This window comes from Sanguibacter inulinus (assembly GCF_013415325.1).
GTDB lineage: Bacteria > Actinomycetota > Actinomycetes > Actinomycetales > Cellulomonadaceae > Sanguibacter > Sanguibacter inulinus.
In genome coordinates, this window is the sequence record NZ_JACBYE010000017.1 from 1 (window position 1) to 56,528 (window position 56,528).

The window sequence follows — 56,528 nt, forward strand, 5'->3', positions numbered from 1 at the left end:
CTCACCCGTTCGCCACTGATCAACCAGAGCAAGCTCTGATGTCACCGTTCGACTTGCATGTGTTAAGCACGCCGCCAGCGTTCGTCCTGAGCCAGGATCAAACTCTCCGTAAATGTTTGCTATCAACCAGTCGAAACCAGTTAACAACCATACGAAGCAAGCCTCCCTGCAAAGAGAGAACTTGATTAATCAAGGCTACAAACCGAAAACTTGCGTTTTCAATTCATACCAAATAAACCTTGCCATCAGACCAGCCCCGACCGTAAAGCCGAGCACCAATCCAAGACAAGGGGTCTTGGCATTGACTATTAAGCACACTGTTGAGTTCTCAAGGAGCGGACGCGCATCACCCGTTCACTCATTACTGAGCGTCTGGCGTGAGGCAACCGTTCAAACTTACCCGACTCGCTTCCCTGCGTCAACCCGCCGTTCCCAGCGCGTTAACCCGGTCAAGCGGGCCTGGTGAAGACTACCTGATCTTCGCGGCCCCTCGAACCACTCTTCCGAGCCGTCCGAACCGCAGCCAGACAGTGTCACCACCGTCCGAACCAGGCCCTCCACACTACCAGGCGCAGGCGAACCCGCGAAGCCTTCATGCAGAGGATGCCGAACCCCGGGACCAGCCACTTCGCGCCGGCTCCGAAGAGCTTCGCAGTGGTGTCTGTGTCTCCCAGTCGGGCTGACGTCCAGAACATTACGGTGGTGTGAACACGAGCGTCAAGCCCGCTCCCGGTGACCGCAGTCACTCTCCGGTCTGCCGCACACCGCCTGGATGCAGATCGGCCCCCGTCCAGGCAGGACGGGGGCCGACGGCACGACAAGGTCAGGTCAGGTCAGGTCAGGTCAGGCGCGCGCCTTGACGACCCCGAGCGTCTTCTTCCCGCGGCGCAGCACAGCGGCGCTTCCGTGCAGGAGGTCCGACGCGGAGAGCACGGCGTCGTCTCCGACGACCTTCGCGTTGTTGACGTAGACCCCGCCCTCCGCGACGGCCCGACGAGCGGCGCCCTTCGAGGCGACCAGACCAGCCGCGACCACCAGGTCGACGATCAGGTCCCCGGGCGCCCCGTCGGTCTCGGGCAGCTCGGCGACCGCCGCCACGAGCGTCTGCTCGTCGAGGCTCGACAGCTCCCCACGTCCGAAGAGCGCCTGGCTCGCCGCGATCGCAGCCTCGGTCGCGCCAGCACCGTGGACCAGTGTGGTGACGTCGCCGGCCAGTGCACGCTGAGCCTCACGGGCCGCAGGCCGCTCGGCGACGGCGGCCGCGAGCTCGTCGATCTCCTCAGCCGTACGGAACGTGAAGATCTTCAAGAACCGCACCACGTCGGCGTCGTCCGAGTTGAGCCAGAACTGGTAGAAGGCGTACGGGCTCATCATCTCCGGGTCGAGCCACACGGCCCCGCCCTCGGACTTGCCGAACTTCGTGCCGTCGGCCTTGGTGATGAGCGGTGTCGTGAGCGCGTGGACCGAGCGCTGCTCGGACTTGCGGATGAGCTCGACCCCCGACAGCAGGTTGCCCCACTGGTCGTTGCCGCCGGTCTGCAGCGTGCAGCCGTGACGACGGTTGAGCTCGAGGTAGTCGATCCCCTGGAGGATCTGGTAGCTGAACTCCGTGAAGGACAGACCCTCGCTGCTCTCGAGCCGGCGCGCGACGGTGTCCTTGGCCAGCATCGTGCCCAGCCTGTAGTGCTTGCCGATGTCCCGCAGGAAGTCGATCGCTGTCAGCTCACCCGTCCAGTCGAGGTTGTTGACCATCTGCGCGGGGTTGTCACCGTCGAAGTCGAGGAATCGCGAGATCTGCGAGCGCAGACGCTCGACCCACTCGGCGACGATCTCCCGGGAGTTGAGGACCCGCTCCCCCGACATCCGCGGATCACCGATCAGCCCGGTCGCCCCGCCCACGAGCGCGATGGGGCTGTGCCCGGCGAGCTGCAGGTGGCGGAGCAGGAGGAGCTGGACGAGGTGTCCGTGGTGCAGGCTCGGTGCTGTCGGGTCGAAGCCGCAGTAATACGTGACCGGGCCGCCGTCGAGCGCTTCGCGGAGCGCGTCCATGTCGGTGGTCTGGCTGATCAGCCCACGCCAGGTGAGCTCATCGAGAACGTTGGTCACTGCTGCTCCTCGTCTAGGGGTTGGCCCGACCATTCTGCCCTCTTCAGCGTCGACGCGGGGACACCGCCCTGTAGGCGGAGACCGTCGGCTCCCCGGCGAGCCAGAGCCTCCAGGGGAAGAGCTCTCCATCCCCACCAAGTCCGCTGACACCGACCCGCGGACCTCGCATCACCGCACCCGGCAGGTCGACGGATGCGTCGGCCGGTACCCCTGTCGGCTGCGACCCGCAGACAGCGAGCGTGAGACAGCCTCCACGCTCGAGCAGGTCCACGCCGTCGTGGTCGACCCCGACCCCCAGCGCGACCGCGAGCCGGGCCGGACCGCGGGCCAGGTCGCGCGCAGTCTTGGCGACTCCGCGCTCTGTCCGTCGGGCCAGTGCGAGCGGCTCCCCGTCGATCACCTCGGCTCCCCGCAGGAGCACCGCAGACGGAGAGCCCTCAGGTCCCGCGACGACGTTGAGGCAGGTGTGCAGCCCCAGGTGCCTGTAGGCGTAGAGGTGCCCGCCCGGCAGGGCCATCGACCGGTTCCGCAGGGTCACACCGCGCGCCGCGTGCGAGCCCGGGTCGTCGAGGCCGCCGTACGCCTCGACCTCGGTCAGCCGGAGCGTCACAGACCCCTCGGGCGCGCTGTGCGTGAGGTGGGCGCCGAGCAGGTCGGCTGCGACGTCGAGGACAGGTCGTGCGAACCACGCGAGGTCTGGCTCGTGCTGTGCCGGGGAGACCGCGGCGCTCACGCAGGCTCCGTCGGTCCGAGCCCGGTGATGTTCCCGGAACCGTCGAGCCGGACGTGGCTCCGCTCGGCCGTCCGGTGCTCCGCGTAGAGACGGCGTTCTTCGACCATCCAGGTGGTCCACTGGTCCCGCGCGCCGTCACCGTCGCGGAGCATGCCGCGCTCGAGGCGCACGTCGTCGTCAGCCTCGACCCAGATGATCACCGGCGAGTAGGGCGCGGTCGTGAGTGCTGCGGAGTTGCAGCCCTCGACCACGAGGGTGTCTGCGAGCGGCACGGTGTGCCGCTCGGCGTACAGGCCCAGCGGCCAGTCGTACCTGCGGTACCGACCCGGGACCCCGTGGGCCAGCGGCTCGAGGACCCACTCGTGCAGCTTCTGGGCACCTTCGGCGAGCCCGGTCCACCCTGGGTAGAGGTCGTCCATGTGGATGACCTGGGCGGGCAGCGCCCGGCCGAGCTGGTCCGCGAGGGTCGTCTTGCCGGAGCCTGCAGGCCCGTCGACGCAGACCAGGCGCATGCCGCCCAGACCTGCCGTGGCCTCGGCGACGACCTCGAGGATCAGGTCCAGGACGTCGGCGGGGACGGTCATGAGCGCTGTCCGTCGTTCGTGCTCATGCCGTCCCCGTCCGTCGTACCTGTCGTGCGTGCCGTGCACTCGGTGCGTGCTGTGCTGGTGCTGGTCGCTGCGTCCTCCAGAGAGGACTGCTCAGCCGTTGACCCAGAACCTGTACTCGGCGATCTGGACCTTCGCGGCCTCGAGCTGCTCCGCCACGCGGACCGGCGCGGTCCCGCCCGCGGCGTCGCGCGAGCGCAAGGAGCCCTCGACCGTCAGCACCTCGCGGACACCTGGCGTCAGGTGCTCGGAGATCTCCGCCAGGTCGGCGTCGCTGAGGTCCCACAGCTCGATCCCGCGGTCTTCGCACACCCGGACGCAGGCACCCGCGACCTCGTGGGCCACCCGGAACGGGACACCCTGGCGGACCAGCCACTCGGCGATGTCTGTCGCGAGCGAGAAGCCCTGCGGGGCGAGCTCGGCCATGCGACCGGTGTCGAAGGTGAGCGTCGAGACCATCCCGGCGAAGGCCGGCAGGAGCACCGTGAGGGTGTCGACCTGGTCGAACACCGGCTCCTTGTCCTCTTGCAGGTCGCGGTTGTACGCGAGCGGGAGGCCCTTGAGGGTCGTCAGCAGCCCCGTGAGGTCACCGACCAGACGCCCGGCCTTGCCGCGCGCGAGCTCGGCGATGTCCGGGTTCTTCTTCTGCGGCATGATGCTGGACCCGGTCGAGTAGGCGTCGTCCAGACGGACGAAGCCGAACTCCTTCGTGTTCCAGACGATGATCTCCTCGGCGAACCTCGAGAGGTCGATGCCGAGCATCGCCGAGACGAAGGCGAACTCGGCGACGACGTCGCGGCTCGCGGTCCCGTCGATCGAGTTCTCGACCGCTCCGTCGAAGCCGAGGTCGGCGGCGACGGCCTCGGGGTCGAGCCCGAGGGACGACCCGGCCAGGGCACCCGACCCGTAGGGCGAGCGCGCAGCACGCACGTCCCAGTCGATGAACCTGTCGACGTCGCGCAGCAAGGGCCACACGTGCGCGAGCAGGTGGTGCGCGAGCAGCACAGGCTGAGCGTGCTGGAGGTGCGTGCGACCGGGCATCGCGGCGTCCGGGTGCGCGGCAGCCTGCTCGACGAGGGCGTCGGCGACGTCGAGCACCAGCCCGCCGATCACCTTGGCCTCCTCGCGCAGGTACATGCGCACGAGCGTCGCGATCTGGTCGTTGCGCGACCGGCCGGCGCGGAGCTTGCCCCCGAGCTCGCTGCCGGCTCGCTCGATGAGACCGCGCTCGAGCGCGGTGTGCACGTCTTCGTCGGCGAGCAGCGGGAGGAAGTCCCCCGACGCCACGTCGGCCGAGAGGACGTCGAGCGCCTCGAGCATCGCCGTGAGCTCGTCCTCGGACAGCAGACCTGCCGAGTGCAGGACCCGCGCGTGGGCCCTCGAGCCCTCGATGTCATGCTGGGCGAGCCGCCAGTCGAAGTGCGTCGACTGCGAGAGCGCAGCGAGCGCCTGGGAGGGGCCGCCGGCGAACCGGCCGCCCCACAGGCTCACGGGCGCCGCGCCGGTCGCACCGACCTGCGTGCCCGCAGCCGCCTCGACGGCTGCGGGCTCAGAGGAGGTCGACAAGGGGTCCGACGGAGTGAGGTCCGTCATCTCAGGCCTTCGACCCGGGGAGGTCGGCACCGGTGAGGTCCACGCCGTTGCCGAACTTCACGTCGCGGGCTGCCGAGAGCTTGGCGGTGAGGCCGAAGATCTCGATGAAGCCACGCGCCTGCGACTGGTCGAAGGAGTCGCCCTCGTCGTAGGTGGCGAGGTTGAAGTCGTAGAGGCTCGCCTCGGAGCGGCGGCCGGTGACCGTCGCGCGGCCACCGTGCAGGACCATGCGGATGTCGCCCGACACGTAGCGCTGGGTGTCGTCGATGAAGGTCTCGAGGGACTTCTTGAGCGGCGAGAACCACATGCCGTCGTAGACCAGCTCGGTCCAGCGCTGCTCGACGGTCCGCTTGAAGCGGGCCTGCTCGCGCTCGACGGTGACGTTCTCGAGCTCCTGGTGCGCGGCGATGAGGGCCATCGCGCCGGGGGCCTCGTAGATCTCACGGGACTTGATGCCCACCAGACGGTCTTCGACGATGTCGATGCGGCCCACGCCCTGGGCGCCGGCGCGACGGTTCATCTCCTGGATCGCCTGGAGCGGCGTCACGGCGACACCGTCGAGGGCCACGGGGATGCCCTGGTCGAAGGTGATGACGACCTCGTCGGCGACCGGCGGGAAGGTCGGGTCGTCCGTGTAGCTGTAGACGTCCTTGGTCGGACCGTTCCAGATGTCCTCGAGGAACCCGGTCTCGACGGCGCGGCCCCACACGTTCTGGTCGATCGAGAAGGGGTTGTGCTTGGTCGTCGCGATCGGGAGCTTGTGCTGCTCCGCGTAGGCGATGGCCTTCTCGCGGGTCAGCGCGAGGTCACGGACGGGTGCGAGGCACTTGAGGTCCGGGGCGAGGGAGGTGATGCCCACCTCGAAGCGGACCTGGTCGTTGCCCTTGCCGGTGCAGCCGTGGGCGACGGTCTGCGCGTCGAACTGGCGGGCGGCACGCACGAGGTGCTTGACGATGATCGGGCGGGAGATCGCCGAGACCAGCGGGTAGCGGTCGAGGTACAGGCCGTTGGCGCGCAGCGCCGGCATGCAGTACTCCTCGGCGAACTCGTCCCGGGCGTCCGCGACGTACGCCTCGACGGCGCCGCAGTCGAGGGCGCGCTGACGGATGACCTCGAGGTCTTCACCGCCCTGGCCGACGTCGACGGCCACCGCGATGACCTCGGCTCCTGTGCGCTCGGCGATCCAGCCGATGGCGACGGAGGTGTCCAGGCCGCCGGAATAGGCGAGCACGACGCGTTCTGTCATGGCACTTCACTTTCTCAAGATGGTGAGGGACAAAGTCTGTCATCCGTCGAGGCCACCGCTGGTCGGGTGGTCGTCTGGCGGACGGCGGGTTCGGCCGGTGGTCCGGTCGAGCCGTGGTCTCGGGGTCAGGTGCTGTCGCTCGCGAGCCCGACGAAACGGGCGGCGAGCTCGTCGCCGCCGCTCACGTCACGGGCGATCACGAGGACCGTGTCGTCTCCGGCGATCGTGCCGAGCACACCTGTGAACACCGAGTGGTCGATCGCCGAGGCGAGGTACTGGGCGGCGCCGGGCGGGGTGCGCAGCACCACGAGGTTCCCGGACGCCTCGGCCGAGACGAGGAGCTCCCCGCAGAGCCTGGAGAGCCTGGCGGCGAGGAACTCGGCGTCGGCCGTGGTCTGCACGGTACGGTCGCCACCCTCGCCGGGGATCGCGTAGACGAGCACCCCGGACGAGGTGCGCACCTTCTCGGCCCGCAGCTCGATGAGGTCGCGCGAGAGCGTCGCCTGCGTCACGTGCAGGCCGTCGGCGGCGAGCGCCTTGGCGAGCTCCGCCTGGGAGTGGATCTGCTCGCGGGCGAGCAGGTGCACGATGCGCGCGTGCCGTGCCGCCTTGGTGGCCGGCACGCTCCCGACGGGGACGGCGGCGAAGGTCATGACCGCCCCAGGAGCCACGTCATGAGCGCCTTCTGCGCGTGCAGCCGGTTCTCCGCCTCGTCCCAGACGACCGACTGCGGCCCGTCGATCACCTCGGCGGTGATCTCCTTGCCGCGGTAGGCCGGGAGGCAGTGCAGGACGAGCGCGTCGGGCGCCGCGTGGGCGAGCAGCGCGGCGTCGAGCCTGTAGGGCACGAAGGGCTCGGCGCGCTCGGCGGCGGTGGCCTCGTCGCCCATCGAGACCCAGGTGTCGGTCGCCACGGCGTCAGCGCCGGCGACGGCTGCGGCCGCGTCGGAGGTGACGGTGACGGACCCGCCTGTCTGCTCCGCGATCGCCGCCGCGGCCGCGAGGATCTCGGCGTCAGGCAGGTACCCCTCGGGTGTGCCGACCCGCACGTGCATGCCGGCTGTGACTCCTCCGAGGAGGTAGGAGTGCGCCATGTTGTTCGCGCCGTCGCCGACGTAGGCGAGGGTCTGACCGGCCAGGGCCGCGACCCCGCCGCGATGCTGGGCGATCGTCACGAGGTCGGCGAGGATCTGGCACGGGTGGAAGTCGTCGGTGAGCGCATTGACCACGGGGACCCCGGCGACCGCTGCCATCTCGTCGATGCGCGACTGCGCGTGGGTGCGCCACACGATCATCGAGACCTGGCGTCCCAGGACGCGGGCGGTGTCGGAGATCGACTCCCGCACACCGATCTGCGCGAGGTTGCCGTCGAGGACGAGAGGGTAGCCCCCGAGCTCGGCGATGCCTGTCGCGAAGGAGACCTGGGTGCGCAGCGTGGGCTTGTCGAAGATCACCGCGACGGCCTGCGGGCCCGCGAGGGGCTTCTCGAGGTGCCTGTCGGCGCGCAGCCGCAGCGCGAGCTCGAGGACCTCGGCCTGCTCGGCAGGGCTGAGGTCGTCGTCGCGCAGCATGTGGCGGATCGTCTGGGCGGTCATCGTCAGGCCTCCGTGGTGAGGTCGGCGGGGTCGGTGGGCAGGGCGAGCTCAGCAGGCAGCCCTTCGAGGAAGGCGACGAAGTCGTCCACCTGCTCGCGGGTGAGGATCAGCGGGGGCGCCAGGCGCAGCGCCGTCGGCGTGACAGGGTTGACGATGAAGCCCGCGTCGAGGGCGCGGGAGGCCACGTCGGCCGACACCGGCGCCGCGAGCTCGATGCCGACGAGCAGGCCTTCGCCGCGCGTCCCGACCACGAGCGGGTGCCCGGTCTCGGCGAGCCGGCTCCGCAGGTGGTCGCCGACAGCCGTCACCGAGGCGAGCAGGCCGTCACGCTCGATCACGCCGATGGTCGCGAGTGCCGCGGCGGACGCGACAGGGTTGCCGCCGAAGGTCGTCCCGTGCTGGCCGCGTCCGAGCAGCGCCGCTGGTCCGTGACCGTAGGCGACGACGGCACCGATCGGGAACCCTCCGCCGAGACCCTTGGCGAGCGTGACGACGTCGGGGACGATCCCGCCGCCGAGCTGCGGGAGCTGGTGGGCGAGCCACGAGCCTGTCCGGCCCATGCCGGTCTGCACCTCGTCGAGGATCATCAGCGCTCCGTGCTCACGGGTGAGCTCGCGGGCGCGCTGCAGGTAGGACGCGGAGACCGGCCGGACACCGGCCTCGCCCTGGATCGGCTCGAGGAACAGCGCGGCGACGTCGCTCGTGACGGGGTCGCCGGCGAAGGCCGCCTCGAGGGCGTCGAGGTCACCGAAGGGCAAGAACTCGACCCCGCCGGGCAAGGGCTCGAAGGGCTCGCGGTACGCGGCCTTCGACGTGAGGGCGAGCGCCCCCATGCTGCGACCGTGGAAAGACCCCTCGAGCGCGAGGATCCGCGGGCGCCCGGTGCGGCGAGCCATCTTGAAGGCCGCCTCGTTCGCCTCGGTCCCGGAGTTGGAGAAGAAGACGCGCGACCCCTCGGGGGCTGCGGCGAGCTCGAGCAGCCGTTCTGCGAGCGCGATCTGGGTCGGGGTGCCGAAGAAGTTCGAGACGTGGCCGATCGTGCCGAGCTGTGCGCTGATCGCCGCGGTGAGCGTCGGGTGCGCGTGGCCGAGGGAGTTCACGGCGATCCCGCCGAGGAGGTCGAGGTACCGGCGACCGTCGGCATCCCACACGTAGGCACCCTCACCGCGGACCAGCACGCGCTGGGGCGGGCCGAAGGTGTCCATGACGGCCCCCGAGTAGCGAGACGTCCACTCGGCGCCGCTGCCGGGACCTGTGAGGTCTGCGGTCGTGTCGCTGCGGGGGTCGAGGGCGTTCACTGCGGGTCTCCGTCTGTCGTGGGGGTGGTGGTGCTGGAGCTGCTGGCCGGCGCCGAGATGGTCGGCGGGTTGAGCCTGCCGTCGCTGTCGGGGACGACCATGGTGCCGATCCCGCGGGTGGTGAAGACCTCCATGAGGACCGAGTGCGCGACCCGGCCGTCGATCACGTGGGCCTCGCGCACTCCCCCGCGGACGGCACGCAGGCAGGCTTCCATCTTCGGCACCATGCCGGACTCGAGAGATGGCAGCAGGGTGTCGAGCGCGGAGGCCGTGATCTGGCTGACGAGGGACGTGCGGTCCGGCCACGAGGTGTAGAGGCCCTCGACGTCGGTCAGCACGATGAGCTTGCGGGCGCGCAGTGCGACCGCGAGCGCGGCGGCGGCCGTGTCCGCGTTGACGTTGAGCACCTGGGTGGGGTCGAGGATGTCGGGGGCGACCGTCGAGACCACCGGGATGCGCCCGGCGTCGAGGAGGTCCTGGACGGCGCGCGGGTCCACGTCGACGACGTCCCCGACGAGCCCGACGTCGACGGCCTCACCGTCGACTGTCGCGTGACGGCGGCGGGCACGGAGCAACCCGCCGTCTTCGCCGGAGAGCCCGACGGCGTGCGGGCCGTGGGCGTTGAGCAGCCCGACGAGCTCGCGGGAGACCTTGCCGGTGAGCACCATGCGGACGACGTCCATGGCCTCGGGCGTGGTGACGCGCAGCCCGCCGCGGAACTCGCTCTCGATGCCCAGGCGTCCGAGCATCTCGGAGATCTGCGGTCCGCCGCCGTGGACGATGACCGGCCGCAGGCCGACCTGGCGCAGGAAGACCATGTCTTCGGCGAAGGCGGCCTTGAGCGTGTCGTCGATCATGGCGTTGCCGCCGTACTTGACGACGACGAGGGCGCCGTGGAACTGGCGCAGCCACGGGAGGGCTTCGAGGAGGACCTCGGCCTTCTGGGAGGGGCTGAGGTCTTCGCCGACGTCGATCCCGCTGAGGTCGAGCGGGGCGTCGGGTGCGCTGGGGGTCTGGTCGCTCATGAGGAGTACGCGCTGTTCTCGTGGACGTAGTCGTGCGTGAGGTCGTTGGTCCAGACCGTGGCGGTGGCGTCGCCTGCGTGCAGGTCGACGAGCACCCGGACCTCGCGCTGGGCGGCGAGGTCGACGAGGTCGCGGTCCTCGCCCACTCCCCCGGCGCGGCACACCTGGACGCCGTTGATCGACACGTCGAGGGTCGTGGCGTCGAAGCTGGCGACAGACTCGGGGACGGTGCCGACGGCCGAGAGGACACGGCCCCAGTTGGGGTCGTTGCCGAAGACGGCTGCCTTGAAGAGGTTGGAGCGGGTCACGGCCCGGGCCACCGCGACGGCAGCGTCCTCGGAGTGCGCGCCGACGATCTCGACGGCGATGTCGTGGCTGGCACCCTCGGCGTCGGCGACGAGCTGGCGGGAGAGCGAGGCGCTCACCTCGGTGACGGCTGCGGCGAGCTCGTCGAGGGTCGGCGTCTGCCCGCTGGCACCGGAGGCGAGCAGCACGACGGTGTCGTTGGTCGACATGCAGCCGTCGGAGTCGACGCGGTCGAAGGTCGCCGTGGTCGCGGCGCGCAGGGCGGCGTCGGCCGTCGCGGCGTCGACGGCGGCGTCGGTCGTGATGACCGAGAGCATGGTCGCCAGGCCGGGTGCGAGCATGCCAGCCCCCTTGGCCATCCCGCCGACGGTCCAGGTCCCTGTCGCTGTCTCGACGGTGACGACGGCGGTCTTGGCGACGGTGTCTGTCGTCATGATCGCGTGCGCCGCGTCGGTCCCGCCGTCGGTGCTGAGCGCGGTGACTGCGGCGTCGACGCCCGGGAGCAGCTTGTCCATGGGCAGGCGGACACCGATGAGTCCTGTCGAGCAGACGATCGTGTCCCCTGCGGAGATGCCGAGGGCTTCAGCGGTGTGCTCGGCGGTGCGGTGCGTGTCGAGGAAGCCCTCGGGTCCTGTGCACGCGTTGGCGCCGCCCGAGTTGAGGACGACGGCGCTCGCGCGGCCGTCGGCGACGACCTGGCGGGACCAGGTGACCGGGGCGGCGACCACGCGGTTGGAGGTGAAGACCGCGGCGGCGACGTCGAGCGGGCCGTCGTTGACGACGAGGGCGACGTCGGGCTTGCCCGTCGACTTGAGGCCGGCGGCGGTCCCAGCGGCCCGGAAGCCCTGTGCTGCGGTGACGCTCACGGTGCGACTCCTTCGGTGGTCAGGCCCAGGACCTGCGGGAGGCCGAGCGCTGTGTTGATCGACTGGACGGCGCCGCCTGCGGTGCCCTTGACGAGGTTGTCGATCGAGGTCACGGTCACGACGCGACCGGCGCGCCGGTCGAGGGCCACCTGCACGAGGGCTGTGTTCGACCCGGCCGTCATGGCTGTCGTGGGCCACTGCCCCTCGGGGAGCAGCTCGACGAAGGGCTCACCCTCGTAGGCGTCGGACCACGCGGACCGCAGCTGCTCGAGGGTGGTGCCCTCGGCGCCGCCGGCGAGGCGGGCGGTGGCTGTCGCGAGGATGCCACGGGACATGGGCACGAGGACCGGCGTGAAGGAGATCGTCACGTCGCCGGCCCCGGCGACCTGGAGGTTCTGCACGATCTCCGGGATGTGCCGGTGCGTGCCGCCGACGGCGTAGGGCTGCGCAGACCCGAGGGCCTCGGAGGCGAGCAGGTGCGTCTTGAGGCTCTTCCCGGCGCCCGAGTACCCGACCGCGAGGACGGCGACGAGGTCGTCGGTGCTCAGCAGGCCTGCGGCGACCCCGGGCTGGAGGCCGAGCGTCACGGCGGTGACGTTGCACCCCGGGACGGCGATCCGCCGGGTCGAGGCGAGCAGCTCGCGCTGCTTGGTGTACTCGACCTGGCTGTCCACGGTCGAGACGCGCAGCAGCTCAGGCAGACCGTAGGTCCACGTCCCGGCGTGCTCGGAGCCGTAGAACTCCTCCCACGCGGCGGGGTCCACGAGGCGGTGGTCTGCGCCGAGGTCGACGACGAGCACGTCGTCGGGCAGCTGGGCGGCGATCGCGCCGGAGGCGCCGTGCGGGAGGGCGAGGACGACGACGTCGTGGCCCAGCAGGTGCTCGACGGCCGTCGGCAGCAGCTCGCGGTGCGCGAGGGATCGCAGGTGCGGGTGGTGAGCGCCGAGCAGGGTGCCCGCGTTGGAGTGGGCGGTGACCGCCCCGACGGTGAGCTCAGGGTGCCCGGCGAGGAGACGGAGCGTCTCTCCCCCGGCATACCCGCTGGCTCCGGCAACTGCCACGGTGAACGTCATGTGCATAACAATACACAAGACTGTGAGTTGATACAGCCGCCCTCGGTACAGACCTCTACGCTGGGACGATGACTGCCGCACCCCTCACCCTCGCACCCCGCCCCGACGTCGACCACCGAGGTTTTGTCCTCGTCCTGGCCGGGGGCGGCTACGCCCACCGCGCCGAGCACGAGTCCGTCGACGTCGTCGCGTGGCTCTCCAGCCACGGAGTCGCGAGCGGCTATCTCGACTACGCGATCGCCCCCGAGCGCTATCCCACAGCCCTCGACCAGGTGCTCACCGCCCTCGCCGAGCTCCGCGCCGGCGTGCACGGCGAGATCACCGGTCCTGTCGCCGTCCTCGGCTTCAGCGCCGGGGGCCACCTCGCAGGCACCGTGCTCACCGCGACCGACGACGACGTCGCCCGCGTCCAGGCTGCCGCCGCACCAGGACTGACCGTCTCCCGCCCCGACGCCGCGGTCCTGTGCTACCCCGTGACCTCGCTCGTGCGGACCCCGCACGTCGGCTCCCGCGAGAACCTGCTGGGCGAGCACGCCGACGACGCCGGGCTCGCGAGCGCCCTGAGCACCGAAGAGCGCGTCGACGCCTCGACGGGCCCAGCATTCCTGTGGCACACCGCGGACGACGAGACCGTGCCGGTCAGCCACAGCCTCGGCCTCGCCGCAGCCCTCGGCGAGCACGGCGTGCCGTACGAGCTGCACGTCTACCCGACAGGTCGTCACGGCCTCGGCCTCGCGCCGGGCAGCGGTACGGTCGAAGAGTGGACCACCGCCGCGCTGCGCTGGCTCCACGAGCAGGGCATCGGCCCGGTCCAGGACGCCTGACGCGCAGCCACACCCGATCCGAGCGAGGAGCACCATGACGCCCGAGCAGCACCCCGAGAACCAGACCATGCACGCCGTCGTCGCGACCGCCGCCGGCGGGCCCGAGGTCCTGCGTCACGACACCGTGGACGTCCCGTCCCCGGGACCTCACGACGTCCTCGTCCGGGTGGCCGCTGCGGGCGTGAACTTCATCGACACCTACAGGCGCTCGGGCGTCTACAGCATCGACTACCCGAGCATCCTCGGGTCCGAGGGGTCCGGCGTCGTCGAGGCTGTCGGGTCAGAGGTCTCCGACGTCGCCGTGGGCGACCACGTCGCCTGGTCCGACGCGCCCTCGTCCTACGCCGAGCTGGTCGTCGTCCCGGCGGCCCGGACGCTGCCCGTCCCCGGCGACGTCGACCTCCAGGTCGCCGCAGCCCTCCCCCTCCAGGGCATGACCGCCCACTACCTGGCGACCTCGACGTACCCGCTCGGCCCGGGCGACACCGCCCTCGTCCACGCTGGAGCCGGCGGGGTCGGCCTGCTCCTCACCCAGCTCGCGGCGGCCCGCGGGGCGCGTGTCCTGACGACGGTCTCCACCGAGGAGAAGGCTGCGCTGTCACGGGCCGCCGGGGCGAGCGAGGTCGTCAACTACCGCGAGATGACCGACCTCACGACCGAGCTGCCGGCCCGCGTCCGCGAGCTCACCGACGGTGCGGGCGTCCACGTCGTCTACGACTCCGTCGGCAAGGACACCTTCGACGCCTCGCTCGCCTCGCTGCGCCGACGCGGCATGCTCGTGCTCTTCGGCGGGTCGTCCGGCCAGGTGCCGCCCGTCGACCTCCAGCGGCTCAACGCAGGCGGCTCGCTCTTCGTCACCCGCCCGACCCTCGGCGACTACGTCGCGACCCGTGAGGAGCTCGTGCTCCGTGCCGGCGAGCTCTTCGACGCCGTGCGGGCCGGGACCCTCGACGTGCGGGTCGAGCACACGTACCCTCTCGCCGAGGCGGCCGAGGCGCACCGTGCGCTCGAGGGCCGACGCACGACGGGGAAGGTGCTGCTGGTCCCGTGACCAGGGCGAGCTGTCTCCACGGCAGCCACGGCGACCACGACACCCACGGACGAGCGACGGCCGGGTCGGGCCGAGCGTGCTCCGAGCGCCCGGCTAGGCTCGTCGCATGAACCATTCCTGGGCCGACGGCGGCTACGAGAGATCCGAGCCCGGTCCGTCGCGCGGGGCGAGGATCGCCCTGACAGTCCTCGTCGTGCTCAGCACGGCTGTCGGCGCCGCGTGGTACGCCAAGGTCGGCATGGACCAGTCGAAGCAGGAGTGCTACGCGCAGCGCCCCGCGGGCATGAGCATCTCCGAGGTGACGACCACCTTCCGCTGGCTCCCGCCGGGCTACGACTGCAGCTACGTGCAGGACGGGACAGTCTGAGCCTGCCGTAGCCAGCCACGGGCCGAGGTCTCGCCCGCGACTGAGCCACCCACACCTGGCGCACGACTCACGCCCCAGCCTTGTCAGACCACGCACGAGGGCCGGTACCCCAGGATCGCTCCTGAGGTACCGGCCCTCGTGTCGTCACCGGCCGCGTGCGGGGTCAGCCCTCGTACGTGGTCGGCTCTCGTGCGTGGTGGGCAGAGCCGCTGTCAGGCGCGCAGCTCGGCCCCGACCCGTGCGGCGGCCGACGCGACAGCCGCCTCACGGACGGCGACGGCGTCCTGCGCCGTGAGCGTGCGGTCCTGCGCACGCAGCCGCAGCGAGAAGGCGAGGGACTTCTTGCCCTCCCCGAGCTGGTCACCTGTGAACACGTCGAAGAGACGCAGGTCTTCGAGGAGCTCTCCAGCACCGTCGCGCACGGCGTCGAAGACGTCCTGCGCCGGCACCTCGGCGTCGACCACGAGCGCGAGGTCTTCCTTGGCGAGCGGGAAGGTCGAGACCGGGGCCGCCTGGCGGGGCTCGGTCGGCGCTGCCGCGACGAGCGCGTCGAGGTCGAGCTCGAAGGCGACGGTCCTGGCGGGCAGCGACAGCTGCTCGAGGACCTTCGGGTGCAGCTCACCGGCATAGCCGACGACTGCCCCGTCCGCGAGGGTCACCGCTGCGCACCGACCCGGGTGCCAGGGTGCCCGGTCGTTCGTCGAGACGAGGTCGACGTGGGCGCCCACCCGGTCCGCGACGAGCCGGACCGCCGCGACGGCGTCGGTCCAGTCGGCTGCCCGGCCTGCACCCCACCAGCCCGAGAGCTCGATGGAGCCGGCCAGCACACCGGCGACGAACCGGGGCTGGGCGGGGACGGCCGCAGCGACCGCTGCCAGCTCCTCGTCGCTCGGACGCTGCCCGACCGGGAGCGCCGGAGCAGCCGGGGCCCCGACCACGGGGAGCGTGACGAGCCCGAGCTCGAAGAGCGCGAGGTCGGTGCGCCCGCGGGCGACGTTCCGTCGCGCGGTGTCGAGCAGGGTCACCAGGAGCGACGACCGCATCTGCCCCTTCTCGGCCGACATCGGGTTGACCAGGGTCAGCATGGTGCGACGCTCGTCGTCAGCGGCGAGACCGAGCTCGTCGAGCTGGTTCTGCCCGACGAAGGGATAGCTGAGCACCTCGACGAGACCGCTCTCGGCGAGCCCGCGCGCCACCGAGCGGCGCGCGCGCTGACCGCGGGTGAGACCACGACCGGCCGGGGCGACGGGGAGGATCGACGGGATCTGGTCGTAGCCGACCAGGCGCGCGACCTCTTCGACGAGCTCAGCAGCACCGACGAGGTCGGGCCGCCAGGACGGCACCTCGACGGAGAGCAGACCTGCCGCTGCGTCGACCTCGGTCACCGTGCACCCGATCTGCTCGAGGGTGCCGACCACCTGGTCACGCGTGTAGGGCACGCCGACGAGGCGCTCAGGCTCTGACAGGAGCATCTGGAGCGCCGGACGGGGGGCCACGACGTCGAGGTCGCTGACGGCCGGGTCGGCCGTGCCACCCCCGTGCTCGACGAGGAGGTCGACGACCCGCTGGGCCGCCACGTCCGCGAGCCTCGGGTCCACGCCGCGCTCGAAACGCTTCGCGGCCTCGCTCGGCAGCCTGTGCCGACGTGCTGTGCGGGCGACCGAGACCTGGTCGAAGTGCGCAGCCTCGACGAGCACGTCCGTGGTCGTGCCGGAGACCTCGGTCTCCGCCCCGCCCATGACACCCGCGAGACCGAGGACGCGTGCCCCACGACCGCCAGCGCTGTCGGTGATGAGAAGGTCCTCGACGTCGAGCACGCGGTCTGTGCCGTCGAGGGTCACGAGCCGCTCCCCCGCGGTAGCCCTGCGCACCACGACGGGCGCGACCAGCGTCGAGAGGTCGTAGGCGTGCAGGGGCTGACCGAGGTCGAGCATGACGTAGTTGGTCACGTCGACAGCGAGCGAGATGGGTCGCATGCCCGCCTGCGTGAGCCGGCGCTGCATCCAGGCCGGAGACGGCGCCGTCGGGTCGATCCCGCGCACGACACGCGTGACGAAGCGGTCGCAGCCGGGGACGCCGTGGACCGGGGCGTCGTCCTCGACGACCACCTCGAACCCGTCGGCGGTCGCGGCGGGCAGCTCTGCGGTCGCCAGACCCGGGTCGCTGAAGGCGGCTCCGGTCGAGTGCGCGTACTCGCGCGCGACACCGCGCATCGAGAAGCAGTAGCCGCGGTCGGGGGTCACGTTGATCTCGAGGACCTCGTCCCCGAGACCGAGCAGCGCGGCGGCGTCGGTCCCCGGCTCGACGTCAGGGTGCACGGCCGGGTCGAGGACGATGATCCCGTCACCGCCTTCCCCGAGACCGAGCTCGCTCGTCGAGCAGATCATCCCGTCGGACACATGGCCGTAGGTCTTGCGGGCCGCGATCGGGAACGGGCCAGGAAGGACGGTCCCGGGCAGCGCAGCGACGACGAGGTCACCCTCGACGAAGTTGTGCGCACCGCAGATGATCCCGCGCGGGACCGTGGGCTGACCGTCGTCGTCGAGGGTGTTGTGCGCCCCGACGTCGACCTGGCACCAGTTGATGACCTTGCCGTTCTTCTGAGGCTCCTTGACGAGCGAGAGCACCCGTCCGACGACCAGGGGCCCGGTCACCGCCGCGCCGTGGACCTCTTCTTCTTCGAGCCCGACGCGCACGAGGTCGGCCGCGAGCTGCTCAGCTGTCAGACCGGCGGGCAGCTCGACGTGCTCACCGAGCCAGGACAGGGGGATCAGGGGCATCAGAGGTCCATTCCGAAGTGCTGGGAGAAGCGGACGTCGCCCTCCACCATGTCGTGCATGTCGGCGATGCCGTGACGGAGCATGAGCGTGCGCTCGATGCCCATGCCGAAGGCGAAGCCTGTGTACTCCTGCGGGTCGATGCCCGCCGCGAGGAGCACGTTGGGGTTGACCATGCCGCAGCCGCCCCACTCGATCCAGCCTGCGCCGCCCTTCTTCTGCGGGAACCACAGGTCCATCTCGGCGCTCGGCTCGGTGAAGGGGAAGAACGAAGGACGCAGACGCGTCTTGGCGTCAGGTCCGAACATCGCCTTCGCGAAGTGGTCGAGCGTGCCGAGCAGGTGCGCCATCGTCAGGCCCTTGTCGACGGCAAGACCCTCGACCTGGTGGAAGACCGGCGTGTGCGTCGCGTCGAGCTCGTCGGTGCGGAACACCTTGCCGGGGCAGGCGATGTACAGCGGGAGCTCGCGCTCGAGCAGCGTGCGGGCCTGGACCGGCGAGGTGTGGGTGCGCAGCACGAGACCAGAGTCGCCGTCCTCGACCCCGGGGGTCCGGGCGAAGAAGGTGTCCTGCATCTGGCGGGCCGGGTGGTCCGGGCCGAAGTTGAGGGCGTCGAAGTTGAACCACTCGGCCTCGACCTCGGGCCCCTCGGCGATCTCCCACCCCATGGAGACGAAGAAGTCGGCGACGCGCTCCTGGATGAGCTCGAGGGGGTGGCGAGCACCCTCCAGACGACGGTCGACGGGGAGCGTCACGTCGACGGCCTCCTCGACGAGCACCCGGGCGTCACGCTCGGCCTCGAGCTCGACCTGGCGGGCGGACAGCGCCTGGTTGATCCGGCCGCGGGCGGGGCCGAGGATCTTGCCGGCGGTCGCCTTGTCGGGGCCCTGGAGGCCGCCGATCTCACGGTTGGCCAGGGCGATCGGGCTGCGGTCGCCGGTCACGGCTGTGCGGACGGCGCGCAGCGCGTCGAGGCTGTCGGCGCCGGCCACGGCCTGCAGGGCCGCGTCGACGGCTGCCGAGACAGCGTCGGCGTCGAGCGGTGAGATGGCCGTGGTGCTCGCCGTGGGTGCAGCCTGCGCTGCGGGGTCAGGGGTGGACATACGTGCCTTCCGGGCTCGGTCGTACGGGTCGTCGCGGTCGGGTAGACCCGCGTCGATCTTAGTCTCAGGCGTCTGCGCCGCGGCGGCGACGGACCTGCTCACGGACGAGGTACACGCCCACGACGAGCAGGAACAGCCCGGAGGTGGCCAGGAGCTGCTGGCGGGCGGTGTCGTCGAAGAGCATGAGCACCACGATCGCGGCCAGCGCCGCGAGGGTCGCCCAGGTGAGGAACGGGAAGGCCCACATCTTCAGCGTCAGGGTGCCCTCGCGCTCGAGCCGTGGCCGCAGCCGCAGCTGGGAGACGGCGATGAAGGCCCAGATCCCGAGCAGGGTCGCGCCGACGGCGTTGAGCAGGATGCCGAGGATCTGGTCGGGCAGCCACGCGTTGAGACCGACCGAGACGAGACCGAAGACGATCGAGGTCCAGACGGCGCGGTTCGGCACACCACGTCGGCTGACACCCGTGAAGTACCGAGGGCCGTCGCCACGCTGCGACAGCGAGAAGACCATGCGAGACGTGCCGTAGACGTTGGCGTTGAAGGCCGAGAGCAGCGCGATGACCACGACCGCCTCCATCACCCTGCCCGCGCCGGGCACCCCGGCGATGTCGAGGACCGAGACGAAGGGACCGGCGACGAGCTCGGGCGAGCTCCACGGCATGACGAGGATCATCACCGTGACGGAGCCGATGTAGAAGAAGAGGATGCGCCACACGACGCTCGCGGCTGCGCGGGCGATCGACCGGGCCGGGTCCTCGGACTCCGCCGCGGCGATCGTGACGATCTCGATCCCGCCGAAGGCGAAGAGCACCGCGAGCAGACCTGCCGCGATGCCTGCGACGCCGTTGGGCGCGAAGCCGCCGTCGCTGAGCATCGCCTGGATGCCCACGGGCTGACCGACGTCGATCACCCCGGTGAGGACGAGCGCCCCCACGACGAGGAAGCCGACGATCGCGACGACCTTGATGGTCGCGAACCAGAACTCGAACTCTCCGAAGCGCCGGACCCCCGAGAGGTTCACGACCGCGAAGAAGGTCACGAAGACGAGCGCCACGACCCACTGCGGGATGCCCGGGAACCACCCGGAGACGATCTGGGAGGCACCGGTGATCTCGACCCCCAGGACCATGACGAGCATGAACCAGTACACCCAGCCGACGGTGAAGCCGGCCCACCGGCCGATGCCGACCTCCGCGTACGTGGAGAACGCCCCGCTCGACGGGACGGCCGAGGCCATCTCCGCGAGCATGCGCATGAGCAGCACGACGAGCGCACCGGCCACGACGTACGACACCAGGACCGCTGGCCCGGCGGCGGCGATCCCGACGCCCGTCCCGAGGAACAGCCCGGCACCGATCGCCGAGCCGAGGCCCATCATGGTGAGGTGGCGGACACGGAGACCGTGCCCGAGGGGAGCCTGGACGGCCGGCATGGGATTCCTAGCGTTGGGACGCGAGGGCTAGCGCTGGGCGCGCGAGCTCGCGTACAGACAGACGGTCGCGGCGGTCGCCAGGTTGAGCGACTCGGCGCGACCCCGGATGGGGACACGCACCACGGCGTCGGCGAGGCCACGCTCGGCCTCGGTGAGACCCCAGGCCTCGTTGCCGAAGATCCAGGCAGAGGGTGCGCGCAGGTCGGGGACACCCTCGGGGGCGTCCCCTGCGACGTCGAGCAGGTCGTCGAGGTCGTGGGCGCCGACGCCGTCGGCCGCGAGGGTCTGCAGACCCCCGAGGCCGAGCGCCGCGACGGCCTCGTCGAGCGGGACGCCCGTGACGACGGGGAGGTGGAAGAGCGACCCGGCGGTCGAGCGGACCACCTTGGGGCTGTGGATGTCGACGCTGTTCGTGGTGAGGACCACGAGGTCGGCTCCGGCAGCGTCGGCCGCGCGGATGACCGCTCCGGCGTTGCCGGGGTCGCGCACGTTCGAGAGCACGGCGACCAGCCGCGGGCTCTGCGCGAGCGCCAGCTCGAGCGCGGCCGCAGGGCCGTCACCCGGGTCGGGGAGGTCGAGGACCGCCAGGACGCCCTGGGCGTCCGGGCTCATGGCCTCGAGCACCTCGGGCGTCGTGACGTGGAAGTACACGCGCGCCGCCTCGGCGTCGGCCACGATCTCGCGGTACCTGTCGCGCGACTCTGCCGTGAGGTAGACGTCGCGGACGGACTGCGGGCTGTAGCGGACGGCCTCGCGGACACCCTGCGGTCCCTCGACCAGGAACCGTCCGGTGCGTGAACGCGCAGAACGCCCAGACAAGGACCGGACCATCTTCACCCGATCGCTGCGGGTGCTGGAGATCTCGGTCATCGTCTGGGCGTCTGAGGTGTCTGTGAGGCGCCGTGCAGCAGCACGGCGCCAATCACGACAGGCGTCAGGCCGCGACCTTGGGCGCGTTGACGTCGGCCGGCAGAGCGGCCTTGGCGAGCTTGACGAGTGCGTTGAACGCGGCGACGTCGGAGACGGCGAGCTCAGCGAGGACGCGACGGTCCACGAGGATCTCAGCAGCCTTGAGGCCCTGGATGAAACGGTTGTACGTCATGCCCTCGGCGCGGGCCGCAGCGTTGATGCGCTGGATCCAGAGACGACGGAAGTCGCCCTTGCGCTTCTTGCGGTCGCGGTAGGAGTAGGTGAGGGAGTGGGTGACCTGCTCCTTCGCCTTCCTGTAGAGACGTGAGCGCTGGCCGCGGTAACCGCTGGCGCGCTCGAGAATTGTCCGACGCTTCTTGTGGGCGTTGACCGCCCGCTTCACGCGTGCCACGTGATGCTCCTTGCAGTTGGGTGCTGGAAATGAGGTCTGTCAGCGAGCCTGGGCCCGCCGGAGGTCACTTGCCGAGCAGCTTCTTGATCTTCTTGACGTCGGCGGCGCTGACGACCAGGTCGCCAGACAGGCGGCGCTTGCGTCGGCTCGACTTGTGCTCGAGCAGGTGGCGCTTGTTGGCCTGCTCGCGCATGACCTTTCCACTACCGGTGATGCGGAACCGCTTCTTCGCGCCGGAGTGCGTCTTGTTCTTCGGCATGGCTGCCGTTTCTCCTCGGGTCTGGTCAGGTGTCAGGTTCAACACTCGACGTCGGTCTGGTCAGAGCCGGTGGGCTCCGCCTCGGTCAGGTCCTGGACAGCGTCCGGGACCAGGCCAGGTGGTCGTGCAGCGTCACTCGCTCTTCTGAGGAGCAGGCTTGGCGCTCGGCCTGGGGGCTGCCGGCCGAGCCGCAGGCGGCTTCGGCGTGGCGGGCTTGGCCACAGGCTTCGGGGTGGCTGCAGGCTTGGGGGCTGCAGCAGGCTTGGCGGCCGCGGCGGGCTTCGGGGCTGCGGCAGGCTTGGACTCCGCTGCAGGCTTCGCAGCCGGAGCAGCCTTGGCCGGAGCCGGTGCTGCGGCGGCGGGAGACTGTGCAGGAGCCGGGGCCTGGACCGGAGCAGCCTTCGGTGCGGCGGCGACAGCCTCGGTGGCTGCTGCGACCTGCGCCTCGAAGTCTTCGGAGGCCGACGGGTCGGCAGGCTCCTCGACGCGGGCAGGACGGGCCGCACGAGGCGACTCTTCCTCGGCGCGCCGACGCTGCTCGTTCTTGGCCTCGGCCTTCTTCTTGGTCGGCCCGAGCACCATGATCATGTTGCGACCATCCTGCTTGGGCATGCTCTCGATGAAGCCGAGCTCCTGGACGTCTTCTGCCAGGCGCTGGAGCAGACGGACACCCATCTCGGGGCGAGACTGCTCACGACCGCGGAACATGATCATGACCTTGACCTTGTCGCCCGCAGCGAGGAAGCGCTCGACGTGGCCCCTCTTGGTGCCGTAGTCGTGCGGGTCGATCTTCAGGCGGAAACGGATCTCCTTGAGAACCGTGTTGGCCTGGTTCCGGCGAGCCTCACGAGCCTTCATGTCCGACTCGTACTTGAACTTGCCGTAGTCCATGAGCTTGCACACCGGCGGGCGTGCGTCGGGGGCGACCTCGACGAGGTCCAGGTCAGCGTCCTGTGCAAGGCTCAGGGCGACCTCAATGCGTACGACCCCGACCTGCTCTCCACCTGGGCCGACGAGTCGGACCTCGGGGACGCGGATCCGGTCGTTGATGCGAGGCTCGCTGATGTGATGCTCCTTGAAACTTGTCGGAAGCTCGTCAGGAACGGGAAAGGCCCCCATCCCTGAGCACAGGGTGGAGGCCTGGACGTCCGGGTCGCACGGTCCGTCGAGAGACGGTCGGGCGACGCTACGGCGCGCTGCACCGAGGTGCTGCTCGCCGTTCGGACCAGAACCCGGACTCTGTCGCTGCGATCGTGCTGGGCACGATCCGGTCTGTCGAGACTCAGGTGGGAGTGGCTCCACTTGTGCACCGGGCGTTCGTCGTACGGATCTCTGAGTGCTCTGAGCGAGACTCCGAGACCGTTCGATACTCGTCCGGTCGGTCAGCGGCCAACACTACCACCAGGTCGCCCGTCATGGAACCACCGCAGAAAACCTCTGCACAGGGTCACTCGGAGCCGTCCTGCGCCGAGCGAGCCTGGAGACGATCCAGTACTGGAATGATTCCAGAAAACCTGCTTTCATGGAGCCCATGACGATCTCCGAGCTCACGACCGAGGGTGACCAGCTGCTGCGCAGCCACGGTCTGCGTGTCACGGCGACACGTCTCGCGGTGCTCGACGCCGTCGCACAGGCACCTCACTCGACCACCGACGCGATCTTGGCCCGGGTCCGCGCGACCCTGGGCACAGCCTCCACGCAGGCCGTGTACGACGTCCTCGCGGCGCTCACCTCAGCCGGTCTGCTCCACAGGATCGAACCGGCCGGCCACCCCGCGCGCTACGAGCGGCGGGTCGGTGACAACCACCACCACGTGGTCTGCCGCAGCTGCGGCAGCGTGGCGGACGTCGACTGCTCGGTCGGCCACGCGCCGTGCCTGGTGCCCTCGAACGACCACGGCTTCGTCATCGACGAAGCAGAGGTCGTGTTCTGGGGCACGTGCGGAGACTGCCTGCGCAGCCCCGCGTCTCCCGCCTGAACCCGACTGACCCGCTGGTCGACGATCCCCAGCCGGTCCCCCACACCTCCTGACGCACGACTCGCCGCACCCCGAAGAGAAGGAAGCCCCCATGACAGACCGCTTCACCACCTCCCAGACCGGAACCCCGATCGCCAGCGACGAGCACTCGCTCACCGCAGGGCCCGACGGCGCAGCCGTCCTGCACGACCGCTACCTCGTCGAGAAGCTCGCGCAGTTCAACCGTGAGCGCATCCCGGAGCGCATCGTCCACGCCAAGGGCGGCGGCGCCTTCGGCTCCTTCGAGGTCACCGGTGACGTGTCGGCGTACACCTCGGCCGCCGTGTTCCAGCCCGGCACCGTGACCGAGACGCTCCAGCGCTTCTCGAGCGTGGCCGGCGAGCAGGGCAGCCCCGACACGTGGCGCGACGTCCGCGGGTTCTCGGTGAAGTTCTACACCTCCGAGGGCAACTACGACATCGTCGGCAACAACACCCCGGTGTTCTTCATCCGCGACGGCATCAAGTTCCCGGACTTCATCCACTCGCAGAAGCGCCTCCCCGGCTCTGGCCTGCGCGACGGCGACATGCAGTGGGACTTCTGGACCCTCTCCCCCGAGTCTGCGCACCAGGTCACCTACCTCATGGGCGACCGCGGCCTCCCCCGCTCCTGGCGCGAGATGCCCGGCTTCGGCTCGCACACCTACCAGTGGATCAACGCCGCCGGTGAGCGGTTCTGGGTCAAGTACCACTTCACCTCGAACCAGGGGAACATCGAGATGCAGAGCGCGGAGGCCGAGCAGATCGCCGGAGCCGACGCCGACTACTACCGCCGGGACCTCTACGAGGCCATCGAGGCCGGGAACCACCCGTCCTGGGACGTCCACGTCCAGGTCATGCCGTACGAGGACGCCAAGACGTACCGCTTCAACCCCTTCGACCTCACGAAGGTCTGGCCGCACGCGGACTACCCGCTCATCAAGGTCGGGACCCACACGCTGAACCGCAACCCGGAGAACTTCTTCGCGGAGATCGAGCAGGCGGCATTCTCCCCCGCGAACACCGTCCCCGGCATCGACATCAGCCCGGACAAGATGCTCATGGCCCGCGTGTTCTCCTACCCGGATGCCCAGCGGTACAGGGTCGGGACGAACTACAACCAGATCCCGGTCAACGCCCCGAAGGCTCCTGTGCACAACTACTCGCAGGACGGGTCGCAGCGCCACGGCTTCAAGGCCGCGTCCGACCCGGTCTACGCGCCGAACTCCTTCGGCGGCCCTGTGGCCGACCCCGCCCGCGCCGCGACAGGGTCGTGGGAGAGCGACGGCGAGCTCGTCCGCTCCGCAGCCACCCTGCACAGCGAGGACGACGACTTCGGCCAGGCCGGGACGCTCTACCGCCACGTCTTCGACGACGCGGCGAAGGCTCGCTTCGTCGAGACCCTCGTCGGGCAGGGTTCTGGCATCACTGTCGACCGCGTCCGTGAGCGCTTCTTCTGGTACTGGACCAACGTCGACGCCGCCCTCGGCGCCACGCTCCGTGAGAAGGTCGGCTCGATCGAGTCGGCCAACGAGTCGGCCGAGCCGATCGGCATCGGTGCCGACCACGCCTGACGCCGTCCCGGTGGCAGCACGCTGACACCGACCCCGACGGCTCGACCACGGGCCCAGGACCTCACGGTCCTGGGCCCGTGGTGAGTCTCGTGGCGACCAGGCAGGTCGCCAGCCGGGCCCGACCTCGTGGACACTAGTCACATGACCGACGAGCACACCCACGAAGCACACTCCGTCGACGACCTCGCGCCTCAGGCCACGAGAGACATCGCCGACGTCGCCGCCGTCGAGGTGATCACCACCGCCGCCGTCCACCTCATGAGCGCTGCCGCCGTGAAGTGCGGGCTCGCCGCCGAGCCTGGTGCCGCCGACCACCTCGACCTCGACGAGGCCCGCAAGCTCATCAACGCCCTGGCCGCGCTCGTCACCACAGCCGCCCCCGACATCGGGAACCAGCACGCCAGGTCGCTGCGCGACGGGCTCCGCAGCCTCCAGCTCGCCTTCCGCGAGGCCTCCGTCTACCCGGACGCCCCGGGCGAGGGACCGGGTGAGAGCTTCACCGGGGCGGTCAGTTGACCGGCAGCCCGGGCGGACCCGAGGACGACGGCGCCGTCCCGCCGTCCTTCCCGCCCGCCGTCCGGTGGCCCTCCCCCACGGCACCGACCAGCACCGGCGACGTCGACCAGGACGCCACGGACGCCACGGACGCCACGGACGACACGGACGACACCCCGACCCCCCTCGCGAGCACCGCAGGCGCGAGCCGTGGTGGGGCGGACGCCGGTGAGCCGACCTCTCCCGAGGACAAGACCGCAGAGCGCAAGGATCCCGGGCACGAGCACGGCCACCACCTCGACCGCAGAGACCGCCGACGCCGCGTCGCGATCGTGCTGCTCTCGGTCGCGCTCGTCGCCGCGCTCGCCGGTGGCGGATATCTCGCCGTGCTGTCGAACCAGTGGAGCGAACGCTCCGGTGAGTGGGAGGCGCAGTCGCGCGACCTCGGCCAGCAGGTCGCAGACCTCACGACAGACCTTGAGGGCATCACCAGCGACCTCACGAGCACGCGCGACCAGCTGACGACAGCCCAGCAGCGCATCACCGAGCTCGCCGACGAGAAGGCACAGGTCGGCGACGACCGCGAGACGCAGCGCATCATCGCCTCCGACATCCAGGCCGTGGCCGAGGCCGCCGTCGACGTGTCGTCGAAGATGGGCGACTGCGTGACAGCACAGAGCACCCTGCTCGGCTATCTCGCCGCGCCAGACTCGACGACGCCGGAGATCCTGCAGCAGGCGACCGACGACACCAACAGCATCTGCACGACCGCCGTCGACAGCTACACGGCGCTCCAGCAGGACCTGTCGCAGCCGTGACGCGCCGATCAGCGACGCGCCGTGCGCTCGTGACAGGGGTCCTCTGCGGGTTCTTGGTGGCCGGCTGCGGGACCGTGCCCGAGCTCCCCGGCCCCATGCCCGAGTCTGTCGTCCCGACGCGCGGCGCCGGCAGCCTCCCGGACGAGACAGGCTTCTTGTCCCCCGACGGGTTCGACGCCGCTCAGCGCATGGCGGTCCGGGTCCGCAACGTCGGGTGCGAGGGCGTGATCCGCGGGACAGGGTTCGCGATCGACGAGCGTGTGCTCATCACGAACAAGCACGTGGTGGAGGGCAACCAGGACCTCCAGCTGAGCACCTATGACGGACGAGACGTCAGCGTCACGGCGTCGCAGAGCGCGGCGCTGGCCGACCTCGCGGTCATCAGGACCGCCGAAGACCTCGCAACCTACCCGGACCTCGCGCCGACAGACCCCGAGCCTGGGGACGCCGTGACAGTGGTCGGCTACCCCAACGGCGGCGCGCTCACCGTCACCAAGGGCACGGTGATCGAGTACACCTCTGACCCGCTCAACGTCACGCTCGGGCAGGTGCTCCTGACCGACGCGAGCGTCGAGCCGGGCAGCTCCGGGTCGGCCGCCCTCGACTCCGAGGGCAAGGTGATCGGCATCGTCTACGCCAAGAGCAGCGACGGCCTGAGCTACCTGGTACCCGTCAGCACCCTGCAGGACCTCCTCGCTGACGACAGCGGCTTCGAGGCCCAAGAACCGCTGGCCTGCTGACCTCGAACGCTGCAGGCCCGTGAGCTGCTGGTCTGCTGCGCACACAGGTTCAGGAGGCGCGACCGATCCGCAGCTCGAGGGAGTCGACCCGCTCTCCGACGGTCTCGTCGGCCCCGAGCGCGGCGTTGACCTGCGCGAGCACGGCGTCGAGCTGAGCACGGGTCAGGCCTGGGTCGATCGCGAGGACGACAGCCACCTCCTTGGACCGGCCCGGCTCTGCCCGGACCCGGACGACCGAGGGAATCCCTTCGAGGGCACCCGTGATCGCCTGCGCCACGAGCGGGTCGACGACCCCGTCGACGACGGCGGGCTCCCAGACCTGCCCCCGCGCGACGGCCCAGACGGCCGGGCGTGGGACGAGGGCGCTCGCCGGGCCTGCGGGGTCGACCACGAGGAGAGCCCACTCCTCGCTGACAGCCGAGAGCGCGGCACGGACGGCGTCGGCGGGCACGGGGCGGGCACGCGGGTGCCAGGCGGCCATCGCCGCGACCGAGGAGAACACGGGGAGCGCGCGACGCCCGTCGGGCGACTGGAGCGCGACGACACCTGCCGAGGCTTCTTTGTCGACCTTCAGACCGTCGGCCGTGGTGCCTTCGGCGTCGACCTCGGCCATGATCGGGATGAGCACCCGGACCTGGGCGAGGCGAGCCACGACTGCGGTCAGCGGAGCCCGTCCCTCAGTGTGCTCGACGAGCAGCCTCGCGAGCTCGGGGTCGGCTGTGCCGTCGTCCCCGGCGAAGGGCGAGGCACCGGGCAGCGCCCGCCCTGCGCCCTCGGATGCTCCGTGCTGCTCGGTCGCACCGTGGCCCTCGTGGGCAGTCGCACCGTGGCCCTCGTGGGCAGTCGCCCCGTCGCCCTCGTGGGCAGTCGTGGCGTCGTGCTCGTGGCGCGCGTGCCCGTCACGGCCCCCGTCGTGGGCCGGTCCGGGGACGGGAGTGGTCACGGACGGCCTGCGACGTCGAGCGCCTGCGGCAGCGTGAACGCACCCGCGTACAGTGCCTTGCCGACGATCGTGCCCTCGACGCCCGAGCCGACGAGCTCGCGGAGCGCGACCAGGTCGTCGAGGCTCGAGATGCCGCCGGAGGCGACGACGGGGGCCGACGTCCGGGCGGCGACGTCGCGCAGCAGCTCGAGGTTCGGTCCGCGCAGCGTCCCGTCCTTGGTCACGTCGGTCACCACGTAGCGTGCGCAGCCAGCCTCGTCGAGGCGGGCCAGGACCTCCCAGAGGTCGCCGCCCTCCTGCGTCCAGCCACGCGCGGCGAGCGTGGTGCCGCGCACGTCGAGACCGACAGCGATCGCGTCGCCGTGCTCGGCGATCACCCGGGCGGTCCACTCGGGGTTCTCGAGCGCAGCCGTCCCGAGGTTGACGCGGGAGCAGCCTGTCGCGAGTGCGCGCTCGAGCGAGGCGTCGTCGCGGATGCCTCCCGAGAGCTCGACCTTGATGTCGAGGCGCCCCACGACGTCGGCGAGGAGCTCTGCGTTCGAGCCGCGCCCGAAGGCCGCGTCGAGGTCGACGAGGTGCACCCACTCGGCGCCACCCGACTGCCAGTCGAGCGCAGCCGTCAGCGGGTCGCCGTAGGACGTCTCCGACCCGGCCTCCCCCTGGACGAGCCTGACGGCCTGCCCCTCGGCGACGTCGACGGCGGGCAGGAGTACGAGACGGTCAGTCATGGTGGAGATCCTCTCGGGACCGGTGGTCGTGGATGCTTCAGGGGTGTGCAGGGCGCGGTACCACCGCACAGACGGTGTCGGCGCCAGGTTGACGCGGCGACCGCCCCGCGAGTGCGGAGACCGTCGAGCGACGTCTGCGGGCGGCCGAGCAGGTCAGAGCGAGCCGAGCCAGTTGCGCAGCAGCTGCGCCCCGGCGTCGCCCGACTTCTCGGGGTGGAACTGGGTGGCCGAGAGCGGTCCGTTCTCGACCGCGGCGACGAACCTGCCACCGTGGTCGGACCAGGTGACCTGCGGCGGCTTGAAGCGGGCGTCGACGGGCTCGCCTGCACCGAGGTCGAAGCTCCGGGCGGCGTAGGAGTGGACGAAGTAGAAGCGTTCGTCCTCGATACCGTCGAAGAGCACCGAGCCTGCGGGGGGCTCGACGGTGTCCCACCCCATGTGCGGGACCACGGGCGCCTCGAGCCTGTCGACGACGCCGGGCCACTGCGCGAGGCCCTCGGTGTGCTCACCGTGCTCTTCGCCCGCGTCGAACATGATCTGCATCCCGACGCAGATGCCCAGCACCGGGCGCCCTCCAGAGAGACGACGCTCGACGATCTGCCCTCCGCGGACCTTGGCGAGGCCGTCCATGACAGCTGCGAAGGCACCGACCCCGGGGACGACGAGTCCGTCGGCGACCGAGGCGACCTTCGGGTCGGCGGTGAGCTCGACGGCTGCGCCGACCCGCTCGAGGGCGCGGACGGCCGAGCGGACGTTGCCGAAGCCGTAGTCGAGGACGACGACCGTAGGTCTGCCAGCCATCTCAGCGCCTCCCGCGGGCTCGGCCCGTCGCGGCGAGGCTGCGGGCAGCCTTCCACCGCGAGATGCCCTTGCTGGACACCGCGCCCTCCACGTCTGCGGCCGCGACCGCCCCGAGGAGGACGTCTTCGAACTCGTGGGGTGCACCGTCGAGCACGAGGGCTGCCGGGAGGTCTTCTCCACGGACGCCGGCCTGCCACTGGCTCGCGGCGATGTGCCCGTCGGTGACCTCGAAGAGGATGAGCGGGACTGTCTTGACGAGACCTGAGACCGAGCGCGCGAGCTCTGCCGGACGGTCGCCCGACGGGTCGCGCAGGACCGCGTAGGCGCCGATGGGCGACGGGACGGCGTCGACGACGTGCTTGCCCATCGCGCAGGCCGCAGCGAGCGCGTCGGCTGTCGCGACCTGCGTGAGGATGGCGGCGACGCTCACGGCGCCCTGGTCGGGGCTGCTCACAGTGCTCCCTTGGTCGACGGGATGCCCTCGACGCGCGGGTCCGGCTCGACGGCTGCGCGCAGGGCTCGGGCGAGTGCCTTGAACTGCGCCTCGACGATGTGGTGCGGGTCGCGGCCGGCGAGGACCCGCATGTGGATGCAGATCCCGGCGTGGTGCGCGATCGACTCGAGCACGTGACGGGTCAGCGAGCCCGTGAAGTGCCCGCCGATGAGGTGGTACTCCTGCCCTGCAGGCTCCCCCGTGTGCACGAGGTACGGGCGACCGGAGACGTCGACGACAGCCTGGGCGAGCGCCTCGTCGAGCGGCACGAGGGCGTCGCCGAAGCGGCCGATGCCGGACTTGTCACCGAGGGCGATCCGGAGCGCCTCACCGAAGGCGATCGCGGTGTCTTCGACGGTGTGGTGGGCGTCGATGTGGGTGTCACCGGTCGCCTTGACCGTGAGGTCGATGAGCGAGTGCTTGCCGAGCGCCGTGAGCATGTGGTCGTAGAAGGGCACCGACGTCGAGATGTCGGTGCGGCCCGTACCGTCGAGGTCGATCTCGACGAGGACGCTCGACTCGCTCGTGGTCCGTTCGACGCGTCCACGACGCGTCCCCTGTGCAGCGTTCACAGCCCTGCCACCTCCACCAGTGCGTTCTTGAACGCGATCATGTCCTGCGGTGTGCCGATCGACACCCGGAGCCAGCCCTCGGGCCCGGTCTCCCGGATGAGGACGCCTCGGTCGAGAAGACCCTGCCACACGGCGTGCCGGTCGTCGAACGTGCCGAAGAGCACGAAGTTCGAGTCCGACTCGGCGGCCTGGAGAGGCCGCCCGTCGAGGGTCTGAGCACGCAACCACGCGACCGTGGCGTCACGCTCGGTCCTGAGCGAATCTACCTGGGCGAGCAGCGCTGGCGCGTGCGCGAGGGCGGCGCGGGCCGTGGCCTGCGTCACTGCTGACAGGTGGTAGGGCAGCCGGACGATGCGCAGGGCGTCGACGAGGTCGGTCGAGCCGGCCAGGTATCCGACCCGTGCCCCTGCCAGGGCGAAGGCCTTGGACATGGTGCGGCTCACGGCGAGGTTGGGGTAGCGCTCGAGCAGCTCGAGGGCCGAGGGCACACCGGCCCGGCGGAACTCCGCGTACGCCTCGTCGACCACGACCACGGCGGGCGAGCCGTCCACGTCGAGCTCGAGCGCAGCCTCGCAGACCGCCTCGATGGTCGAGAAGGGCATCGCGGTGCCCGTCGGGTTGTTCGGGCTGGTGAGGATCACGATCGAGGGCGTGTGCTCGCGCAGTGTCGCGACCGCGACCTCGGGGTCGAGCGTGAAGTCTTCTTCTCGACGTCCGGCAACCCAGCGGGTGTGGGTGTCGCGCGCGTACTCGGGGTACATGGAATAGGTGGGCGCGAAGGACAGCGCCGTGCGCCCTGGACCGCCGAAGGCCTGCATGAGGTGCAGCATGACCTCGTTGGAGCCGTTCGCGGCCCAGACCTGCTCGGTGGCGACGCGCACGCCAGACTCCTGCGCCAGGTAGTCCGCGAGGTCGGACCGCAGCGCCGGGAAGTCCCGGTCCGGGTAGCGGTTGAGCGTCGACGCCGCAGCAGACACGTACTCCGCGAGTGTCGCGACGACCTGCGGACCGGGCGGGTAGGGGTTCTCGTTGACGTTGAGCAGGTGCGGGACGTCGATCTGGGGCGCGCCGTAGGGCACCTCGCCGGCGAGGTCGGGGCGCAGAGGCAACGTGATCGGGGTGTCGGCTCGTGGAGTCACAGGACCATTCTAGGAAGGATCACGGGACTCAGACGCCGGTGTCCACAGGGGGCACCTCTTCGGTCTCCGACGCACCGGTCGTCCACAGGACCACGCGAGGTCGACCTGTCCACAGCGCCGCTCTCGGCTGTCACACGCTCGCGCAGAAGTCCTTAGGCTTGCTGCATGACCTCCGACGGCGACACCACCCCGGCCGACGACAGCCCGGACCTCGTCTCGATGCCCGAGAGCGGCATCCCGGCGTCGTCTCCCCTGCCTTTCAAGCCCAAGGGCCCCAAGCGCTGGGGGGTCGAGCCCGACTGGTCCAAGCTGCCGTCGACGCCCCGCCGCCGGGCCGTCGTCGACGACGGCCCGGCGTGGGGCACGTCCTCGATGGACGCCCGCCGTCTGGTCTCGGGCACCCCGGACGACGTCGCGCCGGCAGCACAGCCGACCACGACGCCAGAGCCGGCCCCGGCGTGGCAGACGCCGGGGTTCGCCCCCGAGCCCGACGAGGACGAGACCTTCACCGGACAGCCCGCGGAGCCGGGCGCAGTGCCGCTCCTCGAGGACGACGAAGACGACGAAGACGACGAGATGTTCGACGAGGACGAGGACGACGAGGAGATGCAGCCTGCTCCCGAGACTGTCACCGCCCCCGAACCGGAGACCGACACCGCACCCGTCACCGCGCCCGTCACCGAGCCGACCCCCGTGCACAGCTCGCCGTCCGAGCCTGGTCTCGCACAGACCCGGTCCGCAGAGCAGCGCTCGACCGCAGAGCACAGCCCGCACGCCCCGACCGACGCGAGAGAGACGACAGACCACCCCATGGCCGACCGCAGGACCCCCGGCACCGACGAGGCGACGGCCACCACGCAGGCTGCACCCGCGGCACGCACGAACGACGACCCCTACGGCGAGGACCCTTACAAGGACGTCCCCTTCTTCGACGAGCCTGTCGACGACGCCTGGGGCGAAGAGATGGCCGCGGCCTCGGCCGGACGTCTCGACCCGGTGGACGGACGCCGGACGTCGGGTGCGCGTGGCGAGCGTGTGGCGGCCCCGGCAGCACCAGCCCGCCCCGCCGCGGTCCGGGTCCGCCCGGGGGCCGACGAGGACCTGCGCCCCGAGGCCGAGGCTGCGCTGCGCCGTCTCGTGGGCCGCGACGACGCTGTCCTGCGCGACGACCAGTGGACGGCGATCCACGCTCTCGTGGCCGAGCAGCGCCGAGCCCTCGTGGTGCAGCGCACCGGGTGGGGAAAGTCCGCGGTGTACTTCGTCGCGACCTCCCTGCTCCGCGCACGAGGTTCAGGGCCGACCATCATCATCTCGCCGCTGCTCGCGCTGATGCGTGACCAGATCGCCGCGGCCGGGCGCGCCGGTGTCCGTGCGGCGACCATCAACTCGGCCAACGTCACCGAGTGGGACCAGATCCACGAGCAGATCAGCAACGGAGACATCGACGTCCTTCTCTGCTCGCCCGAGCGGCTCAACAACCCGGGCTTCCGCGACGAGGTGCTCCCCCGCCTTGCCGCGGACGCAGGTCTCGTGGTCATCGACGAGGCTCACTGCGTCTCCGACTGGGGCCACGACTTCCGACCTGACTACCGCCGCATCCGGACCCTGCTCGCCGAGCTCCCCGAGGGCATCCCCGTGCTCGCCACGACGGCCACGGCCAACGCACGCGTGACCCAGGACGTCGCCGAACAGCTCGAGATCACCGGAGAGGGTGCGGGCCGCAGCGAGGTCCTCGTGCTCCGCGGCGGTCTGGACCGCGAGTCCCTGCACCTCAACGTGCTCCGCCTCGGCGACCAGCCGACCCGTGTCGCGTGGCTCCTCGAGGCCCTGCGCTCGACCGAGGGCTCCGGCATCGTCTACTGCCTCACCGTGTCGGTCGCCGAGCAGGTCGCCGCGCAGCTCAAGGCTGCGGGCCTGCCCGTCGCGGCCTACACGGGACGCACCGACCCGACCGAGCGGGAGTCCCTCGAGGCGGACCTCAAGGCCAACCGCGTCAAGGCGCTCGTCGCGACCTCAGCCCTGGGCATGGGCTTCGACAAGCCCGACCTCGGCTTTGTCGTGCACCTCGGCGCCCCCAGCTCGCCGATCGCCTACTACCAGCAGGTCGGTCGAGCCGGCCGTGGAGTCGACAGCGCGCTCGTCGTGCTCCTCCCCGGTGAGGAAGACCAGCGGATCTGGGAGTACTTCGGCTCGCTGGCCTTCCCCCGAGAAGACCAGGTCCGTGCCACGCTCGACGCCCTGTCCCGGGGGGGCACGCAGTCGGCGCAGGCCCTCGAGACACAGGTCGACCTCACCCGGTCGCGTCTGGAGATGATGCTCAAGGTCCTCGACGTCGACGGAGCAGTCAAGCGGGTCAAGGGCGGGTGGGAGGCGACGGGCCAGGGCTGGACCTACGAGGCCGACCGCTACGCCCGCGTCGAGCAGGCCCGCCTCGCCGAGCAGCGCACCATGCTCGACTACGAGTCGACCGACGGCTGCCGGATGGCCTTCCTGCGCCGCACCCTCGACGACCCAGACCTCCGTCCCGACGAGCGGTGCGGCCGCTGCGACAACTGCGGTGGCTCGACGCTGCCCGCCGCCCCGACGACCGAGCACGTGGCACAGGCCCGCAAGGCCATGGACGTCCCTGGGGTCGTCGTCGAGCCCCGCAGCATGTGGCCCACAGGGATGGCGACCCTCGGCATCGACCTCAAGGGCAAGATCTCCCCCGCCGAGAAGACCGAGCCGGGCCGGGCGGTGGCGCGCCTCGACGGGCTCGGCTGGTCGCAGCCCCTCCGTGAGCTCTTCGCGTCCACGACCCCGGACGGCGAGGTCCCCGTCCACCTCCGACGCGCCGCGGCGCAGGTCCTCGACGCGTGGGACGGGCTCCAGGTCGACGGGGTCGTCTGCGTGCGGTCGACGACGCGACCCGTGCTCGTCGAGCACCTCGCCCGCGGGCTCGCGAAGTACCTGGACAAGCCCTTCGTCGGATTCGTGGGACCTCTCGGCGGCCACGAAGCCCCACCCCGCCACGACGTGAACTCCGCCATGCGCCTCGCCGGGGTGGCGCAGCGCCTCGGCCTCGACCTGACACCCGCAGCGAGCGCAGGCCTGGCAGGACGGTCGATCCTGCTCGTCGACGACCGTGTAGCCTCCGGGTGGACGCTGGCCGTGGCTGGCCGTCTGCTGCGCCAGGCCGGCGCAGGTGCGGTCCTGCCCTTCGTCCTCGCCCAGCAGTAGCCCGGCGACGACCAGCCCCGCCCGCACCCACCCGACCGGGCAGGTGCGGGCGGGATGGATGCGTGCACGAATCTCGTCCAGGCGGGGTTCGACCGGCCAGGCCCACCGAGTGCGTCGTCCGTCACGAACAGCCCTCCGAGGACCGATCCTGTGACCTTAGTCCTAGGTCCGTGCGGCACCTGACCTGGAAACTTGCGACGCCCTGTCTCGGACAGGCCGTCCCTCCGGTCCGTCCCGACCGCGCCACCACCACACCCGGTCTCCGCGACCGGGCCTGGAGAAGATCTTCATGACGTCCTCGACGCCCACCCCTGCCCTGCGTCTGATCGCCGACCCGGGGCCGCTCGGCCTCGCCGGCTTCGCGCTCACCACCTTCGTGCTCTCGATCTTCAACGCCGGACTCCTCGACTCGAGCCTCGAGCCTGTCGTCCTGCCTCTCGCGCTCTTCTACGGCGGGCTCGTCCAGCTGCTCGCCGGCATGTGGGAGCTCGTCAAGAACAACACCTTCGGCGCCCTGGCGTTCTCCTCCTACGGAGCGTTCTGGATGTCCTTCGCGGCCTACGTGAAGTTCGTCGTCCCAGGCCTCCCGGCAGACACGGCCCACCAGGCCACAGGAGTGTTCCTCCTCGCCTGGACGATCTTCACCCTCTACATGACCGTCGTGACGCTGAAGATCTCGGTCGGGCTCATGAGCGTGTTCGTGCCCCTGTCGATCACCTTCGCGCTGCTCACGGTCGGCGCCTTCGCCCAGGCCGAGAGCGTGACGCACGTCGCCGGCTTCTTCGGTCTGCTGACCGCCGGGACGGCCTGGTACAACTCTTTCGCCGGGGTCCTCAATCAGACGTGGAAGCGGGACGTGCTCCCGCTCGGCGTCCGCAGCTGAACCACCCACGTGCGGCTGGACCACCCGCTCGTCCCTGAACCACCCGCTCGCCTGGCCCCCGACCCTGTCGCCGGCCCCTGAGAGGGCAGTCTGGCCGCTGCTCGAGCGGCTGCCAGAGGACCACCGTCAGTGGAGCACCGTCAGGCGAGCACCGAGACGCCCGGCCACGATCTGCTGGCCGGGCGTCTCTGCGTCGTCGTGCCCGAGCGACCAGGTCACAGACTCATGTCCAGCACGACGCGCCCGTCGATCGCGCCCGTCGTCATCCTGGCGAAGATGTCGTTGATCGCGTCCATCGGCTGACGCTCGAAGGTCGTCGAGACGACGCCCCGGCTGAAGAAGTCGACGGCCTCGAGCATGTCGAGCCGCGTGCCGACGATCGAGCCGCGGACGGTCAGACCGCGCAGGACGGTGTCGAAGATCGACAGCGGGAAGTCGCCCGGCGGGAGCCCGACCAGCGACACCGTGCCACCGGGTCGCAGCATGGACAGCGCCTGCGGGAAGGTCTTCTCGCTCACGGCCGTGACCAGAGCCGCCTGAGCACCGCCGACCAGGTCCTGCACAGCCTCGCCAGGGTCGCCGTCGCGGTAGTTGACGACCAGCTCGGCCCCGTACGCGAGAGCGCGCTGGCGCTTCGCCTCGGTCCCGGTCACCGCGATCACGCGGAACCCCATGGCGGCCGCGTACTGGATCGCCATGTGCCCGAGCCCGCCGATGCCCGACACCACCACCCAGTCCCCCGGCCGCGCGCCGGTGACCTTGAGACCCTTGTACACGGTGACACCGGCACAGAGCACCGCGGTGATGCCTGCGGCGTCCGCGCCCTCAGGGATGCGCGGCGCGTAGCGCGTGTCGACGACCATGTACTCCGCGAAGGACCCGTCGACGGAGTAGCCCGAGTTCTGCTGGCTGGCGCAGAGCGACTCCCAGCCCCCCAGGCAGTCCCTGCAGACGCCGCAGGCTGTCGCCAGCCAGGCGTTGCCGATGCGGTCACCGACACGGACACCCGCCGCCGACGGCCCCAGCTCGACCACGCGGCCCGAACCCTCGTGACCCGGGATGAAGGGCGGTACCGGCTTCACGGGCCAGTCGCCACGGGCTGCGTGCAGGTCGGTGTGGCACACCCCGCTGTAGTCGACCTGGACGAGGGCCTCGAAGGGCCCGGGGACCGGGATGGGCACCTCCTCCACGACGAGCGGTGCTCCCAGCTGACGGACCACAGCTGCCTTCATCGTCTCGGGCACGTCCAGGCTCCTTCGGTGAGGTGCCCGACGTGGCTCCAGGCAAGCCCACGAGCGGCGTCCCGACCTGCACCCCGAAGCACGGTGTGACTCAGACCACGAGCCTAGGTGGACTCGTCGCCCTCAGGTCGGGACCTTCATCCCGGCACCGAGAGCCGGGCCGGGTGCCTACTCGTCGACCGTGGGCAGGTCGACCGTGAACGCCGTCCCGATGCCGACCTCGCTCGTCACGTCGAGCCGCCCGCGGTGCGCGACGACGATCGCCTTGGTGATCGCGAGCCCGAGACCGATCCCGGGGACCGAGGCCGACGTCGCCGTCGAGGCTCGGAAGAACCGCGTCGAGAGCTGGTCCAGCTCGGTGTCGGGGATGCCGATGCCCGTGTCGCGCACGGTGATGGTCGCCCGCTGGTCGTGGACGACGAGCGAGAGCGTCACCAGACCGCCCGCCGGGGAGAACTTCACGGCGTTCGAGAGCAGGTTGTCGACGGCCTGCCCGAGCCTGGTCGCGTCTCCGCGGACCACCGTGCTCGCCGACTCGTCCATCACCACCCGCATCTGCACCGAGGCAGCCGCGGCGACAGGCTCGAAGGTCTGGGCCGCGGCTCGCAGCACAGCCTCGAGCTCGGTGCTCTGGTTGATGATCGGGAACCGGCCAGCCTCGACCTGAGCCGTGAACAGCAGGTCTCCGACCAGGCGCAGGAGCCGCTGCGCGTTGCGCTCGGCGACGTCCAGGTACTGCGTCTGCTCGGGTGTGAGCGGACCGTCTTCTTCGTCGCGCAGCAGCTCGAGGTACCCCAAGATCGAGCTGAGCGGTGTGCGCAGCTCGTGCGAGATCATGCCGACGAACTCGTCCTTGAGACGCTCGAACTCACGAGCCTTGGTCATGTCGGTCGCCACGAAGAGATAGCCGACGACGTCGTCGTCGTCCCCGATCCGTTGCGTCGCCGCGACCTGGACGGGCAGCTGAGACCCGTCGGGCCTGACGTAGGTCCACTCCCGCACGTCGGCGGACCCCGTCCCCACGTCGCGGACGAGGACCGCGAAGGCAGCCTCGTCGTCGAGAGGCGTCGCGTCCCCGACCGTGGCGACCTGCTCGCGGAGCTCGTCCGCGACGTGCACGTCGGTGATGACCAGACCTGCCTCGAGGGCTTCGTGCTGCGCGACCCCGAGCATCTTGCAGGCTCCGGGGTTCCACGAGTCGATGCGGCCGGTCAGGTCGGTCCCGATGATCGCCTGCTCGGTGACGGCGTCCCAGAGCCCGGAGAGCTGGCGGCTGACCGCGTTGGCTCGGGTCTCGTTCGTACGGGCCTCCTGCGAGGCGCGCACGGCGTCGACGAGCAGAGAGTCCCGTTGCGCCACGGTCGCCCGCGCGTCGTCGAGCTGGAGCCGCAACCTGCGGGCGACCTCGTTGATGACGAGGGCGACCAGTCCGTAGACCACAGGCGAGAAGAGCACCCGGACGACGTCGGCGCTCTGCTGGAAGTCGGTCAGCAGCAGGGCCGGCCCCTGAGAGGTGGCGACGAGGGTGAGGGCCGCGAGGATCGCGCTGCCCCGCCCGGCCGCCAGCGCGATCCACACGAAGGGCACGAAGAGCATCGCCGAGTACGGCGAACCGACCCCACCGGTCCCGTACCGCACGAGGCCGAGGCCCACGAGCGAGACGATGGGGATGAGGACGGCGAGACGGTCGTCGTAGGTCTTCCACGGCAGCACCACGGCCGCCACGGAGATGGCTACGACCACGAGGACCCCGGAGACCACCATGGTGGTGTCGGAGAGGGCTCCCGAGAGCGGGAGCGTCACCAGTGCGAGCGCGAGCGCCGCCAAGGTCGGGAGCTGGTAGAGGAGCAGACCTGATCGACCAGCCGAGGCCCGTCCGAAGAGCGGGTCAAGCGTCACCTGGTGCTCCGATCATGGACCGGATGATCTCGGACAGCGTCCGCGGGCTGAAGGGCTTGCGCACGAAGGTGTCGGCGCCGGTCAGGACCGCGGACTGGCGTTCGAGCAGGTACACGGAGGCCGAGACCATGATGATCCGGACCTGGGACAAGGAGGCGTCGGCGCGGATGCGCTCGGCCACCTCGACCCCGGTCAGCCCCGGCATCGAGATGTCGAGGACGGCCAGGTCGACGTCACCCTGCGCGATCCGCTGCCAGGCGTCGTCGCCGTTGTCGAAGGACCCGACGATCTCGACGCCCGCGCGCCGAGCGGCGATGGACACCAGACCGAGGATGTCGGCGTCGTCGTCGGCGATCACCACACGTGCTGGAGCACTCATACGAAGAACACCTCTCGGACGACCATGATCACGGCGATCACCGCGACGGCGAGCAAGGCGTACGGGACCATCATGCGCTCTGCGCGGCGGTCCCGGTCGATCTCTCGCTGGAGCTCTTCTCGGGTCGAGCGGTTCATGCGAGGATCCGTCCTGTCTTCTCGGTCTTGTCCCACGACGCGTCGGCGTGCCGGAGCTCCTTGACGTACGAGTCGACGGTGATCGCGCACAAGATCGGACCATACCCCACCAGGTAGACCAGGACGGGCGACACGAACCGCCCGGCCCGGGTCCCGTCGACGACCTTGATCAGCCAGGCCCCGAGCATCGACAGCGTGATCCACGAGTAGACGAACAGCGTCCAGGCCCGCAGGCTCCCCTCGCTCACCTCGACACCGAAGAGCGCCGGGACGTCGTCTTCGAGGAGTCCCGGGAAGAAGGTCGCGACGGTGATGACCACCGAGACCAGACCTGGGAAGAAGATCGCCTCACGCAGGGTCTTGCGGCCTGTCACCGGGTCGAGCGCGATGGTCACCACCATCGTGAAGATGTAGGTGCACGCCGCCAGCGCCCAGAAGGTGCGGAACACCTGGGCGGACACGGGGCTCTCGAGGAAGTACAGACCGACGAGCCCGACCGAGGACAGCACCATGGCGACGGGCTGGAAGGCCACGCCGAACCAGACGAGACCGAAGTCGAGGCTGCCGAGGCGGTTGCCCTCCTGCTTGCGGAACCAGAGCTTGCGGTACATGCGGGTGATGTGGACGTTGCCCCTGCCCCAGCGCAGCCGCTGCTTCCACAGCGCCGCCACGGCCTGCGGCTCTTCGGCGAGCACGACGGCGTGCGGCTCGAAGACCACCGTGCGACCGGCCAGCTGGGTCTTGAAGGTCGTCACGGTGTCCTCGGCGAGGGAGCTCGTGTCGATCCGACCACCGAGCTCCTCGAGGTTCGCCCGCGAGTGCAGCTGGGCGCCGCCCGCGAGGCAGGCCACGGCCCCCATGACGTTCTGGGCGCGACGGGAGGCAGCCTGCGAGAGCGCGTACTCGAGGGCGATGAACCGGGTGAGGTAGTTCTTCTTCAGGCTGCCCTCGCGGATGTACGCCGTCACGGCGCCGACCTTCTCGTCGGCGAGGTGACGGGTCATCTTGCGCAGGGAGTCCGGGAGGTAGACGACGTCGGCGTCCATGATGAGCAACGCCTCCATCCAGTCGTCCTCGAGGATGATCGCGATGCCGTGGTTGAGCGTGTGGGCCTTGCCCTCGCCGCCCTTCGCACGGCGGAGGTGGAACACCTGGCCGGGGTACTGCCGCGCCTTGGCCAGGACGACATCGGGGGTGTCGTCGGTGCTCGCGTCGTCGACCACGTAGACGCGGAGCGCGTCAGCGGGGTACTCGAGGGCCATGAGGTTGTCGATCGACGTCCCGACGACAGCGCCCTCGTTCCAGGCGGGGATGACCACCGCGACGCGCGGCAGGTACGGCGCGGCCTTCGCGTAGTGGTTGCGGAAGGCGTGGAAGGGGATGAGCACGAACTGGTACCCCATCGCGATGATGGGCAGGGCGCCGAGGGCGACGAGGACGAGCAGCACGTAGGTCAGGGTCGTCCCTGCCACGCTCGAAGAGTCAAGCACGAGGGCCTGCCGTCCCGGGGGTCTGGCGCGACGGCACAGCCGACGGCTCGGTGGCAGGCAGGGGCTCAGCGGGCAGAGTCTCCGCAGGCAGGGTCTCAGCAGACAAGGTCTCAGCAGACCAGGTCTCAGCAGGCAAGGTCTCGCCCGAGACCGCGGCCTCGAGGATCGACGGGACACGGACGTACCGTCCGACGTCGCGGGCGTCGTGGCTGTCGGTCGCGACGACCAGCCGGGCTCCGGCGTCGAGGGCGGCACGCACCGAGCGTGGACCCGGGCAGGCCCACTTCTCGTTGACCTCGATCGTGCTGCCCGTCTGGCGCGCGGCCGCGGCCCAGGCGCGCAGGTGCTCGTCGCTGAGGTCGGACTCGTCGAGCCCCACCTTCGGCAGGATCGAGAACCAGTGCGCGAGCTGGATGCCGGGCTGGGTCGTCATCGCGGCGATGCTCGCCTCGACAAGCAGGGAGACGGCGTCGGCGGGGCTCAGGCCGTCCGCGATCCGCTCTCGGGTCTGTGTGGGCGACCACGGGCCGTCGGTCCCGGGGAACTGGTGGTCGCCGACCAGCACGACGTCGAGAGCCCCGCGGCCCACGACGGCGTCGGTGGGAAGGTCGAGCCGGCCCGCCACGTCGAGCAGCTTGGTCTCGACGCCGCACCGGACCACGAGGCCGTCAGGCACGTCGAGGGCGCGGACGGCTGCGACCATCTCGGGGACCCATCCGGTCGACGACCTCACGTGGTCGACGAAGGTCACCTCGGTGAGCCCGACGGTCAGCGCGGCCGCGAGGTTCTCGTGGACCGTGCTCACGGCGTCGTCGGAGAAGGTCGAGTGGACGTGCCCGTCGACAGTGGTCGACGGCAGGGGGCTGCGTGCTGCTGCGGGGCCGTCGGTCACTGCTCCGCCCACGCCTCGTCACGCCCCGAGACGGCCGAGGAGACGATCTCGTCGACGGGGAGGAACACGTCCTCGAGGAAGCGCACGTTGGCGAGCTCGACGAAGTCGACGTGCTCGGGCACAGGGTTGCCGAGCAGCAGGTCGAGGTACAGCGAGGGCATGTCGACGCCAGCCGCGATGGTCAGCGGCATGGCCCCGGGGAACCGAGGGTTGATCTCGAGCAGGGCGGGCACGCCGTCCTTGTCCCGACGCAGCTGGACGTTGGCGACGCCGACGAGACCGACGGCGCGTGCTGCGGCCGAGGCTGCCTCGACGAGCTCGGGGTCGCGGACGGTCCGCCCGGCGATCGAGACACCGGAGTCCACCCGCTCACGGGTGCGCGGGACCGCGGCGACCACGTGGCCGTCGGGCGCGGCCAGCACGTCGACCGAGTACTCGGCTCCGGGCAGGTGCTCCTGGATGATGAGGTCGGAGCCCGTGCCGATGTCCTCGAGCTCGTCGCGGTCGTCGACGAGGCGCACCCCGCGGGAGCCGGCACCACGACGGGGCTTGACGATGACCGGGAAGTCCCAGGGTGCTGCGACGCCGTCGGCGTCGAGGAGCTCGGTCGCCGGGACGCGCAGGGCGCCCTCGCAGGCAGTCGCGAGGGCATGCTTGTCGAGAGTGCTGGCGAGCGTCTCGGAGCTCGGCGCAGCGATCTGGATCCCGTGCGCGGCGAACTCCGTGCGGCGGGCGGCGAGGCCCTCGAGCTCGACGTCGACTGTCGGGAACAGCACGGTGATGCCGTCGTCACGGCACATCCCCAGGACGGTGTCGACGAAGTCCGCCGCCGCTCCGCGCGGCACGATGCGGCGGTGGTCGGCGTCGACGAGGTACAGACCGCTCGCCCACCCGTCCATGTCGGCCGAGAAGACCTCGACGTCGCTGCGGCGCAGCAGAGAGCGCACGACGGCGACCCCTGCGGGCCCGCCGGTTCCGGTGACGAGTACTCGGGTCATGTGTCGGTCCGTCCTGCGTGGGAGTCGGACAGCCGCGTCGCAGCGGTCCTGGAGAGCGGGGAGATGTCGGCCGTGTCGTGCACGACCTCGAGGGGCTCGCAGTAGTCGCCGCCGCCGAACCTCGACCAGTAGCGCGCCGTCGCGATGACGAAGCCCGGCTCGAGGTAGCCGCGGATGTCGACCTGCGAGCCGTAGCTGGCGAGCAGCGCGAGCTTTGCGTCGGTGAAGCCGTCGATCGGCACGAAGCGGGTCGGTCGGAAGTCGATGGTCGCCGACGGCGACTGGAAGCAGCAGACCGTGCGCACGCTGCGGGTGGCGACGACGGCCGCCGAGTGCACCGCCCGGTGGTCCTGGTGCCTGTCGTTGATGCTGTGCGTGTAGACGATGTCCGGCCTGACCTCGGCGACGACCCTCTCGATGATCCCCACCGTCGGGTCGGCTGCGCTGATCCGGGTGTCTTCGAGGTCTTCGAGGAAGAGGCGGGCTCCGAGGCGCTCGGCTGCCAGGAGCGACTCGTCCTGGCGGTCGCTGACCTCGCCGCCACGAGACCCGCGGGACAGCGTCAGCACCACGACGGTGTCGCCGGCTGCCCGGTGCGCCGAGAGGATGCCTCCTACCCCGATCTCGACGTCGTCCGGGTGCGCGCCGATCGCGAGCACGACGGTGGGCCGCTGAGCGGCACGTCGGACCCGGCTCGCCTCGACGATGCGGGTGACGACCTCGACGAGGTGCGCGGCCGAGATCGGCTTGGTGAGGAACTCGTCGGCGTCGTTGCGCAGCGCTGTCACCGCGTAGTCGACCGAGGCGTGGGCCGTCATGACGACGACGGGGACGTCCGGAGACTCGGCACGGAACCTGGCGAGCAGCTCGAGACCGCTCACCCCGGGCAGCTCGATGTCGGTCAGGACGAGGTCGGGGTCGAAGTCGTCGAGCCTGGCAGGGAGGTCGCGAGGGTCGGCGATCGCGAGCACCGTCGCACCGGCGCGCTTCTCGAGGACCGTGGTGAGGAAGAGGAGGACGTCGGGGTCGTCCTCGATCACGCAGACCCTGTACTGGCCTGTTGTGCCCATGTCAGGACAGCCCTTCGTTCGTCGTACCTGCCTGCAGGACGTCCTGCCTGGCCGTTCGGTCGGCAAGGTCGTGCACGTCAGGGTACGGAACGCCCCACGCCGGACTGTGCACGGCGCACGACATTCTCCACGGTACGTCCCAGACCGCGCGACGGAGCGTCGCCTCGCGGATGAAATCACCCGGTCCAGATGTGACGTCCGCCCCTCTGGTCCTTCAGAACCTCACCTGGACGGCCTCACCGTGGGCCGGGAGGTCTTCGGCGTTGGCGAAGGCGACGATCTTCGAGGAGATCTGCCCGAGCGCCTGCTCGGTGTACTCGACCACCTGGACGGCCTTGACGAAGCTGTGCACCCCGAGCCCGCTCGCGAAGTGGGCGCACCCACCCGTGGGGAGGACGTGGTTCGACCCCGCCATGTAGTCGCCGAGGGCGACCGGGGAGTACGCACCGACGAAGATCGCACCGGCGTTCGAGATGCGCTCCGCGACAGCGGCCGCGTCGGCCGTCTGGATCTCGAGGTGCTCGGCCCCGTAGGCGTCGACCACCTCGATCCCCTGCTCGACCGAGTCGACGAGGACGATGGCGGACTGCGGACCGGCGAGGGCCTGCAGGACACGGTCGGAGTGCCAGGTGCCCTCGGCACGGTCCTTGAGGCGGGCCTCGACAGCGCCCGCGAGCTCGACCGAGGACGTGACGAGGACCGAGGCGGCGGCGGGGTCGTGCTCAGCCTGGCTGATGAGGTCGGCCGCGACGTGGTCCGGGTGCGCCGTGCTGTCGGCGAGGATCGCGATCTCGGTCGTGCCAGCCTCGGCGTCGATCCCGACGACCCCGCGGACGAGCCGCTTGGCGGCCGCGACGTAGACGTTGCCGGGCCCGGTGACCACGTTGACGGGCTCGCAGAGGGTCGCGCCGTCCTGCTCCTCGGTGCCACGCGCGCCGTAGGCGAACATCGCGACAGCCTGCGCGCCACCCACGGCGTAGACCTCGTCGACGCCGAGCAGCGCGCAGGCCGCGAGGATCGTGGGGTGGGGCAGTCCGTCGTTCTCGCGCTGGGGCGGGCTCGCGACGGCGAGCGACGGGACACCGGCCTCCTGCGCGGCCACGACGTTCATGATGACCGACGACGGGTACACGGCGAGCCCACCGGGGACGTAGAGTCCCACGCGGCCCACGGGGACCCAGCGCTGGCGGACCTGCGCCCCGGGCGCGAGGTCGACGACGAAGCCCTGGGGTCGCTGGGCGCGGTGGACCGTGCGCACGCGCGAGATCGTCTCTTCGATCGCCTCGCGGACCAGCGGGTCGAGCCCGGCGAGCGCGCTCTCGAAGGCTGCGGCCGGGACACGCAGGTGGTGCGGGCGCACGCCGTCGAAACGCTCGGCGAGGTCGCGGAGCTCGTCGGCGCCGCGGCTGCGCACTGCAGCGATGATCGGGGCCACACGCTCTGCGGCGTCTTCGACCCGGACCTCGGCACGGGGCAGAGCCTCGACGAGCTCACGGGCGGAGAGGGAACGACCACGCAGGTCGAGTCTGTTGATCACCCGACCATCCTAGGCTGGTCTGCTGCGCGCTGACAGACGCGGTCACCGGCTGTGGTGCGCCGCCCGGCCTGGTCGCGAGAAGATGGACCCATGGACCACGTAGAGATCAGCGACGACGTCATCCGCCTCGGGCAGTTCCTCAAGCTGGCGAACCTCGCCGAGTCGGGCGCGCAGGCGCGCGAGCTCGTCGCCGACGGAGAGGTCTCGGTCAACGGCGAGGTCGACACCCGCCGAGGACGCCAGCTGCACAAGGGCGACGTCGTGGTCGTCGACTCCCCCACAGGCCGTGCGAGCGCGACCGTCGCCTGAGGCGACCGGGCGCTCGAGGCCGCGTGAGGCGACCGGCGCTCGGGCTGCAGCCGGTCTCCGGTGCGCTCAGCGCGCCATGTAGCTCGAGCTCATGACCCGGTCCGGCGTGATGACGACGACCACGCGGGCCGGGTTCTCCCGCGGGACCTTGTAACGGCGGGCGTAGCGCTGCTCGGCCTCGAGGACCTCCTCGGGCTCGGTGAGCACGGAGGCTGGGCCCTCGAGGGTGATCCACCGGCCACCCTCGACCTGGCAGACCACGGCGCGTGACGGTCGGCCGTCGGCGGCGGGCCGCCCGGCGTTCTTCGCCTTGACGGTGGTGCCGCTCGTGATGATCCGGACCACGCCGGCATCGGGGTCCCAGGTGAAGCCCACAGGGACGACGTGGGGCGAGCCGTCGGCCCGCAGGGTGGTCAGGGTGGCGAGGTGCCGCTCGGTCACGAACACGTGCTGCTCAGGAGTCAGGTGGATCACCTGGCGAGTCTAGGCACGCCCGGGGCCCAGCGCCCGGTCGGCGACCGACGTCACACCGACCTCACACCGCAGCGCCGTCGCCGACCCCGGGCCTCGCGGCCGCCCTCTCTCGCTCGGGGCGGCCGCCTCCACCTACACCGTGAGGCAGGCCGGCCCGAGCAGCGCCTTGAGCTCACCCGACAGCGCCGAGGACTTCGCGACCCTGTACTGGTCGTGCGCCTGGACCACGGTCGTCTTGCCGGGCTCGGTCACGTGGATCCGCACCTGGGCATCACCCGGGTGGGTCTTCAGAGCGTCGCGCAGCTTGACCACGATCTGCTCGAGGCAGCGGTTGCGCGGGATCGTGATGATCAGCGGAGAGTCCGACCCCGTCGAGATGTCCGGCAGCGAGACCTCCATGGCCTGGAGCTGCATCGTGTCGTCCCGGCGGCGCACCCGGCCGCGGAGCACCACGACCTGGTCCTCGGCGAGGATCGTCGAGTAGGCCATGTAGGTCTCGCCGAAGAACATCACCTCGACACCGCCGTCGAGGTCCTCGATCGTCACGGCGGCCCACGGGTTGCCCTGCTTGGACATCTTGCGCTGGAGCGAGGTGATGAGCCCGGCGATGACCACGGTCGACCCGTCGGGGCGGTCTTCGTCGGTCAGCAGCTTGGCGATCGACACCTCGGCCGCCTGCTGGAGCACGTGCTCGAGCCCGGACAGCGGGTGGTCCGAGACGTAGAGACCGAGCATCTCGCGCTCGAAGGCGAGCAGCTGCTTCTTCTCCCAGTCGGGCAGATCAGGGATGTCGACGCTGAAGGACATCCCGTCGTCGCCCTCGTCGCCGAAGCCTGCGAAGAGGTCGAACTGTCCCTCGGCCTCCTTGCGCTTGACCCCGATCACGGAGTCGACGGCCTGCTCGTGGACCACCTGGAGCGCCCTGCGGGGGTGGTTGAGGGAGTCGAAGGCCCCGGCCTTGATGAGCGACTCGATGGTCCGCTTGTTGCAGACGACCGCAGGCACCTTGTCGAGGAAGTCGGTGAAGGAGGTGAAGGCCTCCTTCTGCTCCCGGGTGGCCACGATCGCGTCGACGACGTTCGCGCCGACGTTGCGCACAGCGGTCAGCCCGAAGCGGATGTCCTTGCCGACGGCTGTGAAGTTGGCGGACGACGAGTTGACGTCCGGCGGCAGCACGGTGATCCCCATGCGACGGCACTCGTTGAGGTACAGCGCCGACTTGTCCTTGTCGTCGCGGACGCTGGTCAGCAGGGCGGCCATGTACTCGGTCGGGTAGTTGGCCTTGAGATAGGCCGTCCAGTACGAGACGACGCCGTAGGCAGCCGAGTGGGCCTTGTTGAAGGCGTAGTCGGAGAACGGCAGCAGGATGTCCCACAGCGCCTTGACCGCGGCCATCGAGTAGCCGCGCTCGATCATGCCGCCCGAGAAGCCCTCGAACTGCTTGTCCAGCTCGGACTTCTTCTTCTTGCCCATCGCACGACGCAGGATGTCTGCCTGGCCGAGCGAGAAGCCTGCGACGATCTGCGCGATCGACATGACCTGCTCCTGGTACACGATGAGCCCGTGCGTGGTCCCCAGGACCTCGGCGAGCGGCTCTTCGAGCTCAGGGTGGATCGGCACGACCTCTTGCAGGCCGTTCTTGCGCAGGGCGTAGTTGGTGTGCGAGTTAGCACCCATCGGACCCGGGCGGTAGAGCGCACCGACAGCCGAGATGTCCTCGAAGTTGTCAGGACGCATGAGCTTGAGCAGCGTGCGCATGCCGCCGCCGTCGAGCTGGAACACCCCGAGCGTGTCACCGCGGGACAGCAGCGCGTACGTGTTCGGGTCGTCGAGGGTCAGCGCCTCGAGGTCGACGGGGTCCTTGCCGTTCATCACGATGTTCTCGAGCGCGTCGTCGAGGATCGTGAGGTTGCGCAGACCCAGGAAGTCCATCTTGATGAGCCCGAGCTCTTCGCACTTCGGGTAGTCGAACTGCGTGATCACGGCGCCGTCCTGCAGGCGCCGCATGATCGGGATGATGTCGATGAGCGGCTCGCTCGACATGATGACACCGGCTGCGTGGACGCCCCACTGGCGCTTCAGGCCCTCGATACCCTTGGCGAGCTCGACCACGCGCTGCGCCTCGGGATCGGCGGCGTGCACCTGGCGGAACTCTTCGGCCTCGTTGTACCGCTTGTCGGCCGGGTCGAAGATCCCGGTGAGGCTGATGTCCTTGCCCATGATCGCCGGCGGCATCGCCTTGGTGAGCTTGTCGCCCATGGCGTAGGGCAGACCGAGCAGACGGCTCGAGTCCTTGAGCGCCTGCTTGGCCTTGATGGTGCCGTAGGTGACGATCTGCGCGACGCGGTCTTCGCCGTACTTCTCCGTGACGTACCGGATGACCTCACCGCGACGACGCTCGTCGAAGTCGACGTCGAAGTCAGGCATGGACACACGGTCCGGGTTGAGGAAGCGCTCGAAGATCAGCCCGTGCACGAGCGGGTCGAGGTCGGTGATGCGCATGGCGTACGCGACCATCGAACCCGCACCCGAACCACGACCGGGTCCGACACGGATGTTGTTGTTCTTGGACCAGTTGATGAAGTCGGCGACCACGAGGAAGTACCCCGGGAAGCCCATCTGGGTGATGACCTTGGTCTCGAAGTCAGCACGCTCGCGCACCTCGGTCGGGATGCCGTCCGGGTAGCGGTACTGCAGCCCGGTCTCGACCTCCTTGATGAACCACGAGGTCTCGTCCTCGCCCTCGGGGGCGGGGAAGTTCGGCATGTAGTTCGCCGCGGTGTTGAAGGAGACCTCGCACTGCTCGGCGATGACGAGCGTGTTGTCGCAGGCCTCGGGCAGCTCTTTCCAGAGTCTGCGCATCTCGGCAGCAGACTTGACGTAGTAGCCGTCGCCGTCGAACTTGAAGCGGTCCGGGTCTGTCAGGGTCGAGCCCGAGTTGATGGCGAGCAGCGCCTCCTGCGAGCCGCTGTCCTCCTGGCGGACGTAGTGCAGGTCGTTCGTCGCGACGATCGGCGCCCCGATGTCCTTGGCGAGGCGCAGCAGGTCCTTGAACACACGCGTCTCGATGTCGAGCCCGTGGTCCATGAGCTCGACGTAGAAGTACTCCTTGCCGAAGATGTCCTGGAGCTCGCCTGCGGCCTTGACGGCCTCGTCGTAGTGCCCCAGGCGCAGACGCGTCTGGACCTCGCCCGAGGGGCAGCCCGTCGACGCGATCATCCCGGCGCTGTAGCGCTCGAGGAGGTCGCGGTCCATGCGGGGCCACTTGCCCATCTGACCCTCGAGCGAGGCGAGGGAGCTCGCCCTGAAGAGGTTGTGCATGCCCTCGTTGTTCCGGGCCCACATCGTCAGGTGGGTGTACGCACCGCGAGCCGACACGTCGTCGCTCGCCTGGCTCGCGTCGCCCCACCGGACACGGGTGTTGTCGAAGCGCGACGTGCCAGGGGTCACGTAGGCCTCGACGCCGATGATGGGCTTCACGCCCGCGTCGGTCGCCTGCTTCCAGAAGTCGTAGGCCCCGAAGAGGTATCCGTGGTCTGTCGTCGCGATCGCGCTCTGCCCGACCCGCTTGGTCTCCTCGAAGAGGTCGCCGAGACGGGCTGCCCCGTCGAGCATCGAGTACTCGGTGTGCACGTGGAGGTGGACGAAGTCCTCAGAACGAGGTGGCGCAGACGACATGCGACGAGTCTAGATCGCCTCGGCGGACGACTCGCCGGAGGCCGGTGTGGGACTTCTCCCACGTCCGGGGGCTGGACAGGATCAGGCTGTGCCGTCGACGGTCTTGACGGCGTCCCGGTGCCAGATGTTCTCGTCGAGATAGCGGTGCGAGTCGTCGACGACGTAGCCCTGCCGCTGGTAGAAGCCGATGGCCTGCTCCTGCGCGCTGAGCTCGACCCGCACCTGCGAACCCCGAGGGGTTCGCTCGGCAGCGAGGGTCTCGAGGGCACGCATGAGCACAGCACCGACTCCCGAGGAGCGCCACGGTGCACGCACCGCGAGACGTCCGATGTGGAGGGCGTCAAGGTGCTCGGCGTCGGTCAGGAGCCGGCCGGTGCCCACGGGCTCGGGCGGCTCGACGCTCGTGTCCACGACGATCACGTGCTGGGTGGTCGGCGCGCGGTCGGCCGCGTCGAGCTCGGCGTCGGCTGACACGCCCTGCTCCTCCACGAAGACCTCGAAGCGGATCGAGAAGGCGGCCTGGAGCTGCTCCTCGGACGACACCGTGAGCACGCGCAGCGCGCTGCGGTCTCGCGTCGCTCCGCCGCCCGCGGTCTGCCCGGGTGCGGACCTGTCGCTCTGCACCTGGTCGCCGGCGGGCCGGTCGGCAGGACTCTGGGCGTCAGGGGTCTGGTCGGCGGCGGTCACCGGTACGCCCCGCGGACGACCTCGAGGGCTGCGGCCAGGTCGTCCGGGTACTCACTGACGACCTCGACCCACTCCCCCGTCGACGGGTGCTCGAAGCCCAGCCGCTTCGCGTGCAGCCACTGGCGTGTCAACGAGACCTTCTCCGCGAGGCGCGGGTCGGCGCCGTAGGTGAGGTCGCCGACGCAGGGGTGGCGCAGCGCAGAGAAGTGCACACGGATCTGGTGGGTGCGGCCGGTCTCGAGGTGCACCTCGACGAGGGAGGCGGCCGAGAGCATCTCGAGCACCTCGTAGTGGGTCACCGAGGGCTTGCCGTCGGCGACGACCGCGAACTTGTAGTCGTGGTTCGGGTGGCGTCCGATCGGGGCGTCGATGGTCCCTGTGGTCGGCTCGGGGTGCCCCTGGACCAGCGCGTGGTAGACCTTCTCGACAGTGCGCTCCTTGAAGGCGCGCTTCATCACCGAGTACGCGTGCTCGCTCTTCGCCACGACCATGAGACCTGAGGTCCCCACGTCCAGGCGGTGGACGATGCCCTGGCGCTCCGCGGCACCTGACGTGGCGATCGTGTATCCGGCCGCGATCAGCGCACCCACCACGGTGGGCCCTGTCCAGCCGACCGACGGGTGCGCGGCGACACCGACGGGCTTGTCGATGACCACCACGTCGTCGTCGTCGTACATGATCTTCATGCCCGGCACGGGCTCCGCGACGACCACGGGACCGGCCTGAGCCGGCGTGTCCGGGAGGTCGACCTCGATCCACGCGTCCGGGGTGAGCCTGTCGGACTTGCCGACCTGACGACCGTCGACGCGGACGCCGCCGTCTGCGGCGATCTGGGCAGCGACGGTCCTCGACAGACCGAGCATCCGCGCGAGGGCGGCGTCGACCCGCTCGCCGACCAGACCGTCCGGGACGGGCAGGGTGCGCGTGGTCATCGCTCGTCCCCCGGCTCTGTCGGGGTCACCGGCGTCGCCGTCTTCTCGGCGACCACGTCGTCCTCGCCCCGCCGTCCGTCCGGACCGATGCCGCGCAGCGCCAGGTACCCGATGAGGACCGCTGCGACGACGATCGCGATGTCTGCGACGTTCCCGATGAAGGGCCCGTAGTCGATGAAGTCGACGACGTGCCCGGTGAGGAACCCGGGCTCGCGGAACAACCGGTCCCCGAGGTTGCCGAGCGCGCCTCCCAGGACCAGCCCGAGCGCGAGGGCCCAGGCTGTCGAGCGGATCTTGCGGGCCGTGACGATCACGAACACGACCACGCCTGCGGAGAGCAGGCTGAGGATCCACGTCTGACCGCTCGCGATCGAGAGCGCTGCGCCGGGGTTGTAGATCAACCTCAGCTGGATCAGCTCGCCGATGAGCGGCTTCGGCATGGCGCCGACCTCGAGGGCCGACTGCGCCCACATCTTGGTGAGCTGGTCGACGAGCAGCACGACCGCGGCGAGACCGAGGATCCCTGCGAGGACCCTGCCTGTCCGGTGGGTCGCGGGCGCTGGTGCGGCCTCAGCCGCACCCCCCGACGAGATGCTGTCGTCTGGTCCGGTGTTGTCGTCCTGATCGATCACCCGTGAAGTCTCCCACGGGCACAGACCGTGCGAAGAGCCGTCCCGCTCAACGGCGCTCTTCGCGCTGCTTGCAGGTGACGCAGAGGGTGGCGCGGGGGAAGGCCTGCAGACGCGCCTTGCCGATCGCCTCGCCGCACGACTCGCAGGCACCGTAGGTCCCCGCGCCGATACGGGCGAGCGCCCGGGCGTTCTGCGCGAGCAGGTCGCGGGTGTTGTTGACGAGGGTGAGCTCCTGCTCACGCTCGAGGGCCGACGAGCCAGAGTCGGCCTGGTCGTCCCCGGCGCCGTCACCGGAGTTGCGCAGCAGCTCGGAGAGCTCCTGGTCCGCTGCCGTGAGCTCGGCGCTCAGGCGCACGTTCTCGGCGATGAGGTCGTCAGCGAGCGTCTCGACCTCGGCGCCGGTCCAAGGCTCCTCACCCTCGCGGACAGGGAAGGACTTGACGTCCTCGGAGAGGGTCGGGAACTGGTCCTTGGCGGGGGCGTTGCTGATTGCGTCTCGGATCGACATCACGGCCTCTTTCGTAGAAGTGAGCCGAGGTTAATCGGCACAGCCGGTGCACGCAATCCACCACGCCGCATTGCGCGGAGAGGTGAATCGCGGGCACCGGCTGAGGGCCGTGCGGTCGTGCAGGCGCGGAGCGCAGGGGCGTCAGATGCCCTGCTTGTCCTGACCAGAGGGGCCGCCGCTCGGGAGCGCGCTGCCACGGTTGTCGAGGTCGCCGAGCAGGTTCTGCAGGTAGCTCTTGAGACGGGTGCGGTAGTCGCGCTCGAAGATCCGCAGCTCGTCGATCTTGCGCTCGAGGAGCGAACGCTCCTGCTCGAGCTGGGACAGCGTGCGAGAGGAGGTCTCCTCGGCCTCGCGGACGATGCGGTTGCCCTCGCTCTTCGCCTCGGCGATGAGTCGGTCACCCTCCTCCTGGCCGGCACGGACGTGGTCGTCGTGCAGCTTCTGGGCCATCTGGATGATCCCGGTGGCCATCTCGGGCTCGCGGGGCGCCAGGGCCGGGGCTGCGACAGGGGCGGGCTCGGCCGCAGGTGCCGGCTTGGGCTCCTCGGGAACCTTCTCGACCGAGACCGGGCGGGGCTCGGAGGCCTGCTGCGCGTTGGCGCGGCTGAGCTCCGCGACGCGCCGCTCGGACGCCTCGAGCTTCGCCTTGAGGTCGTCGTTCTCTGCGTACAGCTCGCGGAGCGTCGTGAGGACCTCGTCGAGGAAGTCGTCGACCTCGACGACGTCGTACCCCTCTCGGAACTTCGTCGCCGGGAACTTCTTCGTCAGGACGTCATCTGCAGTGAGCAGTGCCACCATCGTCATCACCTCTAGTACTCGCGCTGGTCTTTTCGGTCAATCCACCGACCGCCACAGGTCACGCTAGCGGACGATTGCTCGTGCGCGCGCCCTGCGACCCTCTCCGGTGGGGTGGAGCAGTTACGAAGTCGTCGTCCTCCTCGGGGCAGATCCCCTCATCTCGCCCCCAGGACGAGCAAGAGCTGCAAGAGGAAGGAGACCCCGAAGAAGAGGATCAGCATGCCGACGTCTAGCCGGATCTGGCCGATCGTGAGCGGCGGGATGTACCGTCGCAAGAAGCGCAGGGGCGGGTCGGTGAGGCTGAACACCACCTCCGCCAGGACCAGCACGACCCCTCGGGGGCGCCAGTCACGGGAGAACACCTGCACCCACGAGAAGATGACCCGTCCGAAGAGGGTCAGCAGGTACAGGAAGCACACGAGCGCCAGCAGGTTGAAGATCACGTGCTAGCTCTGGTTGTAGAAGGCTGGGCCGGAGGTCTTCTCCTGCGCCTGCTCCTGGCCAGCCGACACCTCGACGTGCTCGGGCGAGAGCAGGAAGACCTTGCTGGTCACCCGCTCGATCGCGCCGCGCAGCCCGAAGATCAGACCTGCCGAGAAGTCCACGAGGCGCTTGGCGTCCGCGTCGTCCATGTCGGAGAGGTTGATGATCACCGGGGTGCCGGAGCGGAAGGCCTCGCCGATCACGCGCGCGTCGTTGTAGGAGCGGGGGTGCACGGTCGTGATGCGACGGAGCTCGGACGAGGCGACGGCCTGCACGTGGCTCTCCCGTCGTGCGACGGAACGGTTGATCGGGGTCACTTGGGCCTCGTACTCCTCAGCCACGTCCGCACCTACCTCGTCGTAGTCGTCGTACTCGTCGTAGTGCTCCTGCTCGACCTCGCCTCGATCGTCTGCGAGGCCTAGGTACAGCATCGTCTTGCGCAGCGCTCCAGCCATCGCCATCTCTCCGTTCCGCGTCAGTCCGATCAGCCCTTCTCCGGGACTCCCGGATGCTGACGGTGGAATCACGCTATCCCAGCGCTCGGGAGCCGCGTCCGCGACACGCCCGACGACAGAGCACATTCAGGTCTGTGACCTGCGGGCTCCGACGACACCAGCGAAGCGGCCTGTGGCCAGGCCGTCTGCGCTCGCCCGGCGGTGCGAGAAGAACGCGTCGTCCGTGCGGGTGCAACGGTCCACGTGCACCACCTGCGTGACACCGGCGTCGGCGAGCTGGGCCAGGACCCCGCGCGGCAGGTCGAGGCCCGGGGTGCCCCAGCCCGTGGTCGCCCACGTGGCGGGCGCCGCAGCCGCGACGCGCTCGCGCAGGTCCGCGGGCACCTCGTAGCAGCGGCCGCACACCGACGGACCGACCGCCGCGCGGATCGAGGCGATGTCGGCCCCGGCGGCGACCATCGCCCCGACAGCCTCGCCCACCACGCCGAGCTCGACCCCCGGCCGGCCCGCGTGGACCGCCGCCACGACACCCGACGAGGGGTCCGCCAGCAGGACGGGCACGCAGTCGGCGACGTAGACGCCGACAGGGGCGTCGACCACTCTCGACACGAGGGCGTCGGCCTCGGTCGACGCTCCGAGGGCCGGAGCAGACGGGACGCCTGGGCTGCCGCTCCCGGGCAGCACGGCGACAGCCCGCCCGTGGACCTGCGAGACGAAGGTCACGCGGGCGCCCGCGGCCCGGTCGACCAGCTCCCTGTTGCGGCTCACGTGCGCAGAGTCGTCCCCCACAGCCGTGCCGACGTTGAGGGACGCCCAGGGTGCTCTCGACACTCCCCCGGCCCGTGTGGTGAAGAACGCACGGATCCCGGGCCCGAGGTCGACCTCGAGCACCGGGATCTGTGGTGCGTGCTGCATGGGGTGCGGTGTGCTACTTGAGGAAGTCCGGCACGTCGAGGTCGTCGACGCGGCGACGCGGCGGCTCCTCCTCGAAGATCCGGGGGACCTCGAGCTGACCCGTGCGCTGCACGGCGTCAGGGTCGGTCGACATGTAGGCCGGGACCGGTCCCGTCGCCCCGGGCTCGGGCTGCCAGGCCGGGGCCGCAGCGGCGGGGCGCTGCTGCTGCGAGGGGTCCACGGGCGCAGCGTCCGAGGAGTCGAAACCGGAGTCGAGCGGCACCACGGGGCGCGCGAGCGCGTGCACACCCGTCGTCGTGGGCACGGGCTCGGCAGCCGCGGGCGCAGCCTGCGACGGAGCGTGCTGCTGGGCAGCAGGCTGGCCCTGGGGCTGACGCACGTCCTTGCGGGCGTGCGGCGAGCCGCCGTCGAAGCCTGCGGCGATCACCGTGACGCGGACCTCGTCGCCGAGGGCGTCGTCGATGACCGTACCGAAGATGATGTTCGCCTCGGGGTGCGCGGCCTCGTGCACCAGGCGGGCGGCCTCGTTGATCTCGAAGAGGCCGAGGTCGGAACCACCCTGGATGCTCAGCAGCACGCCGTGCGCGCCGTCGATGCTGGCCTCGAGGAGCGGCGAGGAGATCGCGAGCTCCGCAGCCTGGACCGCGCGGTCGTCGCCGCGTGCCGAGCCGATGCCCATGAGAGCGCTGCCCGCGCCCTGCATGACCGACTTCACGTCGGCGAAGTCGAGGTTGATCAGACCCGGTGTGGTGATGAGGTCAGTGATGCCCTGGACACCCGAGAGCAAGACCTGGTCGGCCGAGTGGAAGGCGTCGAGCGCCGACACGTTGCGGTCCGACATGGAGAGCAGGCGGTCGTTCGGGATGACGATGAGCGTGTCGACCTCGGCGCGGAGCGCGTCGATGCCGGACTCCGCCTGGGTCGCGCGGCGGCGTCCCTCGAAGGTGAACGGGCGCGTCACGACACCGACGGTCAGCGCGCCGAGCGAGCGGGCGATCCGGGCGACGACGGGTGCGCCACCGGTCCCGGTGC

Annotated in this window: 55 protein-coding genes and 1 rRNA gene (1 of these 56 running past the window's edge); 11 read left to right on the forward strand and 45 right to left on the reverse strand. The window is 70.4% G+C overall.

What is annotated here, in order from left to right:
• From HZZ10_RS08640 to argC, 12 genes are all read right to left on the reverse strand, one after another.
• Nucleotides 1–113: ribosomal RNA gene (locus HZZ10_RS08640) — 16S ribosomal RNA — on the reverse strand; the annotation flags it as partial.
• Nucleotides 114–843: 730 nt separating this feature from the next.
• On the reverse strand, nt 844–2,106 hold the full coding sequence (gene tyrS, locus HZZ10_RS08645; RefSeq protein WP_308507537.1) for a tyrosine--tRNA ligase: 1,263 nt from the start codon (nt 2,104–2,106) through the stop codon (nt 844–846).
• 43 nt (nt 2,107–2,149) lie between these two features.
• Nucleotides 2,150–2,839 (reverse strand): DNA-3-methyladenine glycosylase, encoded by a 690-nt coding sequence (locus tag HZZ10_RS08650; protein ID WP_179913213.1) that lies wholly within the window; start codon nt 2,837–2,839, stop codon nt 2,150–2,152.
• Nucleotides 2,836–3,423, reverse strand: coding sequence for a nucleoside/nucleotide kinase family protein (locus HZZ10_RS08655; RefSeq protein ID WP_179913214.1), 588 nt, complete (start codon nt 3,421–3,423; stop codon nt 2,836–2,838). The genes HZZ10_RS08650 and HZZ10_RS08655 overlap by 4 nt, the downstream gene beginning before the upstream one ends.
• 117 nt (nt 3,424–3,540) lie before the next feature.
• Complete coding sequence (gene argH, locus HZZ10_RS08660; protein ID WP_228087308.1) at nt 3,541–5,040, reverse strand: argininosuccinate lyase; 1,500 nt, start codon at nt 5,038–5,040, stop codon at nt 3,541–3,543.
• 1 nt (nt 5,041) lies between these two features.
• Nucleotides 5,042–6,286 (reverse strand): argininosuccinate synthase, encoded by a 1,245-nt coding sequence (locus HZZ10_RS08665; protein WP_056130337.1) that lies wholly within the window; start codon nt 6,284–6,286, stop codon nt 5,042–5,044.
• Nucleotides 6,287–6,411: 125 nt separating this feature from the next.
• Entirely contained in the window at nt 6,412–6,939 is a 528-nt protein-coding gene (locus HZZ10_RS08670; RefSeq protein WP_056130335.1) for an arginine repressor, read from the reverse strand.
• Entirely contained in the window at nt 6,936–7,880 is a 945-nt protein-coding gene (gene argF / locus HZZ10_RS08675; RefSeq protein WP_179913215.1) for an ornithine carbamoyltransferase, read from the reverse strand. The genes HZZ10_RS08670 and argF overlap by 4 nt, the downstream gene beginning before the upstream one ends.
• Before the next feature lie 2 nt (nt 7,881–7,882).
• On the reverse strand, nt 7,883–9,178 hold the full coding sequence (locus tag HZZ10_RS08680) for an acetylornithine transaminase (RefSeq protein ID WP_179913216.1): 1,296 nt from the start codon (nt 9,176–9,178) through the stop codon (nt 7,883–7,885).
• The gene (gene argB / locus HZZ10_RS08685; protein ID WP_218928589.1) at nt 9,175–10,203 is read right to left on the reverse strand and encodes an acetylglutamate kinase; all 1,029 of its coding nucleotides are present in this window, start codon (nt 10,201–10,203) and stop codon (nt 9,175–9,177) included. The genes HZZ10_RS08680 and argB overlap by 4 nt, the downstream gene beginning before the upstream one ends.
• Complete coding sequence (gene argJ / locus HZZ10_RS08690; protein ID WP_179913217.1) at nt 10,200–11,375, reverse strand: bifunctional glutamate N-acetyltransferase/amino-acid acetyltransferase ArgJ; 1,176 nt, start codon at nt 11,373–11,375, stop codon at nt 10,200–10,202. Before argJ ends, argB begins: the two co-directional genes overlap by 4 nt.
• A complete protein-coding gene (gene argC, locus HZZ10_RS08695) occupies nt 11,372–12,454 on the reverse strand; it encodes an N-acetyl-gamma-glutamyl-phosphate reductase (RefSeq protein WP_179913218.1) in 1,083 nt (360 codons plus the stop codon). Before argC ends, argJ begins: the two co-directional genes overlap by 4 nt.
• Before the next feature lie 62 nt (nt 12,455–12,516).
• Between argC and HZZ10_RS08700 the strand changes: the two genes are divergently transcribed.
• The 3 genes from HZZ10_RS08700 (at nt 12,517) to HZZ10_RS08710 (ending at nt 14,690) form a co-directional block, all read left to right on the forward strand.
• Nucleotides 12,517–13,272, forward strand: coding sequence for an alpha/beta hydrolase (locus HZZ10_RS08700; RefSeq protein WP_056130318.1), 756 nt, complete (start codon nt 12,517–12,519; stop codon nt 13,270–13,272).
• 67 nt (nt 13,273–13,339) lie between these two features.
• A complete protein-coding gene (locus HZZ10_RS08705) occupies nt 13,340–14,323 on the forward strand; it encodes a quinone oxidoreductase family protein (protein WP_179913246.1) in 984 nt (327 codons plus the stop codon).
• Between the two features lie 106 nt (nt 14,324–14,429).
• Nucleotides 14,430–14,690 (forward strand): hypothetical protein, encoded by a 261-nt coding sequence (locus tag HZZ10_RS08710; RefSeq protein WP_179913219.1) that lies wholly within the window; start codon nt 14,430–14,432, stop codon nt 14,688–14,690.
• A gap of 212 nt (nt 14,691–14,902) precedes the next feature.
• Here HZZ10_RS08710 and pheT read toward each other — a convergent pair whose 3' ends face one another.
• From pheT to infC, 7 genes are all read right to left on the reverse strand, one after another.
• Complete coding sequence (pheT, locus tag HZZ10_RS08715) at nt 14,903–17,470, reverse strand: phenylalanine--tRNA ligase subunit beta (protein ID WP_179913220.1); 2,568 nt, start codon at nt 17,468–17,470, stop codon at nt 14,903–14,905.
• On the reverse strand, nt 17,470–18,570 hold the full coding sequence (gene pheS / locus HZZ10_RS08720; protein ID WP_056130305.1) for a phenylalanine--tRNA ligase subunit alpha: 1,101 nt from the start codon (nt 18,568–18,570) through the stop codon (nt 17,470–17,472). The genes pheT and pheS overlap by 1 nt, the downstream gene beginning before the upstream one ends.
• Before the next feature lie 64 nt (nt 18,571–18,634).
• Nucleotides 18,635–20,002, reverse strand: a complete 1,368-nt coding sequence (locus tag HZZ10_RS08725) for an amino acid permease (RefSeq protein ID WP_179913221.1) — start codon at nt 20,000–20,002, stop codon at nt 18,635–18,637.
• A 27-nt stretch (nt 20,003–20,029) separates the two neighbouring features.
• Nucleotides 20,030–20,872: a TrmH family RNA methyltransferase gene (locus HZZ10_RS08730; protein WP_179913222.1), complete on the reverse strand. Its 843-nt coding sequence runs from the start codon at nt 20,870–20,872 to the stop codon at nt 20,030–20,032.
• Nucleotides 20,873–20,936: 64 nt separating this feature from the next.
• Entirely contained in the window at nt 20,937–21,323 is a 387-nt protein-coding gene (gene rplT / locus HZZ10_RS08735) for a 50S ribosomal protein L20 (protein WP_056130297.1), read from the reverse strand.
• Between the two features lie 64 nt (nt 21,324–21,387).
• A complete protein-coding gene (gene rpmI, locus HZZ10_RS08740; protein WP_012867226.1) occupies nt 21,388–21,582 on the reverse strand; it encodes a 50S ribosomal protein L35 in 195 nt (64 codons plus the stop codon).
• A 132-nt stretch (nt 21,583–21,714) separates the two neighbouring features.
• A complete protein-coding gene (infC, locus tag HZZ10_RS08745) occupies nt 21,715–22,701 on the reverse strand; it encodes a translation initiation factor IF-3 (RefSeq protein ID WP_179913223.1) in 987 nt (328 codons plus the stop codon).
• Nucleotides 22,702–23,113: 412 nt separating this feature from the next.
• Between infC and HZZ10_RS08750 the strand changes: the two genes are divergently transcribed.
• From HZZ10_RS08750 to HZZ10_RS08770, 5 genes are all read left to right on the forward strand, one after another.
• On the forward strand, nt 23,114–23,560 hold the full coding sequence (locus tag HZZ10_RS08750; RefSeq protein ID WP_056130927.1) for a Fur family transcriptional regulator: 447 nt from the start codon (nt 23,114–23,116) through the stop codon (nt 23,558–23,560).
• A 91-nt stretch (nt 23,561–23,651) separates the two neighbouring features.
• The gene (locus HZZ10_RS08755; RefSeq protein WP_179913224.1) at nt 23,652–25,151 is read left to right on the forward strand and encodes a catalase; all 1,500 of its coding nucleotides are present in this window, start codon (nt 23,652–23,654) and stop codon (nt 25,149–25,151) included.
• A 141-nt stretch (nt 25,152–25,292) separates the two neighbouring features.
• On the forward strand, nt 25,293–25,667 hold the full coding sequence (locus HZZ10_RS08760) for a DUF1844 domain-containing protein (protein ID WP_056130286.1): 375 nt from the start codon (nt 25,293–25,295) through the stop codon (nt 25,665–25,667).
• Nucleotides 25,664–26,464, forward strand: a complete 801-nt coding sequence (locus HZZ10_RS08765) for a hypothetical protein (RefSeq protein WP_179913225.1) — start codon at nt 25,664–25,666, stop codon at nt 26,462–26,464. The genes HZZ10_RS08760 and HZZ10_RS08765 overlap by 4 nt, the downstream gene beginning before the upstream one ends.
• Nucleotides 26,461–27,204 (forward strand): S1C family serine protease, encoded by a 744-nt coding sequence (locus HZZ10_RS08770; protein ID WP_179913226.1) that lies wholly within the window; start codon nt 26,461–26,463, stop codon nt 27,202–27,204. The genes HZZ10_RS08765 and HZZ10_RS08770 overlap by 4 nt, the downstream gene beginning before the upstream one ends.
• A 49-nt stretch (nt 27,205–27,253) precedes the next feature.
• Here the strand turns inward: HZZ10_RS08770 and HZZ10_RS08775 are convergent, their stop codons facing one another.
• The 6 genes from HZZ10_RS08775 to HZZ10_RS08800 all read right to left on the reverse strand — a co-directional run bounded on the left by HZZ10_RS08775 (nt 27,254) and on the right by HZZ10_RS08800 (nt 31,880).
• Nucleotides 27,254–28,147 (reverse strand): SseB family protein, encoded by an 894-nt coding sequence (locus HZZ10_RS08775; protein ID WP_444547561.1) that lies wholly within the window; start codon nt 28,145–28,147, stop codon nt 27,254–27,256.
• Nucleotides 28,144–28,875, reverse strand: coding sequence for a bifunctional 1-(5-phosphoribosyl)-5-((5-phosphoribosylamino)methylideneamino)imidazole-4-carboxamide isomerase/phosphoribosylanthranilate isomerase PriA (gene priA / locus HZZ10_RS08780; protein WP_056130278.1), 732 nt, complete (start codon nt 28,873–28,875; stop codon nt 28,144–28,146). Before priA ends, HZZ10_RS08775 begins: the two co-directional genes overlap by 4 nt.
• 153 nt (nt 28,876–29,028) lie before the next feature.
• The gene (hisH, locus tag HZZ10_RS08785) at nt 29,029–29,676 is read right to left on the reverse strand and encodes an imidazole glycerol phosphate synthase subunit HisH (RefSeq protein WP_179913227.1); all 648 of its coding nucleotides are present in this window, start codon (nt 29,674–29,676) and stop codon (nt 29,029–29,031) included.
• Nucleotide 29,677: 1 nt separating this feature from the next.
• On the reverse strand, nt 29,678–30,130 hold the full coding sequence (locus HZZ10_RS08790) for a hypothetical protein (protein ID WP_179913228.1): 453 nt from the start codon (nt 30,128–30,130) through the stop codon (nt 29,678–29,680).
• Nucleotides 30,127–30,741: an imidazoleglycerol-phosphate dehydratase HisB gene (hisB, locus tag HZZ10_RS08795; RefSeq protein WP_056130270.1), complete on the reverse strand. Its 615-nt coding sequence runs from the start codon at nt 30,739–30,741 to the stop codon at nt 30,127–30,129. Before hisB ends, HZZ10_RS08790 begins: the two co-directional genes overlap by 4 nt.
• Entirely contained in the window at nt 30,738–31,880 is a 1,143-nt protein-coding gene (locus tag HZZ10_RS08800) for a histidinol-phosphate transaminase (protein ID WP_179913229.1), read from the reverse strand. The genes hisB and HZZ10_RS08800 overlap by 4 nt, the downstream gene beginning before the upstream one ends.
• A gap of 963 nt (nt 31,881–32,843) precedes the next feature.
• Here HZZ10_RS08800 and HZZ10_RS08805 point away from each other — a divergent pair.
• Together HZZ10_RS08805 and HZZ10_RS08810 are read left to right on the forward strand one after the other, a co-directional pair.
• A complete protein-coding gene (locus tag HZZ10_RS08805; RefSeq protein ID WP_179913247.1) occupies nt 32,844–35,099 on the forward strand; it encodes a RecQ family ATP-dependent DNA helicase in 2,256 nt (751 codons plus the stop codon).
• 289 nt (nt 35,100–35,388) lie between these two features.
• On the forward strand, nt 35,389–35,982 hold the full coding sequence (locus tag HZZ10_RS08810; protein WP_056130263.1) for an acetate uptake transporter: 594 nt from the start codon (nt 35,389–35,391) through the stop codon (nt 35,980–35,982).
• A gap of 215 nt (nt 35,983–36,197) precedes the next feature.
• Here the strand turns inward: HZZ10_RS08810 and HZZ10_RS08815 are convergent, their stop codons facing one another.
• The 9 genes from HZZ10_RS08815 to hisD form a co-directional block, all read right to left on the reverse strand.
• Nucleotides 36,198–37,214 (reverse strand): zinc-dependent alcohol dehydrogenase, encoded by a 1,017-nt coding sequence (locus tag HZZ10_RS08815; RefSeq protein ID WP_218928595.1) that lies wholly within the window; start codon nt 37,212–37,214, stop codon nt 36,198–36,200.
• Between the two features lie 177 nt (nt 37,215–37,391).
• A complete protein-coding gene (locus tag HZZ10_RS08820; RefSeq protein WP_179913231.1) occupies nt 37,392–39,122 on the reverse strand; it encodes a sensor histidine kinase in 1,731 nt (576 codons plus the stop codon).
• The gene (locus HZZ10_RS08825; RefSeq protein ID WP_056130254.1) at nt 39,112–39,501 is read right to left on the reverse strand and encodes a response regulator; all 390 of its coding nucleotides are present in this window, start codon (nt 39,499–39,501) and stop codon (nt 39,112–39,114) included. The genes HZZ10_RS08820 and HZZ10_RS08825 overlap by 11 nt, the downstream gene beginning before the upstream one ends.
• Entirely contained in the window at nt 39,498–39,638 is a 141-nt protein-coding gene (locus HZZ10_RS08830) for a hypothetical protein (RefSeq protein WP_179913232.1), read from the reverse strand. The genes HZZ10_RS08825 and HZZ10_RS08830 overlap by 4 nt, the downstream gene beginning before the upstream one ends.
• Nucleotides 39,635–41,110, reverse strand: a complete 1,476-nt coding sequence (locus tag HZZ10_RS08835) for a glycosyltransferase family 2 protein (protein WP_056130251.1) — start codon at nt 41,108–41,110, stop codon at nt 39,635–39,637. The genes HZZ10_RS08830 and HZZ10_RS08835 overlap by 4 nt, the downstream gene beginning before the upstream one ends.
• Nucleotides 41,111–41,120: 10 nt before the next feature.
• Nucleotides 41,121–42,032 carry a PHP domain-containing protein gene (locus HZZ10_RS08840; protein WP_308507538.1) on the reverse strand — a complete coding sequence of 304 codons (912 nt, stop codon included), beginning with the start codon at nt 42,030–42,032 and terminating at the stop codon, nt 41,121–41,123.
• On the reverse strand, nt 42,017–43,018 hold the full coding sequence (locus tag HZZ10_RS08845) for an ATP-grasp domain-containing protein (RefSeq protein WP_179913233.1): 1,002 nt from the start codon (nt 43,016–43,018) through the stop codon (nt 42,017–42,019). Before HZZ10_RS08845 ends, HZZ10_RS08840 begins: the two co-directional genes overlap by 16 nt.
• Nucleotides 43,015–44,088: a response regulator gene (locus HZZ10_RS08850; RefSeq protein WP_056130246.1), complete on the reverse strand. Its 1,074-nt coding sequence runs from the start codon at nt 44,086–44,088 to the stop codon at nt 43,015–43,017. The genes HZZ10_RS08845 and HZZ10_RS08850 overlap by 4 nt, the downstream gene beginning before the upstream one ends.
• A gap of 214 nt (nt 44,089–44,302) precedes the next feature.
• On the reverse strand, nt 44,303–45,625 hold the full coding sequence (hisD, locus tag HZZ10_RS08855) for a histidinol dehydrogenase (RefSeq protein ID WP_179913234.1): 1,323 nt from the start codon (nt 45,623–45,625) through the stop codon (nt 44,303–44,305).
• A gap of 90 nt (nt 45,626–45,715) precedes the next feature.
• Here hisD and HZZ10_RS08860 point away from each other — a divergent pair, with 90 nt between their 5' ends.
• Nucleotides 45,716–45,934: an RNA-binding S4 domain-containing protein gene (locus tag HZZ10_RS08860; protein WP_056130241.1), complete on the forward strand. Its 219-nt coding sequence runs from the start codon at nt 45,716–45,718 to the stop codon at nt 45,932–45,934.
• A 66-nt stretch (nt 45,935–46,000) separates the two neighbouring features.
• Here the strand turns inward: HZZ10_RS08860 and HZZ10_RS08865 are convergent, their stop codons facing one another.
• From HZZ10_RS08865 to ftsZ, 11 genes are all read right to left on the reverse strand, one after another.
• Nucleotides 46,001–46,408, reverse strand: coding sequence for a PPOX class F420-dependent oxidoreductase (locus tag HZZ10_RS08865; RefSeq protein ID WP_056130238.1), 408 nt, complete (start codon nt 46,406–46,408; stop codon nt 46,001–46,003).
• Between the two features lie 132 nt (nt 46,409–46,540).
• The gene (gene dnaE / locus HZZ10_RS08870) at nt 46,541–50,086 is read right to left on the reverse strand and encodes a DNA polymerase III subunit alpha (protein ID WP_056130235.1); all 3,546 of its coding nucleotides are present in this window, start codon (nt 50,084–50,086) and stop codon (nt 46,541–46,543) included.
• An 81-nt stretch (nt 50,087–50,167) separates the two neighbouring features.
• Entirely contained in the window at nt 50,168–50,773 is a 606-nt protein-coding gene (locus HZZ10_RS08875) for a GNAT family N-acetyltransferase (protein WP_308507539.1), read from the reverse strand.
• The gene (locus tag HZZ10_RS08880; RefSeq protein ID WP_056130232.1) at nt 50,770–51,705 is read right to left on the reverse strand and encodes an RluA family pseudouridine synthase; all 936 of its coding nucleotides are present in this window, start codon (nt 51,703–51,705) and stop codon (nt 50,770–50,772) included. Before HZZ10_RS08880 ends, HZZ10_RS08875 begins: the two co-directional genes overlap by 4 nt.
• Nucleotides 51,702–52,337: a signal peptidase II gene (locus HZZ10_RS08885; RefSeq protein ID WP_179913235.1), complete on the reverse strand. Its 636-nt coding sequence runs from the start codon at nt 52,335–52,337 to the stop codon at nt 51,702–51,704. Before HZZ10_RS08885 ends, HZZ10_RS08880 begins: the two co-directional genes overlap by 4 nt.
• A 46-nt stretch (nt 52,338–52,383) precedes the next feature.
• Complete coding sequence (locus tag HZZ10_RS08890; protein WP_056130226.1) at nt 52,384–52,845, reverse strand: TraR/DksA family transcriptional regulator; 462 nt, start codon at nt 52,843–52,845, stop codon at nt 52,384–52,386.
• 141 nt (nt 52,846–52,986) lie between these two features.
• Nucleotides 52,987–53,640, reverse strand: a complete 654-nt coding sequence (locus HZZ10_RS08895) for a DivIVA domain-containing protein (protein ID WP_179913249.1) — start codon at nt 53,638–53,640, stop codon at nt 52,987–52,989.
• 158 nt (nt 53,641–53,798) lie between these two features.
• Nucleotides 53,799–54,086 (reverse strand): YggT family protein, encoded by a 288-nt coding sequence (locus HZZ10_RS08900; RefSeq protein WP_056130220.1) that lies wholly within the window; start codon nt 54,084–54,086, stop codon nt 53,799–53,801.
• Between the two features lie 3 nt (nt 54,087–54,089).
• A complete protein-coding gene (locus HZZ10_RS08905; RefSeq protein ID WP_042439101.1) occupies nt 54,090–54,581 on the reverse strand; it encodes a cell division protein SepF in 492 nt (163 codons plus the stop codon).
• Nucleotides 54,582–54,707: 126 nt separating this feature from the next.
• Nucleotides 54,708–55,496 carry a peptidoglycan editing factor PgeF gene (gene pgeF / locus HZZ10_RS08910; RefSeq protein WP_179913236.1) on the reverse strand — a complete coding sequence of 263 codons (789 nt, stop codon included), beginning with the start codon at nt 55,494–55,496 and terminating at the stop codon, nt 54,708–54,710.
• A gap of 13 nt (nt 55,497–55,509) precedes the next feature.
• Nucleotides 55,510–56,528: the 3' portion of a cell division protein FtsZ gene (ftsZ, locus tag HZZ10_RS08915; RefSeq protein WP_179913237.1), read on the reverse strand. It continues 313 nt past the right edge of the window; the window shows 1,019 of its 1,332 coding nt (coding positions 314–1,332); its start codon lies off the right edge, out of view; its stop codon occupies nt 55,510–55,512.

Excerpts from the sequence above, each read along its gene's own strand:
- HZZ10_RS08860 (WP_056130241.1), top strand. The coding sequence starts at position 45,716 with ATGGACCACGTAGAGATCAGCGACGACGTCATCCGCCTCGGGCAGTTC.
- HZZ10_RS08670 (WP_056130335.1), bottom strand. The coding sequence starts at position 6,939 with ATGACCTTCGCCGCCGTCCCCGTCGGGAGCGTGCCGGCCACCAAGGCG.
- infC (WP_179913223.1), bottom strand. The coding sequence starts at position 22,701 with ATGGGGGCCTTTCCCGTTCCTGACGAGCTTCCGACAAGTTTCAAGGAG.
- priA (WP_056130278.1), bottom strand. The coding sequence starts at position 28,875 with ATGACTGACCGTCTCGTACTCCTGCCCGCCGTCGACGTCGCCGAGGGG.
- HZZ10_RS08830 (WP_179913232.1), bottom strand. The coding sequence starts at position 39,638 with ATGAACCGCTCGACCCGAGAAGAGCTCCAGCGAGAGATCGACCGGGAC.
- pgeF (WP_179913236.1), bottom strand. The coding sequence starts at position 55,496 with ATGCAGCACGCACCACAGATCCCGGTGCTCGAGGTCGACCTCGGGCCC.
- HZZ10_RS08665 (WP_056130337.1), bottom strand. The coding sequence starts at position 6,286 with ATGACAGAACGCGTCGTGCTCGCCTATTCCGGCGGCCTGGACACCTCC.
- HZZ10_RS08890 (WP_056130226.1), bottom strand. The coding sequence starts at position 52,845 with ATGTCGATCCGAGACGCAATCAGCAACGCCCCCGCCAAGGACCAGTTC.
- HZZ10_RS08725 (WP_179913221.1), bottom strand. The coding sequence starts at position 20,002 with ATGCCGGCCGTCCAGGCTCCCCTCGGGCACGGTCTCCGTGTCCGCCAC.
- HZZ10_RS08710 (WP_179913219.1), top strand. The coding sequence starts at position 14,430 with ATGAACCATTCCTGGGCCGACGGCGGCTACGAGAGATCCGAGCCCGGT.
- HZZ10_RS08810 (WP_056130263.1), top strand. The coding sequence starts at position 35,389 with ATGACGTCCTCGACGCCCACCCCTGCCCTGCGTCTGATCGCCGACCCG.
- pheT (WP_179913220.1), bottom strand. The coding sequence starts at position 17,470 with ATGCCCCTGATCCCCCTGTCCTGGCTCGGTGAGCACGTCGAGCTGCCC.
- argB (WP_218928589.1), bottom strand. The coding sequence starts at position 10,203 with ATGAGCGACCAGACCCCCAGCGCACCCGACGCCCCGCTCGACCTCAGC.
- HZZ10_RS08825 (WP_056130254.1), bottom strand. The coding sequence starts at position 39,501 with ATGAGTGCTCCAGCACGTGTGGTGATCGCCGACGACGACGCCGACATC.
- HZZ10_RS08815 (WP_218928595.1), bottom strand. The coding sequence starts at position 37,214 with ATGAAGGCAGCTGTGGTCCGTCAGCTGGGAGCACCGCTCGTCGTGGAG.
- HZZ10_RS08730 (WP_179913222.1), bottom strand. The coding sequence starts at position 20,872 with ATGACCGAGATCTCCAGCACCCGCAGCGATCGGGTGAAGATGGTCCGG.
- HZZ10_RS08850 (WP_056130246.1), bottom strand. The coding sequence starts at position 44,088 with ATGGGCACAACAGGCCAGTACAGGGTCTGCGTGATCGAGGACGACCCC.
- argF (WP_179913215.1), bottom strand. The coding sequence starts at position 7,880 with ATGACCGCCCAGACGATCCGCCACATGCTGCGCGACGACGACCTCAGC.
- HZZ10_RS08805 (WP_179913247.1), top strand. The coding sequence starts at position 32,844 with ATGGCCGCGGCCTCGGCCGGACGTCTCGACCCGGTGGACGGACGCCGG.
- argC (WP_179913218.1), bottom strand. The coding sequence starts at position 12,454 with ATGCACATGACGTTCACCGTGGCAGTTGCCGGAGCCAGCGGGTATGCC.
- HZZ10_RS08760 (WP_056130286.1), top strand. The coding sequence starts at position 25,293 with ATGACCGACGAGCACACCCACGAAGCACACTCCGTCGACGACCTCGCG.
- hisH (WP_179913227.1), bottom strand. The coding sequence starts at position 29,676 with ATGGCTGGCAGACCTACGGTCGTCGTCCTCGACTACGGCTTCGGCAAC.
- HZZ10_RS08655 (WP_179913214.1), bottom strand. The coding sequence starts at position 3,423 with ATGACCGTCCCCGCCGACGTCCTGGACCTGATCCTCGAGGTCGTCGCC.
- pheS (WP_056130305.1), bottom strand. The coding sequence starts at position 18,570 with ATGTCCACCCCTGACCCCGCAGCGCAGGCTGCACCCACGGCGAGCACC.
- HZZ10_RS08700 (WP_056130318.1), top strand. The coding sequence starts at position 12,517 with ATGACTGCCGCACCCCTCACCCTCGCACCCCGCCCCGACGTCGACCAC.
- HZZ10_RS08750 (WP_056130927.1), top strand. The coding sequence starts at position 23,114 with ATGACGATCTCCGAGCTCACGACCGAGGGTGACCAGCTGCTGCGCAGC.
- HZZ10_RS08905 (WP_042439101.1), bottom strand. The coding sequence starts at position 54,581 with ATGGCTGGAGCGCTGCGCAAGACGATGCTGTACCTAGGCCTCGCAGAC.
- HZZ10_RS08845 (WP_179913233.1), bottom strand. The coding sequence starts at position 43,018 with ATGACCCGAGTACTCGTCACCGGAACCGGCGGGCCCGCAGGGGTCGCC.
- dnaE (WP_056130235.1), bottom strand. The coding sequence starts at position 50,086 with ATGTCGTCTGCGCCACCTCGTTCTGAGGACTTCGTCCACCTCCACGTG.
- rpmI (WP_012867226.1), bottom strand. The coding sequence starts at position 21,582 with ATGCCGAAGAACAAGACGCACTCCGGCGCGAAGAAGCGGTTCCGCATC.
- HZZ10_RS08705 (WP_179913246.1), top strand. The coding sequence starts at position 13,340 with ATGCACGCCGTCGTCGCGACCGCCGCCGGCGGGCCCGAGGTCCTGCGT.
- HZZ10_RS08880 (WP_056130232.1), bottom strand. The coding sequence starts at position 51,705 with ATGACCACGCGCACCCTGCCCGTCCCGGACGGTCTGGTCGGCGAGCGG.
- HZZ10_RS08755 (WP_179913224.1), top strand. The coding sequence starts at position 23,652 with ATGACAGACCGCTTCACCACCTCCCAGACCGGAACCCCGATCGCCAGC.
- argH (WP_228087308.1), bottom strand. The coding sequence starts at position 5,040 with ATGACGGACCTCACTCCGTCGGACCCCTTGTCGACCTCCTCTGAGCCC.